This is a genomic window from Subtercola vilae (assembly GCF_004923255.1).
GTDB lineage: Bacteria > Actinomycetota > Actinomycetes > Actinomycetales > Microbacteriaceae > Subtercola > Subtercola vilae.
Genome location: NZ_QYRT01000007.1, coordinates 55,544 through 110,578, shown reverse-complemented (window position 1 = coordinate 110,578; position 55,035 = coordinate 55,544). Strand labels below are relative to the sequence as shown.

Annotated in this window: 60 protein-coding genes and 1 pseudogene (2 of these 61 only partly in view); 32 read left to right on the top strand and 29 right to left on the bottom strand. The window is 66.5% G+C overall.

Going from position 1 to position 55,035, the window contains the following annotated elements; translation table 11 throughout:
- From D4765_RS05650 to D4765_RS05640, 3 genes are all read left to right on the top strand, one after another.
- Window positions 1-419: the 3' portion of a lysophospholipid acyltransferase family protein gene (locus D4765_RS05650; RefSeq protein WP_237280278.1), read on the top strand. It extends 286 nt beyond the left edge of the window; only the last 419 of its 705 coding nucleotides appear in the window; the start codon falls outside the window, past its left edge; the stop codon is at window positions 417-419.
- Entirely contained in the window at window positions 416-2,086 is a 1,671-nt protein-coding gene (locus tag D4765_RS05645; protein WP_136641271.1) for an FAD-binding oxidoreductase, read from the top strand. The genes D4765_RS05650 and D4765_RS05645 overlap by 4 nt, the downstream gene beginning before the upstream one ends.
- Window positions 2,087-2,152: 66 nt before the next feature.
- Window positions 2,153-2,695: a TetR/AcrR family transcriptional regulator gene (locus tag D4765_RS05640; protein ID WP_161580364.1), complete on the top strand. Its 543-nt coding sequence runs from the start codon at window positions 2,153-2,155 to the stop codon at window positions 2,693-2,695.
- Window positions 2,696-2,780: 85 nt separating this feature from the next.
- Here D4765_RS05640 and D4765_RS05635 read toward each other — a convergent pair whose 3' ends face one another.
- Window positions 2,781-3,521 (bottom strand): endonuclease/exonuclease/phosphatase family protein, encoded by a 741-nt coding sequence (locus tag D4765_RS05635; protein WP_323511815.1) that lies wholly within the window; start codon window positions 3,519-3,521, stop codon window positions 2,781-2,783.
- Window positions 3,522-3,692: 171 nt separating this feature from the next.
- Here D4765_RS05635 and D4765_RS05630 point away from each other — a divergent pair, with 171 nt between their 5' ends.
- The 3 genes from D4765_RS05630 (at window position 3,693) to D4765_RS05620 (ending at window position 6,186) form a co-directional block, all read left to right on the top strand.
- Window positions 3,693-4,220: an MOSC domain-containing protein gene (locus D4765_RS05630; protein WP_136641268.1), complete on the top strand. Its 528-nt coding sequence runs from the start codon at window positions 3,693-3,695 to the stop codon at window positions 4,218-4,220.
- A gap of 138 nt (window positions 4,221-4,358) precedes the next feature.
- Entirely contained in the window at window positions 4,359-5,333 is a 975-nt protein-coding gene (locus tag D4765_RS05625; RefSeq protein ID WP_136641267.1) for a TIGR03557 family F420-dependent LLM class oxidoreductase, read from the top strand.
- A gap of 85 nt (window positions 5,334-5,418) precedes the next feature.
- Window positions 5,419-6,186, top strand: a complete 768-nt coding sequence (locus D4765_RS05620) for a dienelactone hydrolase family protein (protein WP_136641266.1) — start codon at window positions 5,419-5,421, stop codon at window positions 6,184-6,186.
- A 9-nt stretch (window positions 6,187-6,195) separates the two neighbouring features.
- Here D4765_RS05620 and D4765_RS05615 read toward each other — a convergent pair whose 3' ends face one another.
- Window positions 6,196-7,029 carry a ferredoxin reductase domain-containing protein gene (locus D4765_RS05615; protein ID WP_201799233.1) on the bottom strand — a complete coding sequence of 278 codons (834 nt, stop codon included), beginning with the start codon at window positions 7,027-7,029 and terminating at the stop codon, window positions 6,196-6,198.
- Window positions 7,030-7,040: 11 nt separating this feature from the next.
- Window positions 7,041-7,634, bottom strand: coding sequence for a molybdopterin-dependent oxidoreductase (locus D4765_RS05610; RefSeq protein WP_136641265.1), 594 nt, complete (start codon window positions 7,632-7,634; stop codon window positions 7,041-7,043).
- Window positions 7,635-7,664: 30 nt separating this feature from the next.
- Here D4765_RS05610 and D4765_RS05605 point away from each other — a divergent pair, with 30 nt between their 5' ends.
- Window positions 7,665-8,759: a hypothetical protein gene (locus tag D4765_RS05605; protein ID WP_136641264.1), complete on the top strand. Its 1,095-nt coding sequence runs from the start codon at window positions 7,665-7,667 to the stop codon at window positions 8,757-8,759.
- A gap of 54 nt (window positions 8,760-8,813) precedes the next feature.
- Here D4765_RS05605 and D4765_RS05600 read toward each other — a convergent pair whose 3' ends face one another.
- From D4765_RS05600 to D4765_RS05585, 4 genes are all read right to left on the bottom strand, one after another.
- On the bottom strand, window positions 8,814-10,178 hold the full coding sequence (locus D4765_RS05600) for a cryptochrome/photolyase family protein (protein ID WP_136641263.1): 1,365 nt from the start codon (window positions 10,176-10,178) through the stop codon (window positions 8,814-8,816).
- Window positions 10,178-10,678, bottom strand: coding sequence for a MarR family winged helix-turn-helix transcriptional regulator (locus D4765_RS05595; RefSeq protein ID WP_136641262.1), 501 nt, complete (start codon window positions 10,676-10,678; stop codon window positions 10,178-10,180). The genes D4765_RS05600 and D4765_RS05595 overlap by 1 nt, the downstream gene beginning before the upstream one ends.
- Before the next feature lie 389 nt (window positions 10,679-11,067).
- Window positions 11,068-11,718, bottom strand: a complete 651-nt coding sequence (locus D4765_RS05590) for an NAD(P)-dependent oxidoreductase (RefSeq protein ID WP_136641261.1) — start codon at window positions 11,716-11,718, stop codon at window positions 11,068-11,070.
- Window positions 11,715-12,533 carry an inositol monophosphatase family protein gene (locus tag D4765_RS05585; RefSeq protein WP_136641260.1) on the bottom strand — a complete coding sequence of 273 codons (819 nt, stop codon included), beginning with the start codon at window positions 12,531-12,533 and terminating at the stop codon, window positions 11,715-11,717. The genes D4765_RS05590 and D4765_RS05585 overlap by 4 nt, the downstream gene beginning before the upstream one ends.
- A 95-nt stretch (window positions 12,534-12,628) precedes the next feature.
- Here D4765_RS05585 and D4765_RS05580 point away from each other — a divergent pair, with 95 nt between their 5' ends.
- Entirely contained in the window at window positions 12,629-13,516 is an 888-nt protein-coding gene (locus D4765_RS05580; RefSeq protein WP_136641259.1) for a LysR family transcriptional regulator, read from the top strand.
- Between the two features lie 38 nt (window positions 13,517-13,554).
- Here D4765_RS05580 and arr read toward each other — a convergent pair.
- Window positions 13,555-13,890, bottom strand: a pseudogene (gene arr / locus D4765_RS20105) (NAD(+)--rifampin ADP-ribosyltransferase); the annotation flags it as partial.
- A 100-nt stretch (window positions 13,891-13,990) separates the two neighbouring features.
- Here arr and D4765_RS05570 point away from each other — a divergent pair.
- Complete coding sequence (locus D4765_RS05570) at window positions 13,991-14,605, top strand: cation efflux transmembrane domain-containing protein (RefSeq protein ID WP_201799240.1); 615 nt, start codon at window positions 13,991-13,993, stop codon at window positions 14,603-14,605.
- 11 nt (window positions 14,606-14,616) lie between these two features.
- On the opposite strand, the gene D4765_RS05565 is transcribed toward D4765_RS05570, so the two are convergent.
- Window positions 14,617-15,378 (bottom strand): TetR/AcrR family transcriptional regulator, encoded by a 762-nt coding sequence (locus D4765_RS05565; RefSeq protein WP_161580363.1) that lies wholly within the window; start codon window positions 15,376-15,378, stop codon window positions 14,617-14,619.
- Window positions 15,379-15,530: 152 nt separating this feature from the next.
- Between D4765_RS05565 and D4765_RS05560 the strand changes: the two genes are divergently transcribed.
- The gene (locus D4765_RS05560; RefSeq protein ID WP_136641256.1) at window positions 15,531-16,580 is read left to right on the top strand and encodes a medium chain dehydrogenase/reductase family protein; all 1,050 of its coding nucleotides are present in this window, start codon (window positions 15,531-15,533) and stop codon (window positions 16,578-16,580) included.
- A gap of 14 nt (window positions 16,581-16,594) precedes the next feature.
- Here D4765_RS05560 and D4765_RS05555 read toward each other — a convergent pair whose 3' ends face one another.
- The 3 genes from D4765_RS05555 to upp form a co-directional block, all read right to left on the bottom strand.
- Entirely contained in the window at window positions 16,595-17,068 is a 474-nt protein-coding gene (locus D4765_RS05555; RefSeq protein WP_136641255.1) for a VOC family protein, read from the bottom strand.
- A 103-nt stretch (window positions 17,069-17,171) separates the two neighbouring features.
- Window positions 17,172-17,909: a winged helix-turn-helix domain-containing protein gene (locus D4765_RS05550; protein WP_136641254.1), complete on the bottom strand. Its 738-nt coding sequence runs from the start codon at window positions 17,907-17,909 to the stop codon at window positions 17,172-17,174.
- Between the two features lie 386 nt (window positions 17,910-18,295).
- Complete coding sequence (gene upp, locus D4765_RS05545; RefSeq protein WP_136641253.1) at window positions 18,296-18,928, bottom strand: uracil phosphoribosyltransferase; 633 nt, start codon at window positions 18,926-18,928, stop codon at window positions 18,296-18,298.
- A gap of 34 nt (window positions 18,929-18,962) precedes the next feature.
- On the opposite strand from upp, the gene tadA reads away from it, so the two are divergent.
- Complete coding sequence (gene tadA, locus D4765_RS05540; RefSeq protein ID WP_272898608.1) at window positions 18,963-19,475, top strand: tRNA adenosine(34) deaminase TadA; 513 nt, start codon at window positions 18,963-18,965, stop codon at window positions 19,473-19,475.
- 17 nt (window positions 19,476-19,492) lie between these two features.
- Here the strand turns inward: tadA and D4765_RS05535 are convergent, their stop codons facing one another.
- Window positions 19,493-20,455 carry a cation diffusion facilitator family transporter gene (locus D4765_RS05535; protein ID WP_136641252.1) on the bottom strand — a complete coding sequence of 321 codons (963 nt, stop codon included), beginning with the start codon at window positions 20,453-20,455 and terminating at the stop codon, window positions 19,493-19,495.
- Window positions 20,456-20,517: 62 nt separating this feature from the next.
- On the opposite strand from D4765_RS05535, the gene proC reads away from it, so the two are divergent.
- A complete protein-coding gene (gene proC, locus D4765_RS05530; RefSeq protein ID WP_136641251.1) occupies window positions 20,518-21,366 on the top strand; it encodes a pyrroline-5-carboxylate reductase in 849 nt (282 codons plus the stop codon).
- Between the two features lie 73 nt (window positions 21,367-21,439).
- Here proC and D4765_RS05525 read toward each other — a convergent pair whose 3' ends face one another.
- Window positions 21,440-22,111, bottom strand: a complete 672-nt coding sequence (locus D4765_RS05525) for a potassium channel family protein (protein WP_136641250.1) — start codon at window positions 22,109-22,111, stop codon at window positions 21,440-21,442.
- On the bottom strand, window positions 22,104-23,552 hold the full coding sequence (locus tag D4765_RS05520) for a TrkH family potassium uptake protein (RefSeq protein WP_136641249.1): 1,449 nt from the start codon (window positions 23,550-23,552) through the stop codon (window positions 22,104-22,106). The genes D4765_RS05525 and D4765_RS05520 overlap by 8 nt, the downstream gene beginning before the upstream one ends.
- A gap of 81 nt (window positions 23,553-23,633) precedes the next feature.
- Between D4765_RS05520 and D4765_RS05515 the strand changes: the two genes are divergently transcribed.
- The 4 genes from D4765_RS05515 (at window position 23,634) to D4765_RS05500 (ending at window position 28,527) form a co-directional block, all read left to right on the top strand.
- Window positions 23,634-24,164 carry an ArsR/SmtB family transcription factor gene (locus D4765_RS05515; protein WP_136641248.1) on the top strand — a complete coding sequence of 177 codons (531 nt, stop codon included), beginning with the start codon at window positions 23,634-23,636 and terminating at the stop codon, window positions 24,162-24,164.
- A gap of 223 nt (window positions 24,165-24,387) precedes the next feature.
- Window positions 24,388-27,897, top strand: a complete 3,510-nt coding sequence (locus tag D4765_RS05510; protein ID WP_237280277.1) for a S8 family serine peptidase — start codon at window positions 24,388-24,390, stop codon at window positions 27,895-27,897.
- 188 nt (window positions 27,898-28,085) lie between these two features.
- Entirely contained in the window at window positions 28,086-28,301 is a 216-nt protein-coding gene (locus D4765_RS05505) for a helix-turn-helix domain-containing protein (protein ID WP_136641247.1), read from the top strand.
- A gap of 127 nt (window positions 28,302-28,428) precedes the next feature.
- Window positions 28,429-28,527, top strand: coding sequence for a 30S ribosomal protein bS22 (locus D4765_RS05500; protein ID WP_003792170.1), 99 nt, complete (start codon window positions 28,429-28,431; stop codon window positions 28,525-28,527).
- A gap of 85 nt (window positions 28,528-28,612) precedes the next feature.
- On the opposite strand, the gene D4765_RS05495 is transcribed toward D4765_RS05500, so the two are convergent.
- On the bottom strand, window positions 28,613-29,365 hold the full coding sequence (locus D4765_RS05495) for an HAD family hydrolase (protein ID WP_136641246.1): 753 nt from the start codon (window positions 29,363-29,365) through the stop codon (window positions 28,613-28,615).
- A 51-nt stretch (window positions 29,366-29,416) separates the two neighbouring features.
- Between D4765_RS05495 and D4765_RS05490 the strand changes: the two genes are divergently transcribed.
- The 3 genes from D4765_RS05490 to D4765_RS05480 all read left to right on the top strand — a co-directional run bounded on the left by D4765_RS05490 (window position 29,417) and on the right by D4765_RS05480 (window position 30,811).
- Entirely contained in the window at window positions 29,417-29,686 is a 270-nt protein-coding gene (locus tag D4765_RS05490; protein ID WP_136641245.1) for a glutaredoxin family protein, read from the top strand.
- Window positions 29,683-29,982 (top strand): Dabb family protein, encoded by a 300-nt coding sequence (locus D4765_RS05485; protein WP_136641244.1) that lies wholly within the window; start codon window positions 29,683-29,685, stop codon window positions 29,980-29,982. The genes D4765_RS05490 and D4765_RS05485 overlap by 4 nt, the downstream gene beginning before the upstream one ends.
- Before the next feature lie 148 nt (window positions 29,983-30,130).
- Window positions 30,131-30,811, top strand: a complete 681-nt coding sequence (locus D4765_RS05480) for a UPF0758 domain-containing protein (RefSeq protein ID WP_136641243.1) — start codon at window positions 30,131-30,133, stop codon at window positions 30,809-30,811.
- Between the two features lie 31 nt (window positions 30,812-30,842).
- Here the strand turns inward: D4765_RS05480 and aspS are convergent, their stop codons facing one another.
- Window positions 30,843-32,171, bottom strand: coding sequence for an aspartate--tRNA(Asn) ligase (aspS, locus tag D4765_RS05475; protein ID WP_136641242.1), 1,329 nt, complete (start codon window positions 32,169-32,171; stop codon window positions 30,843-30,845).
- A 33-nt stretch (window positions 32,172-32,204) separates the two neighbouring features.
- Window positions 32,205-32,333 (bottom strand): hypothetical protein, encoded by a 129-nt coding sequence (locus D4765_RS19935; protein ID WP_272898607.1) that lies wholly within the window; start codon window positions 32,331-32,333, stop codon window positions 32,205-32,207.
- A gap of 152 nt (window positions 32,334-32,485) precedes the next feature.
- Here D4765_RS19935 and D4765_RS19620 point away from each other — a divergent pair, with 152 nt between their 5' ends.
- From D4765_RS19620 to ccsB, 5 genes are read left to right on the top strand one after another with little or no spacing between them, the layout of a single operon-like run.
- Window positions 32,486-33,130 carry a histidine phosphatase family protein gene (locus tag D4765_RS19620; protein ID WP_161580362.1) on the top strand — a complete coding sequence of 215 codons (645 nt, stop codon included), beginning with the start codon at window positions 32,486-32,488 and terminating at the stop codon, window positions 33,128-33,130.
- A 4-nt stretch (window positions 33,131-33,134) separates the two neighbouring features.
- Window positions 33,135-33,731 (top strand): TlpA family protein disulfide reductase, encoded by a 597-nt coding sequence (locus tag D4765_RS05465; protein WP_237280276.1) that lies wholly within the window; start codon window positions 33,135-33,137, stop codon window positions 33,729-33,731.
- A gap of 14 nt (window positions 33,732-33,745) precedes the next feature.
- A complete protein-coding gene (locus D4765_RS05460; RefSeq protein ID WP_476718328.1) occupies window positions 33,746-34,489 on the top strand; it encodes a cytochrome c biogenesis CcdA family protein in 744 nt (247 codons plus the stop codon).
- Entirely contained in the window at window positions 34,473-36,188 is a 1,716-nt protein-coding gene (gene resB / locus D4765_RS05455; RefSeq protein ID WP_420824524.1) for a cytochrome c biogenesis protein ResB, read from the top strand. Before D4765_RS05460 ends, resB begins: the two co-directional genes overlap by 17 nt.
- Window positions 36,189-36,239: 51 nt before the next feature.
- Entirely contained in the window at window positions 36,240-37,292 is a 1,053-nt protein-coding gene (gene ccsB, locus D4765_RS05450; RefSeq protein ID WP_136641347.1) for a c-type cytochrome biogenesis protein CcsB, read from the top strand.
- Window positions 37,293-37,316: 24 nt separating this feature from the next.
- Here ccsB and D4765_RS05445 read toward each other — a convergent pair whose 3' ends face one another.
- Window positions 37,317-38,090: a helix-turn-helix transcriptional regulator gene (locus D4765_RS05445; RefSeq protein WP_136641239.1), complete on the bottom strand. Its 774-nt coding sequence runs from the start codon at window positions 38,088-38,090 to the stop codon at window positions 37,317-37,319.
- 173 nt (window positions 38,091-38,263) lie between these two features.
- On the opposite strand from D4765_RS05445, the gene D4765_RS05440 reads away from it, so the two are divergent.
- The 5 genes from D4765_RS05440 to D4765_RS05420 are packed head-to-tail and all read left to right on the top strand — an operon-like array spanning window position 38,264 to window position 42,492.
- Window positions 38,264-39,223, top strand: a complete 960-nt coding sequence (locus D4765_RS05440) for an ABC transporter substrate-binding protein (protein WP_136641238.1) — start codon at window positions 38,264-38,266, stop codon at window positions 39,221-39,223.
- Entirely contained in the window at window positions 39,223-40,152 is a 930-nt protein-coding gene (locus D4765_RS05435; RefSeq protein WP_136641237.1) for an amino acid ABC transporter permease, read from the top strand. Before D4765_RS05440 ends, D4765_RS05435 begins: the two co-directional genes overlap by 1 nt.
- Entirely contained in the window at window positions 40,149-40,931 is a 783-nt protein-coding gene (locus D4765_RS05430) for an amino acid ABC transporter ATP-binding protein (protein WP_136641236.1), read from the top strand. The genes D4765_RS05435 and D4765_RS05430 overlap by 4 nt, the downstream gene beginning before the upstream one ends.
- Window positions 40,928-42,046 carry an aminotransferase class V-fold PLP-dependent enzyme gene (locus D4765_RS05425; RefSeq protein ID WP_201799232.1) on the top strand — a complete coding sequence of 373 codons (1,119 nt, stop codon included), beginning with the start codon at window positions 40,928-40,930 and terminating at the stop codon, window positions 42,044-42,046. The genes D4765_RS05430 and D4765_RS05425 overlap by 4 nt, the downstream gene beginning before the upstream one ends.
- Window positions 42,043-42,492, top strand: coding sequence for a Rid family detoxifying hydrolase (locus tag D4765_RS05420; protein ID WP_136641235.1), 450 nt, complete (start codon window positions 42,043-42,045; stop codon window positions 42,490-42,492). Before D4765_RS05425 ends, D4765_RS05420 begins: the two co-directional genes overlap by 4 nt.
- Here the strand turns inward: D4765_RS05420 and D4765_RS05415 are convergent.
- Entirely contained in the window at window positions 42,396-43,469 is a 1,074-nt protein-coding gene (locus tag D4765_RS05415; RefSeq protein WP_136641234.1) for an o-succinylbenzoate synthase, read from the bottom strand. The two genes, D4765_RS05420 and D4765_RS05415, sit on opposite strands and share 97 nt — an antisense overlap.
- Window positions 43,470-43,520: 51 nt before the next feature.
- Between D4765_RS05415 and D4765_RS05410 the strand changes: the two genes are divergently transcribed.
- The 3 genes from D4765_RS05410 (at window position 43,521) to D4765_RS05400 (ending at window position 46,680) form a co-directional block, all read left to right on the top strand.
- The gene (locus tag D4765_RS05410; protein ID WP_136641233.1) at window positions 43,521-44,438 is read left to right on the top strand and encodes a 1,4-dihydroxy-2-naphthoyl-CoA synthase; all 918 of its coding nucleotides are present in this window, start codon (window positions 43,521-43,523) and stop codon (window positions 44,436-44,438) included.
- 70 nt (window positions 44,439-44,508) lie between these two features.
- Window positions 44,509-45,714 carry an AMP-binding protein gene (locus D4765_RS05405; protein ID WP_136641232.1) on the top strand — a complete coding sequence of 402 codons (1,206 nt, stop codon included), beginning with the start codon at window positions 44,509-44,511 and terminating at the stop codon, window positions 45,712-45,714.
- A 9-nt stretch (window positions 45,715-45,723) separates the two neighbouring features.
- On the top strand, window positions 45,724-46,680 hold the full coding sequence (locus D4765_RS05400; RefSeq protein WP_338054622.1) for a 1,4-dihydroxy-2-naphthoate polyprenyltransferase: 957 nt from the start codon (window positions 45,724-45,726) through the stop codon (window positions 46,678-46,680).
- Here the strand turns inward: D4765_RS05400 and D4765_RS05395 are convergent.
- The 9 genes in view from D4765_RS05395 to D4765_RS05355 are tightly spaced (at most 10 nt apart) and all read right to left on the bottom strand, a layout consistent with a single transcriptional unit that may run on beyond the window.
- Entirely contained in the window at window positions 46,631-47,497 is an 867-nt protein-coding gene (locus D4765_RS05395; protein WP_136641231.1) for an HAD family hydrolase, read from the bottom strand. The two genes, D4765_RS05400 and D4765_RS05395, sit on opposite strands and share 50 nt — an antisense overlap.
- The gene (locus tag D4765_RS05390; RefSeq protein WP_136641230.1) at window positions 47,494-48,672 is read right to left on the bottom strand and encodes a cysteine protease StiP family protein; all 1,179 of its coding nucleotides are present in this window, start codon (window positions 48,670-48,672) and stop codon (window positions 47,494-47,496) included. The genes D4765_RS05395 and D4765_RS05390 overlap by 4 nt, the downstream gene beginning before the upstream one ends.
- Window positions 48,669-50,168 carry a phosphoribosyltransferase domain-containing protein gene (locus tag D4765_RS05385; protein ID WP_136641229.1) on the bottom strand — a complete coding sequence of 500 codons (1,500 nt, stop codon included), beginning with the start codon at window positions 50,166-50,168 and terminating at the stop codon, window positions 48,669-48,671. Before D4765_RS05385 ends, D4765_RS05390 begins: the two co-directional genes overlap by 4 nt.
- The gene (locus tag D4765_RS05380; protein WP_136641228.1) at window positions 50,165-51,385 is read right to left on the bottom strand and encodes an HpcH/HpaI aldolase/citrate lyase family protein; all 1,221 of its coding nucleotides are present in this window, start codon (window positions 51,383-51,385) and stop codon (window positions 50,165-50,167) included. Before D4765_RS05380 ends, D4765_RS05385 begins: the two co-directional genes overlap by 4 nt.
- A 3-nt stretch (window positions 51,386-51,388) precedes the next feature.
- Window positions 51,389-52,168 carry a hypothetical protein gene (locus tag D4765_RS05375; protein ID WP_136641227.1) on the bottom strand — a complete coding sequence of 260 codons (780 nt, stop codon included), beginning with the start codon at window positions 52,166-52,168 and terminating at the stop codon, window positions 51,389-51,391.
- Window positions 52,169-52,171: 3 nt separating this feature from the next.
- Window positions 52,172-52,723, bottom strand: a complete 552-nt coding sequence (locus D4765_RS05370; RefSeq protein WP_136641226.1) for a TerD family protein — start codon at window positions 52,721-52,723, stop codon at window positions 52,172-52,174.
- The gene (locus tag D4765_RS05365) at window positions 52,723-53,277 is read right to left on the bottom strand and encodes a hypothetical protein (RefSeq protein ID WP_136641225.1); all 555 of its coding nucleotides are present in this window, start codon (window positions 53,275-53,277) and stop codon (window positions 52,723-52,725) included. The genes D4765_RS05370 and D4765_RS05365 overlap by 1 nt, the downstream gene beginning before the upstream one ends.
- Window positions 53,278-53,286: 9 nt before the next feature.
- Window positions 53,287-54,498 (bottom strand): toxic anion resistance protein, encoded by a 1,212-nt coding sequence (locus D4765_RS05360; protein ID WP_201799231.1) that lies wholly within the window; start codon window positions 54,496-54,498, stop codon window positions 53,287-53,289.
- Between the two features lie 10 nt (window positions 54,499-54,508).
- Window positions 54,509-55,035 carry the 3' portion of a TerD family protein gene (locus D4765_RS05355; RefSeq protein ID WP_136641223.1) on the bottom strand. The gene runs 52 nt beyond the window's last position, so only the last 527 of its 579 coding nucleotides appear in the window; its start codon lies off the right edge, out of view; its stop codon occupies window positions 54,509-54,511.

The following is a 55,035-nucleotide window of genomic DNA, read 5'->3' as shown; positions in this document are numbered from 1 at the left end:
ACGGCTTCACCGGCAAGCTGCTGAAGCGCGGTGTTCCGCTGCTGGTGTTCCCCGAGGGAACCCGGTCGAAAGACGGCACCATCGCGCCCTTCAAGGCGGGTGCGGCGGCGCTCTGCATCAAGGCGGGCATTCCGTGCATCCCGATCGCCCTGGTGGGTGCCACCGAGGCGATGCCGCGCGGGCGCAACTGGCCGGTACCCGGCCGCCCCGATGTCTACGTCGAATTCGGCCGCCCCTTGCGGGCCGCCGAGGGCGAGAGCGTCGACAGCTTCAACGATCGCATCGAAACGGTCATCCGTTCGATGCACGCCGAGCAGAAGGCCATCGCCGACGCTGCTCGAGCCGAACGAACCGGTACGAACGTGCACGATCACCCCACACTCGGCGAGGCCGACGAACACCGCGAAGGAGCCGCATGACCGACGTCAAGCACATGAAATGGTGGGGCTGGGGCGTTGAAGGTGTGGGTTTCCACCACGAAGACAAGCCCGGTTTCGCGCCCTTCGTCGTCAACGCCGTGGGTATCGACGTGTGGAAGGAGCCGGTGCCGCCCATCGACTTCGCCGAAGTGAATGTGCCCGAAAGCGTCGCGTCTGACGAGTTCTTCGCGGCACTGACCACCATCGTGGGGCCCGAGTACGCCACCACGGACGGCCTCGAGCGCGTCGTGCACACGTACGGCAAGAGCATCCGCGACCTCATCCGGCTGCGCGACAACGTTCTGCCCCGCGTTCCCGACGTGGTGGTCTACCCGGCCGACGAGAGCGCAGTGCAGCGCATCATGGCGCTCGCCGTGGCCGAAGACGCGGTCATCATTCCGTTCGGCGGCGGCAGTAACATCGTGGGCAGCCTCGAGCCCGTTCCCACCGAGACCCGCACGATCATCTCGCTCGACATGGGCCGCATGTCACGCGTGCTCGACATCGACGAGTACTCGAACCTCGCCACCATTCAGGCCGGCGTGCTCGGGCCCGACATGGAAGAGCAGCTGAACGCGCGCGGCTGGACACTCGGTCACTTCCCCGACAGCTTCACGCACTCCACCCTCGGCGGCTGGATCGCCACCCGCTCGTCGGGTATGCAGAGCGACAAGTACGGCGACATCGCCGACATGACCAAGGGCCTCCGCGTAGTTCAGCCGGGCAAGCTGCTGGTCGTTCGCCCCATCCCCGCTTCGGCCACCGGCCCCAGCGTGCGTGAGGCGATTCTCGGCAGCGAAGGTCGCCTGGGCATCATCACCGAAGCGACCGTTCAGGTGCACCGGCTGCCCGCCAAGCGCGAAGTGCTCGGCTATCTCTTCAAGAACTGGGATTCGGCGCTCGCTGCCATGCACGACATCGCCACGAGCGATGCTGCTCCCTCGATCACCCGGGTATCGGATGCCCGCGAGACCGCTTTCTCGTTCTCGACCTCGAAGGCGAGCCACGGCATCAGCGGCCAAGTGCAGAAGGCGCTCTTCGCCTTTCTGCAGAAGCGCGGCTGGAACCTCGACGAGGTGTGCCTGTCGTTCATCGGGTACGAGGGCACCGCGTCGAACGTGTCGCACCAGAAGTCGGTCGTGGGCGACGTGCTGAAGAAGCACGGCGCCATCACGCTCGGCAAGGGCCCCGGCGCGCTCTACGACCAGAAGAAGTTCGACACCCCGTACCTCCGCGACTTCCTGCTCGATCGCGGTGCCGCGGCCGACGTGTCAGAGACCGCAGCGCCGTGGGCGAAGCTCAAGCCGCTCTACGACAACGTGTTCGCCGCCGCCAACAAGGCGTATGCCGAAATCGGCATGAAGGGGTGGATCATGTGCCACCTCTCGCACTCGATGCACTCGGGAGCCTGCCTCTACTTCACCTTCGCGTTCACGCACGACGGCGTCGACCCGATCGCGCAGTACGACGTAGTGAAGTCGGCCATCCAGCAGGCCTTCATCGACAACGGCGGAACCCTCTCGCACCACCACAGCGTGGGTGTTGAGCACGCTCGCTGGATCGAAGACGACATCTCGACCGCAGGCGCCGACCTCGTGCAGGGAATGTTCACCACGGTCGACCCCGGCAAGAACCTGAACCCGGGCAAGATTCTGACGCGGGAGTGATTTGGGCACGAGCGTGATGCCGGGGCCGTGCGCGGCCCCGGGTTCGAAGCGGCCGGCGGTTTCGGAGTGAATGACACCGAAACCAGCATCCTGTCGGCGACTCTCGACATTCTGCGCACCAAAGGGCCGGCCGCGGTCAACGTCGAAGCTGTGGCGTTGGCGTCGGGGCTGGCGAAGACAACCATCTATCGCCGGTTCGAGAACCGCAAGGCACTGCTCGAGGCGGCGATTCTCTCGGTGGTGCTGAACCCTGTGCCGCCGCCTGACACCTCGGTCGAAGACCAGTTGCGTTGGGTCATCGGGCAGACACACGACGGGGTCGAGAACATTCTCGGCTCCGGCGGGGTCTCGGCCATCGTGGCGAACCAGGATGCCCAGTTCATGATGCTCATCCGTGAGATGCTCGTGCCTTGGGTGGAACTGGTGCGCGCGGTACTCGAGCGCGGTGTGGCGACGGGATCGCTGCGCGCAGACATCGACGTCGAAGTGGCCCTGCACTTCATTCTGGGCTCGTCGCTCGGCGAATTCATTCGCACGGGCACCATGTCAGCCGATTGGACAGAGCGGGTCTTCGGCATGCTCTGGAGTTCGGTGCGCCCGGAAGCGTAGTCGCAGTGAGGTGCCGGTGACATACCGGCGAGGTACGTCAGCAGGGTGCCGCTGCCGCGGCCCCCGCCGAGCGGTGGGCGCCGGTCTACTCGACTTCGTCGAACACTGACGCAGTCGGGCCCGCGGCTTCGGCACTGCCGATCTCGGGCAGATTCAGCCCGGCCCGCTTCAGAATCTCGGTGGTCATCAGAATCGGCCGGTGGTCTGAGAGGCCACGGCCCAGGGTTTCGACCAGTTGAACGTCGAAGCCGCGGGAGAGCAGAAAGTCGAAGTGGTAGGCGATCGACTTCGTGTAGAAGTATGTGGGGCCGTCACTGAGGTTCAGCGAGAAGCCGGCGCGCTCGGCCTGGCGGATGAGTGGCCCGCGTAGCAGCGGGTAGTTGAAGTCACCGGTCATCAGCGTGGGGCTGCCGTTGCTGAGCGCCGCGAGGTGGTCGAGCGCCTGGCCGATCTGGCGGCGGCGCAACAGGTTCGTCGCCGAGAGCGGCGAGGCGTGAAACGATGCCAGCTGAATGTCTTGGCCCGACACGAGGTCGACGAAGCGGGTGGTGAGCAGGCGTTCGATGGCCGGCTGCAGCACGCGGTCGTGAATCGACTTGCGAAGAGTGAACGCGTGCGACTCGAGCGCGGTGAAGCGGTCGGGCCGGTAGTAGATCGCAAGGCCGAGGGAGTTCTTGTACGTGGCGCTGGCGAGCTTCAGCTCACCGATCTGCTGCGGCATACGTACGCCGTCGCCCTCTTGGAGGCAGAGCACATCAACGGGGTTACGCTCAACGAGGGCAAGCAGTTCAGTGGTTGCTGCGTGCTTGCGCAGGTTGTAGCTCATGATCTTCAGTTCAAGCCGCCCAACGGTTGTTCCCCTGCCAATTGTCGACTCTCAGTCTAACCAGCCTCGCTGGAGGGGAGATGCGAGTACCGAACGTCGCACAACAGTTCATTCGGAGTTTGGGCCCGGGCGGTTTGGTCGGGCTCAGGAGCGCGCCGGTAGTCTCGGTTCATGCGGCAGATCGAGGTGCAGGTGGCTCACCTGTTCGTGTCGCCGCTTCACCGGTATGAGGGGCGCCCGTCTGATGGGCCCGTGCCGCTTCCCGCAGGAGGCGCGGAAGGTGGCGTGGCCGAGATCGCGCTGCGCGCGCACCTCGGGGTGGTGGGAGACCGGTACTTCGGGCGGGAGGCGCACCGCAGTGCATCCGTGACCGTTATGGCGATGGAGTCGCTCGAAGCCGTCGAACGCGAACTGCAGGTGGGGCATGCTCTCGACCCGTTCGCTACCCGGCGCACAGTATTTCTGCGCGGAGCTGACGTCGACGCGTTGGCCCGCACTCGGTTCAGCCTCGACACGGGCGCGGGCGAGGTCGTGTTTCAGGGCAACCGGCCGGCGAACCCGTGCGCCTGGATGAACGTCGCTCTTGCCGAGGGCGCGCACCGGGCACTGCGGGGCCGCGGGGGTGTGCGGTGCGAGCCGCTCGCCGACGGGAACCTCACGCTGGGCCCGGCCGTTCTGCGCGTCTACGACGAGCCCTAGCCTGCCCTGCCCGACCCGCGCAAGCCTCGCTTGGCAGGGTTGACTCGGCCTCCTGCCCGGCGAAAAGTGGAGCTGCACTCAATCGAGTGAAACAGCGCGACGCGGCGCGAGCCAGCGCACCCAGCGGGAGGAACAGCAGTGACACGGTTCGGATACACCCTCATGACCGAGCAGAGCGGCCCCAAAGACCTCGTGAACTATGCCGTCGACGCTGAGAATGCGGGCTTCGACTTCGAGGTGTCGAGCGACCACTACAGCCCGTGGCTCACCAGCCAGGGCCACGCCCCCTATGCCTGGAGCGTGCTCGGTGCGGTGGCGCAGGCCACCAACCGGGTGGAGCTTGTGACGTACGTGACGTGCCCGAGCATCCGGTACCACCCCGCGATCATTGCGCAGAAGGCGGCAACGCTGCAACTGCTGGCCGACGGGCGGTTCATCCTGGGCCTCGGTGCGGGCGAGAACCTGAACGAGCACGTGGTGGGCGAGGGCTGGCCCATGGTGGATGCCCGGCAAGACATGCTCGAAGAAGCGGTGCAGATCATTCGTGAGCTGCACCGCGGCGAACTCGTCACCTGGGAGGGCGAGTACTTCAGGGTCGACTCCGCGCGCATCTGGGATCTGCCCGACGGCGGGGTGCCCATCGGGCTGGCCGTCTCGGGCGAGAAATCGATCGCCCGGTTCGCGCCGCTCGGCGATCACCTCATCTCGACCGAGCCCGAAGCAGAACTGCTGGCGGGCTGGGCGGATGCCCGGGGTGCGGGTGCTTCGCCCTCGCGCTCGATCGGCCAGATTCCCATCTGCTGGGGGCCCGACAAGGCTGAGGCGATCACGCTCGCGCACGACCAGTTCCGCTGGTTCGGCGGCGGTTGGAGCGTCAATGCCGACCTGCCCACCACCGCGGGGTTCGCAGGTGCCAGCCAGTTCGTGCGCGAAGAAGATGTGGCCGCGAGTATCGCGTGCGGGCCCGACCTCGACGAGCTCGCCGAGAGCGTGAAGCCGTTCATCGAAGCCGGCTTCAGCGATATCGCGCTGGTGCAGGTGGGCGACTATCGTCAGCAGGAGTTTCTCGACACGGTCGCGGAGCCCCTGCTAGAGAGGTTGCGCGCGCTGTAGCGCTTGCGCTTGCGCTACTGCACAACAGGCCTGCCCGTACCGCCCGAACTGCCCGAACTGCCCGACCGACTGAGAGAGGCCACCCATGGCCAGCACGCCCGCATCCGCTCCGACCGTCAGCACCGTCGACCTCAGCGGGCAGGCGCTGCCCGGCATGAGCCCGGGGCTGAACGGGGTGCTCGCCGTGCCGGCCGGTGACGGGCCGTGGCCCGCGGTGGTGATGGTGCACGAGGCGTTCGGTCTGACCGACGTGATGAAGCGCCAGGTCGACCGCATGGCGGCAGCCGGATTTCTCGTTCTGATGCCCGACCTCTTCGTCGATGGCGGCCCGAGGCGCTGCCTGCGCGCCACGTTCACCGCGATCTCCGCCGGGCACGGGCGCGTGTTCGTCGATGTCGAGGCGGCGCGGGCGTACCTGGTCGGTCGTGGCGACTGCACGGGCAAGGTGGGGGTACTGGGGTTCTGCATGGGTGGCGGGTTCGCGTTGGTGGCGGCATCCGGTCACGGATTCGACGCGGCGTCGTCGAACTACGGCCGCCTGCCGTCAGAGCTCGACGAAGCGTTCAGTGGCGCCTGCCCCATCGTCGGCAGCTACGGCGGGCGAGACAACTCGCTGCGCGGGGCGGCGGCCAAGCTCGACGCTGCGCTGACGACGCGCGATGTTCCGCATGATGTGAAGGAGTACCCCACCGCCGGGCACTCGTTTCTGAACGATGCTCCCACCGGGCCGAAGATCTTTCGGCCGCTGTTCTCGGCCATTCTGGGCGCCGGCCCCGATCCGGAGGCGGCCGCCGACGCGTGGAAGCGCATCGACGCGTTCTTCAGAGAGCATCTAGCGTCGGGCGCCGCGTGACGCCACGCCTCAGACGCCGCCGAAGCGTTCGGTGCGCACGCGCTCGGCGGGATGCCCGAGCTCAACCAGCCACCCCGCGATCTGCTCGACGAACCCGTTCGGCCCGCAGACATAGGTGAGAGGGTTCCCGGCGACCGGCAACGACAGCGTCTCCAGCTCGGCGCGAGTGAGTCGCCCGACCGAGCGGTCAGCGCCCGATGGCGCCTCGCGCGTGTAAACGAAGTCGATCGTCATGCTGGTGTCTGCCAGTGCGGCCGGCCGTCTCAACTCGTCGCCGTAGAACACGTACTCCGGAGCTCGCACCGAGTACAGCAGCCGCATGGGCGACGGATGCCCGGCCGGGCCCGCCCCGGCGACGGCCGCCCCATGGGTTCGCAGCATCGACATCAGCGGAACAACTCCCGACCCACCCGCGATGAGCTGAACCGGCTCGCTCTGCGACGGCTCCCACACGAAATACCCGCCCACCGGGCCGCGCACCTCGAGATGGTCTCCCAGCTCGAGGCCGCGAACCAGGTACGGCGACACCTCGCCGTCGTCGAGTTCTTCAACTGACAGCTCCACGAGTGTCGACCCGCCTGGTGCACCCGACGTGCTCGTGGCGCCAGCCCCGCCCATCGCATCCGCAGCCCCAGCCGCCGGCGCAGCCCCAGCCGCCGGCGCAGCCCCCGACGCGATCGAGTACTCCCGCGAGGCCTGGTACCCGTCGGGCGCCGTCACCCGCACATCGACGTGCTGACCGGCCAGATGCCCAGGCCACCCTGCGATCTCGAAGGTGAGCGTGCGCGCTGTGGCGGTCTCGTCATGCGCTTCGACCAGCTTCGCGACCTGCCAGTCAACCACCCTGGCTCACCTCACGAATAGCGTTCTTCTTTCCACGGGTCGCCCACGTCGTGGTACCCGTAGTTCTCCCAGAACCCGAGCTGGTGGTGGTTCATCAGCGTGATGTTCTTCACCCACTTGGCGCTCTTCCACAGGTACAGGTGTGGAATCAGCAAGCGCGCCGGGCCGCCGTGTGCAGGAGCCAGGTCTTCGCCGTCGAACTGGAACGCGATCCACGCCTGCCCGTTCACGAGGTCAGCGGTGCGAATGTTCGTGGTGTACCCGCCGTAACACGACGCCATGGCGTATTCGGTCGACGTGTCGACACCGTCGAACAGCCGGTCGAGCGACACGCCGCGCCACCCCATTCCGAACTGCGACCAGCGCGTGACGCAGTGCAGATCGACGGTGATGTCGTCGATGGGCTGTGCCATGAGGGTCTGCCAGTTCCACGCCTTCAGGTCGCCGTTCGCGGCCCTGATCGAAAACGCCCAGTCAGAGAGCTCGATCGTCGGCGTCGGCCCGGCAGACAGCACCGGAAAATCTGTGACCTCGTACTGCCCCGGTGGCAGCATCGGATTCTTGTCGCGCCGACGCCCGACGAACCCGGGAGAGAAGATGCCCATAAACTCAATCTATCGAATAGAGGGGTTGGTGTGACGCTTTTTCTGCCCGGCCCCGGTGAGCCGAACGATGTCGATGGTGTCAATGACCTCTTCGACGGTGATGACCAGCGAGTTGCCCGGCGACGCGGTTCCCGCGTGCTGCGGGCCTCACTCGTTCTGGCGATCGTCATCGCCATCGTCGTGCCCGGCGGCGCGGTGGCCTACGGAATCTTCCACCAGCGCATCACCGACCAGCTCGCCGTCTGGCAGTACACGCCCACCGCCGAGGTCGCGCAGATGGCCGCCGACTCCGGCATGAACGATGAGGGTCGCTTCTACTTCTACGCCAGCGCGCCCACCGTCGAGAGCGCGGCCGACTTCTCCTCGGTGTGCGGTTCGAGTACCGACGATTTCGTTTTGCTCGGCTGCTACACCGGCTCGAGCATCCATGTCTTCAATGTGACGGATGCCCGCCTTGCCGGCGTTCGAAACGTCACAGCTGCCCATGAAATGTTGCACGCGGTCTATGCGCGTCTGTCAGATGACGACAGAACCAGCCTCGACGCGTTGCTCGAGGCCCAGTACCAGCAGGTCAAAGACGACCCCGATCTGGCGGCGCGTATGAAGAGTTACGCCACCAGCGAGCCGGGTGAGCGTGACAACGAACTGCACTCCATCTTCGGCACCGAGCTGGCGAGCCTGTCGCCAAACCTCGAGGCGCACTACACGAAGTACTTCTCCGACCGCGCCAAGGTGGTGGCCGACAATGCGGCGTTCCAGGCCGTGTTCACCCAGGTTCAGAACCAGGAGAAGGCGCTCGCGGCCCAGCTGACGGCCGCCGGTGACGCGGTCGACTCTGAGAGCACGGCGTACTCGGCGGCGATGAGCGCGCTGAACGCCGACATTGCGTCGTTCAATACCAAGGCCGATGACGGCGCGTTCAGCTCGCAATCGACGTTCACAGCCGCGCGCAATGCTCTCACCGCCCGGGGTGACGCGCTCACGGCGCGATACCAGGCCATCCAGGCCGACATCGCGCACTACGACGACCTGCGCAAGCAGCTGGAGGCGGTCGACTCTCAGGCCTCCGAGCTGAACCGCAGTATCGACAGCAGTCTGCAGACGCCGGCGCCCACCGCGGGGTAGCTGCGGCGGCCCCGCTGGTTGCTGACCGTGCCTGGCAGCCGACCCCGCCAGTCGCTACGAGCCGCGAACCTGCTCGTACGCGGCCAGGGCGCGCTTGCGCGACTCGCCGAGGTCGACCATCGGTTCGGGGTAGGCCGGGGTTCCGGCCTCTGGTACAAAATGGTTGATGTACTCGCCTGCAGGGTCGAACTTCTTGGCCTGCAGCTCGGGGTTGAAGACGCGGAAGTAGGGTGCGGCATCCACTCCCGAACCCGCCACCCACTGCCAGTTCATGGTGTTGCTGGCGAGGTCGGCATCGACCAGCGTGTCCCAGAACCAGGCCTCACCCACCCGCCAGTCGATGAGCAGGTTCTTCACCAGGAACGACGCCGCGACCATGCGGATACGGTTGTGCATCACGCCGGTCTGCCAGAGTTCACGCATGCCGGCGTCGACGAGTGGGATGCCCGTGAGTCCCTGCTGCCACGCGTGCAGCACCTCTGGTTCGGGTTTCGCCCACGGGAAGGCGTTGAACGCCGGGCGCATGTTCTCGGTGGTGATCGACGGAAAATGGTAGAGCAGGTGGTACGCGAACTCGCGCCAGCCCACCTCGCGGAGGTACGCGGCCGCGCCGCCCGCACCGGACACACCGCCGCGCATCGTGTGCCACAGCTGAAACGGGCTGATCTCGCCGAATCGCAACCGTGGCGACATGCGCGAGGTGGCGTCGACGGCCGGCTTGTCACGGTCGTCGACGTAGTCGCCGAGGCCGCTGTGCTCGAACGCATCGATCTGGTCGTGCGCCGCCTTCTCGCCCGGAACCCACGCCTCGCGGAGCCCCCCGGCCCAATCGGGCTTCGTCGGCAACAGCTGCCACGATGCGATGTCTTCGCTTGCGAGCGGCCCGCCGAACGGCGTGACGTCGCCGCGCTCGGGCGCCGACAGCGGCTCACGCGGCGGCTTCGCACCGAGACACGCGCGCCAGAACGGCGTGAAGACGCGGTAGGGCGCGCCCTGCCCGGTCTGCAGTGTCCACGGTTCGAAGAGAACGTTCGCCTGAAAACTGCGGGCTTCGACGCCCTGCTCCTTCAGGCTCGACTTGATTCCCGAGTCGATCTCGCGCTCGGCCAGGGCATAACGCCGGTTCCAGAACACGGCGCCCGCGCCGGTCTCTGCGAGCAGCTCTGCGATTACCTCGGTGGCCGGGCCCCGGCGGAACGTGAGGGTGAGGCCCCGGGCATCCAGTTCGCCCGCCAGCGCCAGAAGGCTGTGGTGCAACCACCACTTCGACGCGGCACCCAGCGGCCGAACGCCCGCACTCACCTCGTCGAAGACGTAGACAGCGACGATGGGTTCGCCCCGCCGAACGGCTGCGTCGAGGGCCGGATGATCGGCCACCCGCAGATCGTCGCGAAACCAGACGACGCTTGCCGACCCCATCAGGCGCCCGGAGTCTCTACGACACAGTCGTCGTTGCCGCCGGTGATGCCGATGCGCAGTTTGTCGCAGAGGGCCGTGAGCTCTGCCAATTCGTCGGCGCTCAGCGCTGACGTCATCTGCCCCGTGATGGAGCGGCCGTGGATGCGCGCGGCATCCCGGTACAGAGTGAACCCGTGATCGGTGAGGGTGACGATGGTGCCGCGGCCGTCGGCGGGGTCGACCGCCTTGGACACGATCGACCGGTTCGCCAACCGGTCGACGAGGCGCGAGACGCTCGGTTGCGTGAGCAGCGTGCGGCTGTTGAGGTCACGAATGCGCATGCGCCGCTGCGGCTGAATCGAGAGCGTGTAGAGCACGTCGTACTCGGTCAGCGAGATACCGTGGGCGGGGAAGTCATCAGACAGGGTTCGCATCACCGTCACTTGAGCCCGAAACAGGGCCTCCCACGCCGAGACGGGCGAGACAGAAGGGGCGGTTCGGGGCGCCGATGCGTCAGCCATGCGTATCCTTTCGTACGCCTACAGGTTAGGCCGAGAGGCGTGCGTGCCGCGCGGGTTAACGGACAAGACCCGGTCGTAGAGGCTAACGACCGGGTCTTTCCCTTGCACCAAGAGTGTCCTGCAATCACATTCCGCGCTTCGCTGCCACAGCAAACAACTAACGCTCTAGAACTATATAACGGTTTCGTAACGGGCCGCTAGTTATCAAACTGTTATCTTTCAAAGTTTTTCGTATCAGTCTGCTGTGGAGCCTTCGCGGCAGCTCCCGCAGGCTCGAGTTTCCCCAGAACGTCGCCCATCGTCTGGCTCGGCGACGTTCTGGGGAAAGTCGCCCCCGACTAACGCGCCGTGATGGTTCTGGGGGTGCTCGGGTTCGCCGCCTTCGTCGATCAGTGGGTTCGGTCGGTTTTCTGAGGCACGAGAAGTGATGCCGAATGCGGGCCTTTCTCGGCCTCGTCAAGCATCACCTGAGCGACCGCTTGGCGAGGGGTGAATGCAGGGAAGAAGCGCCGGCGTACCGAGCTGAGGGGGAGGGCCTCGTAGTGCGGGGCGGGTCTGTCGTTCAGGGGCCCCGAATGGATCACGGTGTGCTGTGCATCGAGAATCAGGCAGTCGGCGGTGGTCTTGTCATCGTATTCGGCGCCGAATCCCGCTTTGAGAAGCCGGTGGGTGAGGCGACCGACGGCTGTCGCCGAACGACCTGTTCCGATGGCTCCGAGCCAGACCACGTGGTGAGGGCGGGCGGCGAGAACGGCGCGTGCGCCCGCGGTGAGAGTGCCTGCTTGCTTCTTCGATCGCAGCCCGAGGCCGGAGAGCACGATGCTGGCCGGGGTGATTGCCGCGGCGATGGAAGCAGCGTCGTGCACGTCTCCCGTGTGTACGGTCAGTCGTGCCGACGTCGAGTGGCTGTAGCGCGCGGCATCCCGAACGATAGCGTGAACCTCGTGCCCACGTGCGAGTGCACCATCGACGAGATGCTGGCCGGTTGCGCCGCTGGCCCCGAGCACGACGATTCGCAGCAGCGGTGTCGTGGCGCTCATGAGACGCTGCCGAGCACGTCGAGTGCGGCTGCGTGAACGCCAGGGGCGGCGATCAGAATGGTGTCGGCGCCGGGGGCCCAGGGGCCACCGTCGATGGTGCTGACGGTTCCGCCGGCCTCCGTCGTGAGAAGTACGCCTGCTGCGACGCCGGGGAGGTTCGGTTCGTACTGCCAGAAGGCGTCGCTGTGACCGGCGGCGACGAGCAGAATCGGGAAGGTCGACGGCACCTGTGCCCGCACGGCGAGCGCAGAGCCGAGCATCGCTGTGATGGATTCCCCGATGCGCCGGTACGTGTCGGCTTGCCCGGCTTCTGCTTGCCCGGTGCTGACGACGGCGATGTCGAGACCGTTCTTGGCGGAGACCCGCAGGGGTACGTCATTCACGAACGCACCGCCGTCGAGCACGGCGGTGAAGGTGAGGTCGCCGACGGGCTGCCGGATGACCGTGAGAACCGGCACGTTGTCACGAACGAGAGCGATCGAGACGCACCATTCCGAGAGGCCGTGCACATGGTTAACGTTTCCTTCGACAGTGTCGACGACCCACCATTCTCCGTCGGGGAGCGAGGAGGTCTCGTTCTGCTCATCGCTGAAGCGGGCATCCGGCCGCGCCTGCTCCAGCGCCGCCCGGAGGCCTGCCGCCGCCGCCTCTTCGTTGGCCCGTGCGGCAGTGAGCATGCTCTGCCGGTCAGTCGGCCTGATGCTCGGCGAGTACAGGGCGAGAAGGCGCTCGCCCGCCTTGTGTGCGATCTCTTCTACCTGGCTGACGAGATCGACATCGGCCGGGGAGGCGTAAGCGGTGAATCGTGACGACATGTGCTTCTCCTTGTATGTGGTGTGATTCGACCGTACAAAGTCACAACACTTCAATCCAGTTCATGTTTGGTAGCTGACAAGTTAGTCTTCTGCATGTGGATTTGAATCTGTTGGTGGCGCTCGATGCCCTGATCGAACATGAGAGTGTGCAGGGGGCCGCGGCTGCGGTGCACCTGACGCCTCCCGCAATGAGTCATGCCCTGCGCCGTCTTCGGCAGGCCACCGGCGACGATGTGTTGGTGCGCAACGGCCGCGCGATGGTGCCGACTCCCCGTGCTCTGCACCTGCGAGACGAGGTGCGAGAACTCGTCACGCGTGCGGAGTCAGTGCTGTCTCCGCCTCGCTCGCTCGACCTCGCGCGGCTCGAGCGCAACTTCACCGTTCGCGGCAACGAAGCCCTGATTGCGGCGCTGGCTCCCCCGTTGCTCGCTGAGGTTGCCGGCGCGGCCCCCGGTGTGACGCTTGTCTTCCTGGGTGAACAGACCGTTGACGGGCACGACATGGCCCGCGGGGTCTCCGACCTTGAGATCAGTGGAGCCGCCCACCCATCCCCAGCCATTCGGTCGACAACGGTGGGAACCGATCAGCTCGCGGTGGTGATGCGTGCCGGGCATCCGCTGACCGCGCTCGACGCGCTGAGTATCGAGCACTTCGCAGCGGCAGTTCACGTCGTCATCTCCAGACGGGGGCGGTTGCGCGGGCCCATCGACGAGGCTCTGGCCGTGCACGATCTGCAGAGAAAGGTGATCGCTGCGCTCCCGTCAACCGCCGTCGCGCTCGAGGTGGTGCGAAACAGCGACGCGATCACGGTGGTCGCGAGTCGGCTCGTGCGGGGGAGCGATTCGTTTGCACGCCGACTGCTGCCCCTTGCGCTCGAACCGTTGCCAGCTGTGGTCAGTTGGCATCGACGGCACGACTCAGACCTCGCTCATCAGTGGCTTCGCGCCCAGGCGAGCAGCATCCTCGCGGGGCTTCTCGACTGAGTCTCGGTCGTTAACGCGGCTCTGTGGCCTCTCGCTTTTCAGTCGTAGATGACATCAAGCCCTCGGCGATTGAGCTCGGCGAGCCCGTCCCGCATCGCCTGCAACTGTTCGGGGGAGTGACCCACCCACTCCTCGAGTTCGCCGACGATCTGCACGGGCTGCCGGGTGCGGTACGACCGGGTCGGGTTGTCGGGAAACTTCTTGTCGGTCACGTTGGGATCGTCTTCGAGGTCACCGGTGGGTTCGACCACGTAGATGCGCTCTGCCCCCTCGCCCTGGGCGAGTTCAGCGCCCCACGCTGCTGCATCCAGGGTCGCCGTCGAGTTGCCCCAGAACGTCGCTCGCCGTCTGGTTCGGCGACGTTCTGGGGAAAGTCGCCCTCTCGGCGCAGGACCTACCGCCGCCGGGGCTTTCGCGGTTCGACCCGGGGTTCGCGTGCGCTCGGTGAGAGCGGCGTCCTGCGAGAATCGGTTCGTGACCGTGCCTGATGAAGTTGTGCCGCATTCGACGGCTGCGGCGGTGCTTCTTCGCCGGGGCAGGCGTCTGGAATGGTTCACCCTGGGCTGGAACATCGTCGGAGTGATTGTTCTGGCGGTGCTCGTCTTTTCTTCCTCGTCGATTGCGCTCGCGGGGTTCGGGCTCGACAGCTTCATCGAGATCGGCGCGTCGACGGTCGTGCTCTGGGAGCTGGCCGGCGTTGGTGAGCGTCGACGGCAGCGGGCGCTGCGACTGATCGGCGGCGCCTTCGTCTTGCTGGCGGTGTATCTGCTGATCCAGTCGGTCGTGGCGCTGGCGACGGCTCATCATGCCTCAGCCAGCGTTGGCGGAATCGTGTGGACCGGGGTGACCGCCGCCGTCATGTTCACTCTTGCGGCTGCGAAAGGTCGTACTGGGCGAGAGCTTCGCAATCCGGTGTTGCAGAGCGAAGGGCGGGTGACGTTCGTCGACGGACTACTGGCCGTCGCGGTTCTCGTGGGAATTCTGCTGAATCTGATGCTCGGGTGGTGGTGGGCAGACCCGGTGGCGGGGCTGGTGATCGTTTACTACGCCGCCCGCGAAGCCATCCAGATCTTCAGTCCGACCCCCTGACTACTTCACCATCACTTCGGCTCGATCGGCTCGATCGGCTCAATCGACTCGGGCCGAGCCGTCTGCAGGGCGGATGCCTGGCGGCAGAGTGTCGCTGCTTCGGTTTCGAACAGCAGGGCCGCGTCGATTCCCGTCGCGGCGAGGTGCCCACCGAGCTCCAGGCTGATGATGCCGTGCAACCGTGTCCACGAGAGAACGGCCAACATCAGCACACTCTCTGAGTACTGTGCGAGGCCCGACCGTTCGGCCCACTCGGTGATTGCTTCGGACATCGGCAGCCTTCGGGCGGGCGATTCGAGCGGCACGACACGATTGTCGCGGGTGGTCACGGCATCCAGCGCCTCGACGATCACGGCCATGCTTCGCGAAGCTGCCGGCACGGTGCGCTCAACGGCGAAGTCTTTGCCTGATCCGACGCTGGTCTGAAAGATCAGTCGGTAGGCGTTCGGATGCTCCACCGCCCACGTTCGGCTGCCATGAAGAACGGCGATCAAATGATCGTGCGCTGACCCCGTGGCCTGCTCGATCGCAACAAGCGCATCTGCCAATTCGTTGTACGCGTCGACAACCAGGTCTGCCAACAGCGCGTCTCGGTTTGCGAAGTACCGGTACACCGCCGCTGGCGACATCGACATTTCGCGCACGATACCGCTGAGCGACACCGCATCGGGGCCGCCGGCGCTGATCTGCTTCATGGCGAGCTCTTTGATCTCACGCACCGTTTGTGCACGGCGCTCGTCTCGTCGTGTCGGTTTGGCGGCTGGGGTGCTCATGGAGGCTCGCTTTCTCGGGTGCATTGACAGAGTAACACCCCATCACTAAAGTGAAGACCACTAACAATGTGACACAATAACGCAATGTACCGCAACGGTGATCATGCCCTCCGCACCGGCGCTCTTCATCCAATCGACCCGAAAGAAGCCTCATGACCTCCTCCGCTGCGCCGCTTCCCACAATGAGCTCCCGCGTCATCCTTCCCGGCATCGTCGAACCGAACGATCTGCAGGTCGTGACCGCTCCACTCCCCGCACCGACGGGCAGTCAGCTTCTCGTTCAGGTCGAGGCGACGGGAATCTCGTTCGCAGAACAGGCCATGCGAAAGGGGCGGTATTTCGGCCAGCCCGCGTTTCCGTTCGTTCCTGGTTACGACCTTGTCGGCCGAGTACGAGCCGTCGGCCCCGACGGCGACCGTCAGATGATCGGTCGGCGAGTTGCGTCGATGACCAAGACCGGTGCGTGGGCCGAGTACGTCGTCGTCTCCGCTCGTGACACGGTGGTGGTGCCCGACGGCATCAGCCCCGAAGATGCCGAGACAGTTGTTGTGAACGGTGTCACCGCGTGGCAGATGTTGCACAGAGCCGCGAAGGTGAAGCCGGGGCAGACGATTCTGGTCTTCGGCGCGAACGGCGGTGTCGGTGGCATTCTCATTCAGCTCGCCCAGCACCATGGCGTCAGAGTCATCGGCGCGGCGTCTCCTCGCCACCACGAGGCTCTGCGAGCGGCCGGGGTTGTTCCCGTCGACTATGCAGACCCCCGTCTCCCGGCGCTCGTGCGAATGCACGCCCCTGCCGGGGTCGACGCGGTCTTCGACAACATCGGCGGGCGTGCAACCCGAACGTCTTTCACCCTTCTGGCTCGTGGAGGCACCCTTGTGTCATACGCCATCATCGATGCCGTCAGTGGCACAGGTGGTCTCATGGCACCGTTTCTGAAAGCGATCGGCCAGGCGGTGCTGTGGAGTGTGTTACCCAACGGGAAGAGGGCGACTTTCTACGACCTCTGGTCGGGTCACACAGTGCGGCCCGTTCGATTTCGGAGGCGACTGGAAGAAGACCTCGGCCGTGTCTTCGAGCTTCTTCGCGCAGGCACCATCAACGCCAACATCGCCGCCAGATTCCCTCTTGTCGACGCCGCAGCCGCACTCGAGCTGGCGGAGTCGCGCACGCTGAACGGAAAGGTGATCCTGCTGCCGTAGTTCCGTCGCGGGCGTCAACGACCGTCGGCTGCAGCCTCGAGCGCAGCGATGTCGAGCTTGATCATGCCTTGCATCGCAATCATGGTTCGGCTGGCTCGGCCCGGGTCGGGGTCGGCAAGCAGTTCTGACAGGCGCACGGGTGTCACCTGCCACACGATTCCCCACCGGTCGGCGCACCACCCGCAGGCGATCTCCCGGCCGCCGTCGCCCGTGAACGCGCTCCAGAGGCGGTCGACCTCTTCTTGCGTGTCGCAGTCGACTTGGAACGATGCTGCGTCGGTGTACGGATGCCCGGGGCCGCCGTTCATCGCACGCCAGGGTTGGCCGAACAGGGTGAACTCGACGACCAACGCACGACCTGCGTCAGGCGTTCCGTCGGGCCAGCGCTGTACGTGGTCGATGTGCGCGTCGGGGAACAGGCTCACGTAGAGTTCAGCGGCCTCTTCAGCCTGATCGTCGAACCATAGAAACGGCACGATTCGCTGCACGAGATGCTCCTCTCACCGACCACCACTTCGTTGAACTTCACCGTAGACCTCTGCCGACCCCCGCGCCACTGAATCGTGGGTGCACGGCGGCGATCAAAACAACTCAGAACAGGTCGGGCGACGGCGTGCTGGTCTGGCGCACCGAGACATCGGCGTGGCGGTCGAAGCGGTAACCGACGCCGCGCACGGTGCGCACGATGTCTTCGTAGTCGCCGAGCTTCGAACGCAGCCGGCGAACGTGAACGTCGATGGTGCGCTCGTTGGGGATCTCTTCGTCGCTCGAGTTCCAGAGCGAGGAGATCAGTTCGGTGCGCTCGATGGTGCGCCCTTCGCGAAGAACGAGGTACTGCAGCAGCTCGAACTCTTTGTAGGTGAGGTTCGCCGGCTCGTTGTCGAGCAGCAGGCGCTTGCGTGAGAGGTCGATGACCACTCCGTCGCGGGCGCGGTCGGCGGGGGCATCCGGAGTCTGGCGGTGCTTGGCAAGAGCGGCGGGGTCTTGCAGGGCGAGGCGCACAACGTCGACGTCGCGGCCACCGGCGCCGCGCGGGGCGAGTGCCACGGCTGCGTAGGTTTCGGAGCTCGGCGCGATCTGTGCCACGAGGGCTTTGATCTGGGCGACGATGGAGCCCAGGTTGGTGTGGTCGCCCTCGGCTTTGCCCTCGTCGATTCCGACGTAGAGGACGAAACCACGGGCTTCAGTGCCCTCGGGCACGGCGCGGATGTGGGCCTGGGGCAGCGCCGGCGCGGTGTCGGCGGCAGGAGCCTGTGCCGAGGGCGTGGAAGGGTCGGATGCAGCGGTGTATGAGGTGGCGAGCGGGGTTGAGAGGTGTGCGATTGACACGGTCGTGGTCCTTTGGAGGTGATGATGCGGCACAGCCCACAGCCGAAGAGCGGCATTTGTGGTGAAACTGTGCGATTTGTCGATGCGGCGTAGAGCCGGGATTCGGCTGACCGGGGTGCGGGCCAGCCGGGAGTTCGACGGTGCTCGCCTCACAAGGGGCGGCGGCAGTCGAAGCTCGGCGAGAGAGTGTTTCTCGTTAGCGACACATTCGACACTGCATGTCGGCGCGACCGGGCATCATCGTGCCGGTTGCTCCCAGAGCCTCGAAGGAGGTAGGGGCGAACGCGTTGACAGACATGTTCACAGTAAAGCCGATAATCGCTGCCATTGTCAATCTTTTTGCGCCCTCAGGCGCGAAACGCAGGAATACAGACGGCTCGAGCGGTCTAGACCGTTCCGTAGAGGCGGTCGCCGGCGTCGCCGAGCCCGGGAATGATGTAGCCCAGCTCATTGAGCTTCTCGTCGAGCGCGCCGAGTACCAGGGTCACATCGCGGCCGGCCGTGCGCTTCTCGAGGGCGGCGACGCCCTCGGGAGCCGCGAGCAGGCAGATGGCCGTCACGTCGATGGCGCCGCGTTTGAAAAGAAAATCGATGGCGGCGCCGAGCGAACCGCCCGTGGCCAGCATCGGGTCGAGAACGAAGCACTGCCGGTCTGACAGGTCGTCGGGCAGTCGCTCAGCGTACGTGCTCGGCTCGAGGGTCTCTTCGTTGCGAACCATACCCAGAAAACCCACCTCCGCGGTGGGAACCAGCTTCACCATGCCTTCGAGCATGCCGAGCCCGGCGCGCAGAATCGGCACGACGAGCGGGCGGGGCTCGCTGAGGGCGACCCCGGTGGTGGTGGCCACGGGCGTCTCGATGGTCACCTCGTTCACACGAACGTTGCGGGTGGCCTCGTAGGCGAGCAGTGTCACAAGCTCTTCGGTGAGGGCACGAAACGTGGCCGACGCCGTGTTTTTGTCGCGCAGCACGGTGAGCTTGTGCGTGATGAGCGGGTGGTCGGCAACGTGAACTCGCATAGGCTAAATCTACTCTGTGACGGGGTGACGATGAATGATCGGGTGGTGGGGTGTGGGTGACGAGCGCAGGTCGGCCGTCTTTCCTGCCTCAGCCGACCACGACCGATGGATGCTCGACGCCCTCGCCGAGGCGCGCGCCGCCCTGACCTCGGGCGATGTGCCGGTCGGGGCCATTCTCGTGTCGGCCTCCGGCGAAGTTCTGGCGGTGGGCCACAACGAGCGGGAGCTCCACAGTGACCCCACGGCGCACGCCGAAGTGGTGGCCCTTCGCGCGGCTGGCGCGGCCACCGGCGACTGGCAGTTGCCGGGCTCGACGCTCATCGTGACGCTCGAGCCGTGCGTCATGTGTGCCGGCGCGATTCTCGCGGCCCGCGTCGAGACGGTGGTGTTCGGTGCGTGGGACGACAAGGCCGGAGCGGCCGGCTCCGTCTACGACGTTCTGCGCGACAGGCGGTTGAACCACCGGGTCGAAGTCTTCGCGGGAGTACGGGCAGACGAGTGCTCCCGCCTGCTCACCGAATTCTTTCGAACGCCAAACGAACACTGAGTCAGCCGAGTGCCGCGTCAGTCGGAGGCCTTGATGACAATCGCTTCGGTGGGAGTCGCGAGATCGATCGGCGCGACGTAGACGTCGGGCTCGATGTAGATGACCCGGGCGATCGGCACGGCAGCGCGAATACGCGCCTCGACAGCGTTGATCGTGTGCGCCACATCGTCGAGGCGTGCCGAGGCGGGCAGCGCGATCTTCGCCGCCACCAGAAGTTCGTCGGGCCCGAGGTAGAGCGTCTTCATGTGGATCACGCGCTCGACGTCGTGCCCCGCCTCGATGGCACCGAGAATGGCCTGGGCGTCGACGTCGGTCGCCCCTTCGCCCACGAGCAGGCTCTTGGTCTCGATGCCGAGAATGAGGGCCACGACGATGAGCAGGGCTCCGATGGCGATGGTTCCGACGCCGTCCCACACGCCATTGCCGGTGACCACCGCGAGCACCACGCCGATGAATGCCAGGGCGAGGCCAGTCAGTGCGGCGACGTCTTCGAGCAGAACCACCGGCAGCTCGGGGGCTTTCGCGCGGCGCACGAACTGCACCCACGACTGGGTTCCGCGGGTGTGGTTGCTCTCCTTCATGGCGGTGCGCAGCGAGAAGCCTTCGAGCGCCATCGCCGCCACGAGCACCACGATCGGCAGCCATGGGGTCTCGATCGGGTGAGGGTGGCCCACCTTCTCGATTCCTTCGTAGAGCGAGAACACCCCGCCGACGGAGAACAGGATGATCGACACCACGAACGCGTACACATAGCGCTCGCGGCCGTACCCGAACGGATGCTCGGTGTCGGCCTTGCGTCGGGATTGTCGCCCCCCGAGCAGCAACAGCAGCTGATTGCCCGAGTCGGCGAGCGAGTGCACGCTCTCGGCGAGCATCGACGACGAACCAGAGAACACGAAGGCCACGAACTTGATGATGGCGATTCCGAGGTTTGCCCCGAGCGCCGCGATGATGGCCTTGCTACCGCCCGATGCGCTCACGTCTGAACCCTCTGCTTGTGCGTTTCGACTGCCGACTGTGTTTTCCATCTTAAGCTGGTGCCGTGACCGACCAACGAACCGTCAGACTCCCCTCGATCAGCATTCTCGGCACTGGCTCGATGGGCCGGGCCATTCTGAGCGGCCTGCTGGCGCCCTCGGTCGAGGTCGACGGCGGCATTCGGGTCACCAATCGAACGGCGACCAGCGCTGCCCTGCTGCCGGTCTCGCCCGCGCTGGTGAGTTTCGTCACCACTGACACCGCAGACGCGAATGTGCTCGCGGTTCGGGGCGCCGCCATCGTGCTGGTGGCCGTGAAGCCGCACATGGTGCCCGACCTGCTCGACGAGATCGCTCCCGTACTCGAACCCGGCACGATCGTCGTCAGCGTGGCCGCCGGCGTGACCATCGCCACCTTCGAAGCGCACCTGCCACCCTCGGTCGCCGTCATTCGCTCGATGCCGAACACCCCCGCGGCGGTGGGCCGCGGCGTGACCGGTGTGAGCGCGGGAACGCGTTCGACGCCGGCGCAGCTCGAGACGGTGTCGCGGTTGTTCTCGACGGTGGGCGAAGTGGTTGAAGTGGCTGAGTCACAGATCGATGCTCTCAGCACCATCTCGGGTTCGGGCCCCGCCTACGTCTATCTGTTGATAGAAAAGCTGACCGCCGCGGCTGTGGAGAAAGGCTTCACGCCCGCGCAGGCCGCCCAGCTCGTGAACGGCACCTTCGCCGGGGCCACCGAGCTGCTGCGCCAGTCGGGCGCCAGTGCTGAACAGCTGCGCGTGCAGGTGACGAGTCCGAAGGGCACCACCGAACGTGCGCTCGCCGTGCTGCAGGATGCCCGGCTCGACGACCTCTTCATCGAGGCCACCTCTGCTGCGCTCGCTCGCGCCCGGGAGCTCGCCGCCGGCTGACGCCCGCCCGGGCATCCGGGAGCCGCGGCCATCTGCCGACTACCGCCAGCCGAGCCGCACGAACCAGACAGAACTACTGACCCAGCCGCGCAAACGCATCGATGTCGGTCGCTGTACCCGACACCACGATGACGTCGTCGGTGCCCACCACCGTGTCGGCCCCCGCGTAGACGAACGGCTCGCCCGGCGACGTGACCCCCACCACCGTGATGCCGAACCGGCGCCGCAGCCCCAGGCCCGACAGCGCGCCGCCCCGCGCCACCTTCGGCGGCCGCAGCTTGGCCAGCGAGAGCTCGTCGTCGAACTCGACGAAGTCGAGCACCTGCCCCGAGACGAGGTGTGCGATGCGCGAACCCGACTCGGCTTCGGGATAGACCACGTGGTGCGCCCCGATGCGTTCGAGGATCTTGCCGTGCGAGGTCGACATGGCTTTCGCCCAGATCTGCGGCACGCCGAGGTCGACGAGGTTCGCTGTGATGAGCACGCTGCCTTCGACAGATGACCCGACGGCGACGATGGCGATGGCGAAGTCTTGCCCGCCGATCTGGGTCAGAGCATCGAGGTCACGGGCATCCGCCTGCACCACATGGGTGACGCGCCCGGCCCATTTCTGCACGAGCACGGGGTCGGTGTCGACCACGAGAACTTCGCGCCCCAGCTGTTCGAGCTTGTCGGCGGCCGAGGCTCCGAACCGTCCGAGGCCGATGACCAACACGGGTGCGTCTGCAGACTTGTCTCTAGCCAACGATGGGCCTCTCTTCTGGGTGTTTGTAGAGCTGGCGGCGTTGCCGGAGGGCGAGGGCGGCGGCGAAGGTGACGGTACCGATGCGGCCCATGAACATGGTGGCCGCCATGACGTACACCCCGGCGTCGGGGAGGCTGGCCGTGAGCCCGGTCGACAGGCCAGAGGTGCCGAAGGCCGAGATCACGTCGAACAGCACGGCGTCGAGCGCTGCGTGCGAGATCTGCAGGATGACGATGGTCGACACGGCCACGGTGGTCGCCCCCCACAGCACCACGCTCACGGCCAGGCGCAGAATGTCGGCCGGGATGCGGCGACCGAACGCCTCCATCGAGTCGTTGCCGCGTGCCTCGGCGAACGCCGCGAGAAACAGAATCGCGATGGTGGTCACCTTGATGCCGCCGGCAGTGGATGCCGAGCCGCCGCCGATGAACATCAGCATGTCGGTCACCAGCATGCTCGACCCGTTGAGCTGGTCGATGGGAATCGTGGCGAAGCCGCCCGAGCGCGTCATGGTTGAGAGAAAGAGCGACTGGAATGCTTTCTCGCCCACGCCCATCGGCCCGAAGGTGGCGGGGTTCGAGAACTCGAGCGCGAAGTAGAGCACCGCGCCCACCCCCAGCAGAGTCGCCGACGTCAGCAGCGTGAGTTTGACGTGCAGCGACCAGCGCTGGCGGCCGGGGGTGCGCAACGCCCTCGAGAGTGCATAGATCACCGGAAAACCGATGCTGCCCAGAAATACTCCCAGCATCAGGATGCCCAGAAAGTAGTAGTCCGACGCGTAGGGTGTGAGCCCCTCGGCGTTGGGCGAGAACCCCGTGTTGGTGAACGCCATCGCCGAGTAGTAGAGGCTCTGGAGTGCCGCGCTGCCGGGCGCAAGGCCATCGATGAGCATCCGGGGAAAAAGCAGCACTGCGAGGCCCAGTTCGATGACCAGCGCGCTCACCGCGACGGTGGCCAGCAGGCCGCCCACCTCGCCGAGCCGCACGGCCTGGCTCGAGCCCGCGACGCCCGCGTGGGTGCGTGACGGGTCTGCCTCGCCCGCGGCCAGAAGGCGCGACCGGAGCCCCAGCCGCCTCGAGACGATCAGCCCGAGAAGCGACGCCAGCGTCAGCACGCCGATGGCGCCGATCTGCACGCCGATATAGATGACCACCTCGCCGAACACCGACCAGTGCGTCGCCATGTCGACCGTTGACAGCCCGGTCACGCAGATGACAGACACGGCGGTGAACAGGGAGTCGGCAAGCCCCGTGCCGCGACCGGATGCACTGGCTGCCGGCAGCGACAGAACCATGGTGAACAGCACCACCAGAATCGCGAAGATGATGATCGCGAAGCGCGAGGGCGAGCGGCCCGAGAAATCGTCGACCGCGTCACGAACACGCAGGGCGAACGAGCGGGTACCGTAGCGCGGTCGTCGCACGATCGAGCTTGCCGGCATGCCCACCCCTCGTGACGAAGCACCAGCTTGTCACTGGTTTCGCAACTGCACAACGCGACGCCCAGCAACTACCCTGTAGCCATGGCCGACATTTTCTCTGTAATCGCTGACCCCACCAGGCGACACGTGCTGTCTCTGCTGCTCGAGCGGTACGTGGGTGCCGACACCTCGGTCGCCGCCGACATTCCAGCCGTCGCCGGCACCGAGGGTGACGAGCGGCCACTGGGGGAGATCAGCGTCTCTGAACTGGTTACCCTCACGGAGCTCAGTCAGCCGACAGTGTCGAAGCATCTGAAAGTGCTGAGGGATGCCGGGCTCGTCTCGGTGCGTGAGGTCGGCCAGCACCGTTACTACGCGCTCGACGCCTCGCCGCTCGAAGAGCTCGAAGACTGGGTCATTCCGTTTCTGAGCGCAGACTTCGACGAGGCCCTCGACGACGACGGAATCGGCTTCTCAGACGATCTGGCCGTGCTCACCGAACAGGCGACGTCGTCTGCGGCCCGGGTCGGCAAGAGCGTCGGGCAGACCGTTGCGACGGCCACCGAGCGCGCACGAACGATCTTCGGCGAAGCCACCAGACGGTTCCCCACCATTTCCCGTAGCAGCGATTAGGCTCCAAAAAAAGTTTTCTGAAAAGACGCAAATAATTCGCGTCGCATTAGCACTCATGGTGGGTTTGTCTCGCCCGACACAACTAATTTGCAGCAAACTCTTACGTTTTACACAACCGAAATAAAGTCCCCCCAAAGAGGGCCACAACGTTGTCTATGGTTGTCGAACAGAGCGGCCCCGACCGCCAAGACACCGTTCGTTTTGACTGAGTGAGGTTTCTTACGTGAGTAGTTCCCGGCGCCCGCCCACCCGCACACTGTTCGCTTCAACCCGCGTGAAGGTCGCCGCAGCGACTGCTGCCGTGGTTCTCGCTGTGACGGGTGCGGCCGGGAGTGCGGCAGCATTCCAGCCGGCAAGCTCGGTGTTGGCCTCAAGCTCGGTGTTGGCCGCAAGCTCGGTGGCAACCTCTGCCTCTCAGGGTACGAGCCCGCTCACGCCGCTGCCGGGCGGCCCCACCCGCCCGCCGACCGATTTCACGGCGGGCAGATACATTGTGACCTTGACCGATCCGGCTGCCGCCACCTACCAGGGCGGCGTGAACGGATTCAGTGCCACGAAGCCTGCGGCGGGCTCACAGATGAATGCGCGCTCGCTTCCGGTGCAGAGCTACAGCGACTTTCTGAACAGCACGCAGAACGACATCGCCTCGTCGGTGGGGGCGAGCATCGACTATTCGTACACGCTGGCTCTGAACGGCTTCGCGGCCGACCTCACGCCCGCCCAGGCGTCAGCACTGACGGCGAACAAGAGCGTCGCCCGGGTGACGCCCGACGAGACAAAGCACATCACCGAAGCGGTGCCGTCGACGACGTACCTCGGCCTCGACGGCTCGAAGGGCGTATGGAACACCGTCGGCGGGGTTGCCGACGCTGGCAAGGGCATTGTCATCGGTGACATCGACACCGGTATCGCGCCCGAGAACCCCTCGTTCGCCGGCGGCGCACTCGGCACGACGCCTGGCGCAGAGCCGTACACCGACCCGAACCCCCCAGCGGCATTCGCTGACTCTCCTATCACCTTCGCCAAGGCTGACAACTCGACCTTCCACGGTGCCTGTGTGACGGGCGACGAGTTCACCGCCGCCGACTGCTCGACGAAGATCATCGGCGCACGGTACTACCTCGCGGGCTTCGGCGCCGGCAACATCGCGAGCGTCGCCGATGGTGAGTACGTCTCGCCGCGTGACGGCGACAGCCACGGCTCGCACACGGCGAGCACGGCGGCCGGCAACAACGCGGTCAAGGCCACCGTCGCCGGTGACAGCTTCGGCAACATCAGCGGTGTCGCCCCTGCTGCGAAGATCGCGGTCTACAAGGTCTGCTGGACGGGTGACAAGAGCAAGGGTGTAGCCGACGGGTGCAACAACTCCGACATGCTGGCCGCCATCGACCAGGCCGTTGCCGACGGTGTCGACGTGCTGAACTTCTCCATCGGCGGTTCGAGCGCCGCAACGACCGTGTCTGACACCGACCTCGCCTTCTACGGGGCTGCCTCGGCCGGCATCTTCGTTGCGGCCTCGGCCGGCAACTCCGGGCCCGGTGCCTCGACCCTCGACAATGGGTCGCCGTGGTACACCACGGTCGCCGCCACGACGATTCCGAGCTACGAAGCCACCGCCACCCTGGGTGACGGCAGCACGTTCGCCGGCGGGTCGATCACCGTCGAAGCACACGGCACTGGCCCGCTCACGGGTGGCCTCGTTCGGGCCGACCTCGTGAAGCTCGCCGATGCAAAGGCCGCCGACGCGTTGATCTGCACTCCCGGCACGCTCGACCCGGCAAAAGTCGCCGGAAAGATCGTGTTCTGCCAGCGCGGCGTCGTCGACCGTACGGCGAAGTCTGCAGAAGTGTTGCGCGCCGGCGGAGTCGGCATGCTGCTGGTGAATGCCACGCCCTCGTCGATCGACCTCGACGAGCATGCGGTTCCCACTGTGCACCTCGACTCGACCGCCTACGCAGCGACGTTCGCCTACGCGGCGACGGTCGGCGCGACGGTCACGTTCAGCAAGGGCAACACGGCCGGCGCATCACCCGCGGCTCCGGTTCTCGCCGGATTCTCGTCGCACGGCCCGGTTCTGGCCGACGGCAGCGACATTCTGAAGCCCGACGTCTCCGCACCCGGCGTAGCGATTCTCGCGGCGGGCGCCAACGCTTTCGGCAAGGCACCGACGTGGGAGTTCCTCTCGGGAACGTCAATGGCGGCACCGCACATCGCCGGGCTCGCGGCACTGTACCTGGGCGAGCATCCACTGGCCACACCGGCGGAGATCAAATCGGCCATGATGACCACGGCCACCGACACGGTCGATTTCGGCGGAACTCCCGTTGAAGACGTGTTCGGCCAGGGCGCCGGCAACGTGACCCCCACGAAGTACCTCAGCCCCGGCCTGCTGTACCTCAACGGCCCCGCCGACTGGGATTCGTACATCGCGGGCATCGGCTACTCGTTCCACGACGCCACGCCCGTCGACCCGAGTGAGCTGAACCTGGCGTCGATCGCCATCGGCTCGTTGAACGGAACACAGACCGTCACCCGAACCGTCACGTCGACAGAGGCGGGCACCTTCACGGCGGCTGCCTCCATCGCCGGCGTCGATACCGTGATCTCGCCCTCGACGCTGTCGTTCGGCGCCGCCGGCGAGTCGAAGAGCTACACGGTGACGTTCACTCGCACCACGGCCGCGCTCAACACCTTCGCCACCGGGTACCTCACGTGGACAAGCGGCGCCACCACGGTGCGGAGCCCCCTCGCGGTGCAGCCTGTTCCGCTCGAGGCGCCGGGCGCTGTCGAAGGCCTCGGTACCACAGGCTCGGTGCCGGTCGAGGTGACTCCGGGGTCAGACGGATCGATTCCACTCGCCGTGCAGGGTCTCGCCAAAGGCTCACTGCTCACCGACCTGGTGCCGGTCGACGCCAAGAACCCGCCGCGGGCCGACAATGTCGTGCCGGGTCACTCGGGTGAGGGAGTGGTGAGCGACAAGCTCTACTACAACACCACCGTCGCTGCGGGTACGAGTCTGGCGCGGTTCGACCTCACCTCGGTGATCACGGCCGCGCAGGGGGCTGACCTCGACCTGTTCGTCGATCAGCTCGGCGGCGACGGCACTCCGATCAAGGAGTGGTCGTCGGCCACCGGTGCGGCGAACGAGCGTGTCGATCTCATCGCTCCGGATGCCGGCACCTACCAGGTGCGTGTCGAAGTGTTCGCCCTGCCCGCGGCTGCAGCCGGCTCTCCGCCCACCAACGGGGCCTTCGACGTGAACGTCTTCGACGTCAGCCCCGGTGCGGGGGCCGGCGGGTTCACCGCCACGCCGTCGACACTGGTCGGGGTGCAGAGCCAGCCGACCAGCTATACCGCTTCGTGGACGGGTCTTGACTACTCGTCGAAGTACCTCGGGCTCGTGGCGTACGGCGACACCGGTCTGAGCACCCTTGTGGGTGTGACGACGGAAGCGCCTCCGGTGGTGACGCCCCCGACAACCGACCCGCCCGTGACGGGAGCGATCCCGATCGTGTCACCCGGTGACCCCGGTGCGACGCCGGTACCGGGCGCCGGTTCGGGGCCGGGTTCTGGTTCTGGTTCGGGCTCGTCGAGTGTCGGCGGGCTGGCCGCCACCGGGCTGAACCCGATGCTGCCGGTCGGTCTGGCCGCCGTTCTGCTGCTCGTCGGCATCGGCGCCCTGGTGGTGCAGAAGCGCCGCAAATTGGGCTCGAATGACCCCTCGGGCGAGTAGCCCAGACGAGTAGCCCGAACCGAACTCACGCCCCGCGGGCGGTGCAGGTCACCCTGTGCGACCCGTACCGCCCGCTTCGGCGTCGACGGGCTTTACACCGCCCACACCAGCCCCTAGAGTTACCAGTTACCACACAGGCAACACAAAGCTGGCCCGATTCCGCTCGGAGCCCGAAAGGAACACGCACGATGCCGAACGATCTGTCGGACGTACGTTTTCTCACCGTCGCCGAGGTCGCCGACATGATGCGGGTGTCGAAGATGACCGTGTACCGTCTTGTTCACTCCGGCGAACTGCCGGCCATCCGGTTCGGGCGCTCGTTCAGGGTTCCCGAGACCGCTGTTGCCGCCGTGATCGGAACCCCCGCAGCAGAGGCCGCTGAGGCTGCCGAAGCAGGGGCGTGAGCCGCCTCACTTCGCCTGAGCGGTGCAGAAACGGCGTAGGGCCGCTTGTGCGCTAGACTACTCCGAGGCAATTTTTTCCTTCCCGGCCGCGTGATACGCGGTCAAACCCAAATCTTGTGAGGTATCAGTGGGTTCCGTAATTAAGAAGCGTCGTAAGCGCATGGCCAAGAAGAAGCACCGCAAGCTGCTTCGTAAGACTCGCCACCAGCGTCGCAACAAGAAGTAGACACTCCTTCTCTGCACCGATTCAGCTGCACCGATTCAGCTGCAGTGAGTGAGTTGCACCGAGTGAGTTGCACCGAGCGTCAGGCCTAGGCCTGGCGCTTTTTGCTTGCCCAGAGCACGGGCCAGCCACGTTCGGCAGCGAGCTTCTCCAGCCCGGCGTCAGGGTTGACGGCCACCGGATGCCCCACTGCACTCAGCAGTGGCACGTCGTTGCTCGAGTCTGAGTACGCCCAGCAGTCGGCGAGGTCGACAGCTGCAGGGCGCGGTGCATCCGTCGACTCGGCGCGACCGGTGCTCGTTCCGCTACGGGTGTCGCCGGCGGCGAGACGGCTGACCGCCGCGGCCTTCTCGGCCCCGTGCAGCATCGGCCCGTCGAGCCGGCCGGTGAACACCCCGTTCTCGCTCTCGAAGCGTGTGCCGAGTGCGCCAGAGAACCCGAGGCGGGAGGCGATGACCTGCGCCATGATCTCCGCGGTCGCCGACACCAGCCAGACCTGATCGCCCTGCGCGAGGTGCGCGTTCGCCCGCTCGAGCACGTGCGGCCACAGCCGCGACACGATCTGCCGGTCGTAGACCTCTTCGCCGAGGGTTCGAAGTTCATCCTCGGTGTGCCCACGGAGCAGTTCGAGAGTGCGATCTTTCGCGCTGTTCATGTGGCGCATGTTCTCGCCCACCGCGATGAACCGGGCTTGCTGCCAGGCGAAGGTGGCAACATCCCGAAGCCGTAGCAGCTTGAGTCGCCAGGCACCGAGGCCCACCAGATAGATTGTTGCGCCGCGCACGAGGGTGTTGTCGATGTCGAAGAACGCGATGACCGGGGTGGGCGCGGGTTCGCTCATGCCGACATGCTACCCGGGCCGTGTTTCGGGCGTGCGCACTAGGGTTGAACAGTGGCGCGCGTCGAACTCACCCTCATCTCGAAGCCGGGCTGTCACCTCTGCGACGATGCCCGTGAGGTACTCGCCGGTGTGGTCGGCGAGTTCGCGGTCTCGGCCCCTGAGACCGAGATCACGGTGTCTGAGCTGTCGATCTTCGACGACCCGGCGCTCTACGACGAGTACGTCGAAGACATTCCCGTGGTGCTGGTGAACGGCCGCGTGCACACCTTCTGGCGGGTCGACCCGGCCCGCCTTCGCAGCGCACTCCTGGGAGCCTCATGATTCGCCACATCGTCACCTTCACCCTTCTGGCTGACACGGATGCCCTGCGGCACACGCAGGCCGCCTGGATCGCCGCGCAGCTCGAGTCGCTCGTGCCGCTCATCCCCGAGATCGTCGCGCTCTCGGTATATCCCGATGTGCAGCAGACCCCGGCCAACGCCGACGTCGTACTCGTCTCGGATTTCGCCGACCACGCGGCGCTCGACCGCTACCAGTCGCACCCCGACCACGTGCGGGTGTCGGCGGGCATCCGCGAGCTCGTGGCGTCGCGCGCCGCCATCGACTTCACGCTCTAACCGCGCGCGACCCCGCCGCGCCGTCGGCTTGCCGCAGCACGCGCCGCCCGGGAGGGTGAGAGTTTGCACAGGGGCGATGAGGTGCAGAGTTGTCCACAGATGAGGGTGCGCGGGCGCGTGGAGTCGGTGGGGTTCATAGTGTTGGGCCATGAAAACGACCCGCACGTCGCTCTGGAGCGTAGCGCCCGGCGACCGTCCCCGCGAGAAGCTCGAGAGGCTCGGCCCCGCGGGGCTCAGTGACTCCGAGCTCGTGGCACTTGTGCTCGGTTCGGGGCTGCCCGGCGTCAATGTGCTCGACAGTGCTACGTCGTTGCTCAGCCAGGCGGGCGGTGTAGCCGAACTCATGGGCATGACCGTGCACGAGCTGAAGGCGCTGATGGGGGTCGGGGTCGCGACGGCTGGCCGCGTTGTCGCCGTCGCTGAATTGTGGCGGCGCGCCAACGACCCCGGGGCGGGTGCTGTGCTCGAGCATTCGCACGACATCGTCGACGCTGTGCGGGCATTCCTCATGGCGCGAGCCAGTGCCGCGGGTGGGCGGGTGACGACGGTCGTGGTGGTGGCCGACAGTGAGCTGCGGGTGCGGGTGGTGGTTCCGATTGCGAGCGGGGAGGGTGAGGGTATCCGGCCGCTGGTGGCGCGGGTGCTGCATGAGGTGCTCTATCGCGGAGGGGCAGCGTTCGCGCTTGCGGAGGTGCGACCCGAGCTTCCCACCGATGACGCACCGCTGTATGCGGTGCGCGACGTGCTCAAGCTCGCGTCGGCAACGGTGGGGCTTCGTTTTCTCTCGACCGTCGTCGTGACGCCCGACGATTGGTGCGCCGTCGAGTAGCCGCTGTCGAGTAGCCGCCGTCGAGTGGCCGCTATGGAGCGAGGCGGGTGGGGCCGCGAAAGAGGTAGGTGACCTCGCGCAGGTTGCCCTGGTGCAGCAGCAGCATGAGCACGCGTGCGAGGCCCATGCCGAAGCCGCCGTGCGGGGGCACGCCGTAACGGAAGAAGTCGAGGTACACCGAGAGCTCGTTCGGGTCGAGGCCCTTGGCCACGGCCTGCGCCTCGAGAACGTCGACGCGGTGCTCGCGCTGGGCACCGGTGGTGATCTCGGTGCCGCGAAAGATGAGGTCGTAGCTCTTGGTCAGTGCATCGTTCTCGTCACTGTGCATGTGATAGAACGGCCGGATGCTCGTGGGGTAGTCGGTGAGGAACACGAACTGGTGCCCGAAGGTCTCCTCGACGTACGCAGCGATCTGGCGTTCGCCTTCCGGATCCATGTCGTCGTCGTTGCGGTCGACGACGTGCCCGCGCGAGGCGACGATCTCTTTCGCCTCGAGCAGCGGAATGCGCGGGAACGGGATGCTCGGCACCACCACATCGACATCGAAGAGCTCTTTGATCTCGGCGCCGTGCTTCGCGGCGACCGCGGTGAACCCGGCGACCAGCAGCTCTTCTTGCATGGTCATGACGTCTTCGTGGCTGTCGATCCAGCTGATCTCTGCGTCGACACCGGTGTATTCGGTGGCGTGGCGCGAGGTGAACGACGGGTCGGCGCGAAACACCGGGCCGATGTCGAAGATCTTGCCGAAGCCGGCCGACTGGGCCATCTGCTTGAAGTGCTGCGGGCTCTGCGCAAGGTACGCGGTGGTGTCGAAGTAGTCGAGTTTGAACAGCTCGGCGTTCGACTCCGACGGGCTCGACATGAGCTTGGGGGTGTGGAGCTCGACGTAGTCGCGCTCGACCCAATAGGTGCGGAACGCGTGCTCGAGGGTGGTCTGAATGCGGAAGATGAGGGCGTTGCGAGGTACCCGCAGGTCGAGGAAGCGCCAGTCCATGCGCTTGTCGATGCCGCTGTCGGCCGCAATGGGTGTCTCGGCGAGGGCGAACGTCGACACGGTGAGCGAGTCGAGCTTGATCTCGATGCCACCGAGCTTGACGCGCTCGTCGTGCTTCAGCTGGCCGGTGACGGTGACGAACGAACCCTGGGTGAGAGCCGAGATGGTGGTGGCGGGCTCGTCGGCGATCACGACGCCGTCAGCGTCGGAGTTGCGCGGGTTCACGAGCTGAACCGCACCGCTCTCGTCGCGCAGAACGACGAACTGCACCTTCTTCTGGTCACGAACCGTTTCGACCCACCCCGAAACACTGACGGGGCCGTCGGCCAGGGCGGAGAGGTCTTTGATGAGTACGCGTTCAGTCACGGTCACCAATTCTACTGCCCGCGGGCGCGGGGGTCAGATGCGTGAAGCGTACGAACGCGTGGGTACCGGGCGGTAACCGTCGCGAACGATCAGTGCCGTGGTGGCGACGATGGCTGCGAGAGCCAGAAGACCGAGAACGCTGAGAACAATGATGAGTGCCATGAAAAACCTTTCCTGACACCAATTGAACAACCGACAACTGTTCAGCACAATCTACTTCTTCTTGCGAGATGGTGAAGTCGAGCTTCACTGTTGCGCTGAGCGCTCAGGTGCTGAGCAGCTTGGGTTGTTCTACGCTACGTAAACTAAGTGCCGTGGTAGCCAGCCGAATTCATATCGTCCGTCACGGCGAGGTCTATAACCCTGATCACGTGTTGTACGGGCGCCTGCCCAATTTCGGGTTGTCAGACCTCGGAAAGCGCATGGCCCAGGCGGCCGCCGACGAGCTCGCGTCTCGGGGCCGGCCCGTGACCGCACTCTTCGCATCGCCCCTGCAGCGCGCCCAGGAGTCAGCGGCACCCCAGGCGGCAGCGTTCAACCTGCCCATCCAGACCGAACCCCGCATCATCGAACCGACGAACAAGTTCGAGGGCATGAGCCCCCGGGTTCGAAACGCGGCGCTCCGCCAGCCCAAGAACTGGTCGTGGGTCATGAACCCCTTCAAGCCCAGCTGGGGCGAGGCCTACAAGAGCGTCACCACGCGGATGCTCGCCGCGATCGACGACGCATACAACTCCGTCGACGACGGCGATGTGGTCATGGTCAGCCACCAGCTGCCCATCTGGGCCACGCACCTCGAGATCACCGGCCAACACCTCTGGCACGACCCACGTAAACGACGCTGCAATCTTTCGAGCATCACCACCGTCGAGCGACAGGGCGATCGTTTCGTCGAGATCGGCTACGCCGACCCCGCCGGTTCGCTGCTGGTCGGTGCCGTCGACGACGGGGCGGTGTGATTCGGTGACGATTCGACGACCACTGCTGGCTTTCGCCGCGGCCGCGCTCGCGGTGGGCATTCTCGCGGGCTGCAGCAGTGACCCGCTCGCCGCCCAGTACCGCAGCGGTGACAGCAAGCAGTACATCGCCGGCGACGGCACGGTCACCGAGATCGCTGCCGAGAACCGAGGTGCCGTGGTGAGCTTCACTGGCACCGATGACACCGGTGCGGCCGTCGATTCGTCGACGTACCTCGGCCAGGTTCTGGTGCTCAACTTCTGGTATGCCGGGTGCGCGCCGTGCCGCGCCGAAGCTCCCGCCCTGCAGACGCTCAGCGTGAAGTACGACGGCAAAGGCGCGAGCTTCCTCGGCGTGAACGTGCGTGACCAAGCAGCCACCGCGGTGGCGTTCGGCCAGTCGTTCGGTATCACGTACCCCTCTGTCATCGACACGAATGGTGCTGTTCAGCTCGCGCTGAGCGGGCAAGTGGCTCCGAACGCCGTTCCCACCACGTTGGTGATCGACAAGAAGGGCCGGGTCGCCGCACGTATTCTCGGCCAAGCCACCGAACCGAGCATCCTCGATACCCTCATCGGTGACGCCGTCGCCGAAACGAGCTGATCGGTGGCCGTTTCGTGGTGAACCCGTTCGCCGAGGCCGTGCTGAACGGCCAGTTGATCGTCGCTATTCCCATCGCCATGCTGGCGGGCCTGGTGTCGTTCGCGTCACCCTGCGTGCTGCCGCTCGTGCCGGGCTACCTTGCCTACGTGGGCGGCCTGAGCGAGCCGGGGGAGAAGCGCAACCGCCGCCGGGTTCTGCTCGGCATCAGCCTGTTCGTGCTCGGCTTCTCGCTGGTGTTCATCGCGGCCTCGACTCTGTTCGGCGCGCTGGGTGTGTGGCTGCTGGTGTGGGGCGACGTGATCACCCGGGTGCTCGGCGTGATCGTGATTCTGCTGGGGTTGGTGTTCATCGGCCAGTTCAGCTTCATGCAGCGCACGTTCAAGCCCACCTGGCGGCCCGCCACCGGCCTCGCTGGCGCACCGATTCTCGGCATCGTCTTCGGCCTGGGCTGGACCCCGTGCATCGGCCCGACGCTCGGTGCCATCCAGGCGCTCAGCCTCACGGGCGGCTCCGCTGCCAGCGGCGCCCTGCTCGGTCTGTTCTACTGCTTCGGCCTCGGTATTCCGTTTCTGCTGGTTGCTCTCGGGCTCAACTGGGTCACGCATTCCATCGCATTCCTCAAACGGCATATTCGTTTCATCAACATTCTCGGCGGCGCGGGCCTCGTCATCATCGGTGTTCTGATGGTGAGCGGGTTCTGGACCATCTGGACCTATCAACTGCAGGCGGTGATCACCGGTTTTGTCCCGGCCATCTGACCACTTCGATTCCCCCGACCCCGCGGCAGAGCGCCGCCTGAAGGCTGGCGGCACGGGCCCCGGCGACGGTTCCGGTGGCCCAGACGGCCCGGGCGGCTCCGACGACATCGTGCAGCCCAAGCTCGGCTTCGTCGGCTGGCTGCGCTGGACCTGGCGCCAGCTCACCAGCATGCGCACCGCGCTCTTTCTGCTGCTGCTGCTCGCCCTCGCCGCCGTGCCCGGTTCGCTCGTGCCCCAGCGCGCCGCAGACCCGAACGGCGTCACGCAGTACTTCGCCGACAACCCCAGCCTCGCCCCGTTTCTCGACAAGCTGCAGGCGTTCGACGTCTACACCTCGGCATGGTTCTCGAGCATCTACCTGCTGCTGTTCATCTCGTTGATCGGTTGCGTCGTTCCGCGCGCAAAGCACCACTTCGACGCCCTGCGCGCCAAACCACCGCGCACCCCGGCACGCCTCTCGCGGCTCGCCGGCTTCGAGCGGCGCGAGGCCCCCGACGGCATCGGCGCTGTCGCGGCCATCGAATCGGCCCGCAAACTGCTGCGCAAGTCGGGATACCGCGTCGTCGTCTTCACCGCCCCCGGTAAGAACGGCGCGGGCGAAACGGCGTCGGTCTCGGCCGAGCGCGGCTACGCGCGGGAGACGGGCAACCTCGTGTTCCATGCCGCGCTGGTGGGCATCCTGCTGACCGTCGGTGTCGGCGGCGGCTACGGGTTCAGTGGCCAACGCGTGCTCGTGGCGGGCGGCGGCGTGTTCGTGAATACCCTGAGCGCGTTCGACTCGTTCAACCCGGGCCGGTTCTTCAGCGAAGACTCGCTGGCGCCGTACTCGATGAAACTCGACCAGTTCACGGCGACCTACGAGACGAAAGCCGACGGCGCCTTCGGCCAGCCGATCGACTACAACGCCATGGTGACGACGCAGGAGCGCGGCCAGGCTCCGCAGACGGCCGACATCAAGGTCAACTCACCTCTGCGCATCGGCGGCACCGACGTATACCTGCTCGGCAACGGCTATGCGCCCACCATCACGGTGAAAGACCCGAACGGCAAAGTGGTCTTCACCGACTCCGTGCCGTTCTTGCCGCAAGACGCCAACCTCACCTCGGTGGGTGTTGTGAAGGTTCCGGATGGCCTGTCAGAGCAGCTGGGCATGATCGGCTTCTTCTACCCCACACAGGCCACCTCGACGACCGGAGCCTTCTACTCCACCTACCCCGACGCCGACTACCCCGTGCTGACGCTCAACGTCTACGACGGAGACCTCGGCCTGAACGGGGGAGTGCCCACCTCGGTGTACTCGCTGAACACCGACAAGATGAAGCAGCTCACGGGCGGGTCGACCGGCGTGGCGTCGATTCAGCTGAAGCCCGGCGACAGTCAGGCGCTGCCGAACGGCCTCGGCACCATCAGCTTCGACACCGTTCACCGTTACGCCTCGCTCGACATTCACCACGACCCCACCCAGGGCTGGGTGCTGTTGTTCGCAGCCTCGGCACTGCTCGGGCTGCTGATCTCGCTGTTCATCCCGCGCCGACGCGTCTGGGTGAAGGCCACCGAGCGTGCCGACGGCACGCTGAGCCTCGAATACGCCGGTCTCGCTCGTGGCGAAGACCCTCGGCTGCTGCCCGCAGTGGCCGACATCGCCGAAAGGCACTCGAAACTTCTCACGGGCGCTACACCGCCCGAAACAAACGCTTAGGCTACTATCGTGACCCTTGACGAGTATTCGATCTTTTTCTTGTATGCAGCCATGGCTGTGTATGCGTTCGCCTTCATCGCGTTCGCCCTCGATCTTGCTCGCCGGTCTGCCCAGGTCTCGGCCGGCAACACCGTGGCGGTCGACGGCTCGGTCACAACGGCGCCCACGGTGCGCGAGAGCGTGGCGGCGGGTTCCGGTGCATCGTCGGCCGTGCTGAACGCGAGTTCGGCCACGCTGGTCGCAGAGCGCCCCGCCGGCGGTTCTGTCGATGGCAGCGCGAAGAGCGGCAAGAATGGCGCAAACGTCGCGAACGGTGCGGTCGCGGCCGACGGCAGCGTCACCCGCCGCTCGCTCAGCCTCCGCTTGGGCGTCTCGTTCACGGTCATCGGTTTTCTGCTCGAGCTGACTGCCGATGTTCTTCGCGGCATCGCGGCGAACCGCGTGCCGTGGGCCAACATGTACGAGTTCTCGATGACCGGAACCGTGCTCATCGTCGCCGTGTTCCTCGTGGTCATCACCCGCGTCGACCTGCGCTTTCTCGGCACGTTCATCACCGGGCTCGTTCTGATTCTGCTCGGCATCTCCACGGTGAACTACTACGTGGTCATTGCTCCTCTGCCGCCGGCGCTGCAGTCGGCCTGGCTCGTCATCCACGTGTTCGTGGCGAGCCTCGGCACGGCATTCTTCGCGCTCGGTTTCGCGCTGTCGGGCATCCAGTTGCTGCAGTATCGACGTGAGACACTCACGCTCGGTGCCGAGTTCTTGAAGCTCAAATTTCTGGCATCGCTGCCCGATTCGACCCGGCTCGAGAACCTCGCCTACCGCGTGAACATCGTGGGGTTCGTATTCTGGACCTTCACGCTCATCGCCGGTGCCGTGTGGGCCGAGCGTGCGTGGGGCCGCTACTGGGGTTGGGACACCAAAGAGGTGTGGACCTTCATCATCTGGGTCATCTACGCGGGCTACATTCACGCCCGTGCCACCCGCGGCTGGCGCGGATCGCGCTCGGCGTGGCTCGCCATCATCGGTTTCGGCGCGGTGCTGTTCAACTTCGGCGTCGTGAACGTGTTCTTCCACGGCCTGCACTCGTACTCGGGCCTGTAAGCCCAGACTGCTGGATGCCCCGCCTCAGCGCTGGCCGCGCGCCAGCTTGAGGTAGCGGTACACCGTCGGCTCCGAGACATGCAGGGCAAGGGCCGCGTGCGCGACAGCGCCCTTCATCAGAAAGATGCCCGCGCTGTCGAGTTCGCGAACGGCCTGGATCTTCTCCTCGGGTGTCATGCGTGAGCCATCGACGCCGAGGCGTGCGACGGTGCGCGCCACGTTGTCGCGCGTGAGTTCGTCGACGCTGAGGCTCAAGCGCTCGGCGACTTCGGCCATCTCGGTGCTGCCGTGCGGCGCCCGGCGCCCGGAGGTCTCCCACCCTGAGGTCTCCCGGCCACGGTCGTCGTCGGTGGGCCGCTGCCCCGACGACTTCAACAGGCCCGTCGTCTGCGTGATCGACTCGAGCAGCTGCCTCGCCTCGTGCAGGGGGCCGTCGTCGACGTTGAGGCAGAGCATCCCGATGACCGCGCCGGCCTCGTCGCGCACGAAGAAAGTCGACGATCGAAAGTAGCCGCCGCTCTGCGACTGGGCAAGGTAGTTGGTGAGAAAGTCGCGCTCGAGGTAGTCGTGGTTCTGCAGAATCTTCAGCACCAGGTCGGTGGCCGGGCCACCCACGCTGCGACCGCTCATGGCACCGTTCTCGACCGCGATGATCGAGCGGGAGAGGTCGCTGATGTCATGCAGCACGATCTCGGTGCGCGGCCCCATGAGCGAGCCGAGAAAGGGGAGCAGAGCGAGATAGGGCTCGAACTCGGGCCGAATGCGTCGCTCCGGTTCGGTGGGCGCGATATCGGTCATGGGCACATCCTTCCCGAGAACAGTGCAGAGAACAATGTTTCGTTTCGGTAAAAACTTATCGTCAGCATGATAAATAACTATTATCGTGCGAAAAGTCAGGCTAGTGTGTTTCGGAGAGACCCCGGAGCATGCACCAGCAGCCTCTGTGACAATGACGACCAAAGGAAATCTCCATGCGCACCACACGAAAAACAGCGCTGGCGGCGACACTCACCGCCGCAACACTCGCCATACTGCTGTCGGCCTGCGGCGGCCCCTCGGCACCGCAGCCCGGGGCATCCGGTGCCGCAACAGGCGCAGCGAGCCTGATTCCCGACACGTCGGCCCTGCTCTCGGCCGTGAGCGCTGACGCCACGCTCGAGGCGCAGGTTCCGGCCGCCATCTCGGGCACGAAAGAGTTGAAGGTCGGCTCGTACGTGCAGTCGGCTCCGAACAACTTCTTCGCCGCCGACGGGTCGACCGTGATCGGCTCAGACCACGACATCATCACGGCCATCGCTGCCAAGCTCGGCCTGAAGACCACGTACTCGAACATGGACTTCGGCGCGCTCATCACGAGCCTGCAGTCGGGCCGCGTCGACGCGACCATCGCCGCCATGAACGACACGGCAGCCCGCCAGCAGACCATCGACTTCGTCGACTACCTCACCAGCGGCATCACCCTCATGGTGCAGAAGGGCAACCCGGCGAAGATCAGCAGCCCGGCCGACCTCTGCGGCAAGAACATCGCCGTGGTCACCGGAACAAGCCAGCAGACCTTTGCCGAAGACACCAGCGCGAAGTGCGTCACCGACGGCAAGACCGCCCTGAACATCACGGTGACCGACAGCGACAGCCAGAACCAGACGCAGCTGCGCACCGGCCGCATCGACGCGATCGTGAACGACCTGCCGAGCGCGGTGTACATCTCGAAGACGACGCAAGACGGTAACGCCTTCGAGGTCGTTCCCGGCGATGTGATCGACGGCGCGCCCTACGGCATCGGCGTCAACAAAGACAACGCGGCTCTCCGCGACGCCATGGCCAAAGCGCTCGACCAGCTGATCGACGACGGCACCTACGGCAAGATTCTGGATGCCTGGGGCATCTCCTCTGGCAAGGTCACCACTGCGGTTGTCAACGGCGGCAAGTGATGACAACCCCGTCGGTGCGCGAACTTATGCCCCAGGTGCGCCTGCGCCACTGGGGGCGGTGGGTCATCGCAGTCGTCATCCTGGTGATTCTCGGGGCGCTCGCCTACGGGGCCTCACAGGGTGACATCTCGTGGCGCGACATTCCGTACTACATCATCTCGCCGATCATTCTCACGGGGCTGGTCAACACGATCATCCTCGCGGTCGCGGCGCAGGTGGTTGCGGTTGTTCTCGGTGTGATCATCGCGCTCATGCGCATCTCTGAGAACCCAGTGGCGAAGTGGTTCGCGGCGGCCTACACCTGGCTGTTCCGCGGGCTACCCGTGCTGCTGCAGATTCTGCTCTGGTACAACCTCGCACTCATCTTTCCGCGGCTGCAGCTGGGCATCCCGTTCACCGACGTCGTATTCATCGACCTCTCGACGAACGCGGTCATGACCACGTTCGTGGCGGCCTTTCTCGGGTTGATGCTGAACGAGAGCGCCTACATGGCCGAGATCGTGCGGGCGGGCCTGAACAGCGTCGACCGCGGCCAGATCGAGGCGGCCCAGTCGATCGGCGAGACGCCGCTGCAACGCATGTGGCGCATCGTTCTGCCGCAGGCCATGCGGGTGATCATCCCGCCGACCGGAAACGACTTCATCAACATGCTGAAGGGCACCGCGATGGCCTCGGTCATCGGCTACGTGGAGCTGATCAGGGCGGCCAACAACATCGCCTCGTTCAACCTGCAGGTGATGGAGACGCTGATCGCCGCGGCCTTCTGGTACATGGTGATCGTGAGCGTTGCGAGTGTGGGCCAGTCGTACCTCGAGCGTTCGTTCGACCGCAGTGACCGCGCCAGGGGCGGCAGCGGCGGTTCGCGCCGGGCCCGGCGTCGCCTCGCCAGAGACCTGATGACCCCACCGCTCGTGAGGAGCCAGTCATGACCGATTCCCGAACCACCCGGCCCGTGCTCGACGCGGTGCGGGTGAGCAAGCACTACGGTTCGAACGAGGTGCTGAAAGATGTCTCGTTGCAGGTGGCTGCGGGCGAGGTGGTCTGCATCATCGGGCCTTCCGGCGCCGGCAAGTCGACGTTCCTCCGCTGCATCAACCGGCTCGAGGTGCCCGATGCGGGCGAAGTCTGGGTCGATGGTGAGGCGATGGGCTTCGAAGAGCGCGATGGAAAGCTCTACGAGCTGAGCGAGCGCCGCCTGTCGAAGCAGCGCGCCTCCACCGGCATGGTGTTTCAGCACTTCAACCTGTTTCCGCACCTCACCGTGCTCGGCAACGTCATGGAGGGGCCTGTGCGGGTGCAGAAGCGCCCGGCCGCGACCGTGAGGGCCGAAGCGCGTGCGGTTCTCGAACGGGTGGGTCTCGGCGACAAGATCGACAGCTACCCCAGCCAGCTCTCCGGCGGCCAGCGCCAGCGCGTGGCCATTGCCCGGGCGGTGGCGATGAAGCCGCTCTTTCTGCTGTTCGACGAACCGACGAGCGCGCTCGACCCCGAGCTGGTGGGCGAAGTGCTCACCGTCATGGCCGGGCTCGCCGCCGACGGTATGACCATGCTGGTGGTGACCCATGAGATGGGCTTCGCCCGCGAGGTGGCCGACCGCGTGGTGTTCATGGCCGACGGCGGCATCGTGGAACAGGGCACGGTCGACGAGGTGCTGCTGCACCCCCGTGAGGCGCGCACGCAGCGCTTTCTCGAGCGGGTGCTGGCGTGAGCGGGTTCGACACCTACCTGCGGAGCTTCGGCGAAGACGTCGGCTACCTGAACTTCGCGAGCTACGGGCCGCCCTCGCACGAGGTGGCGGCGACCGCCGAGACCCTCATGGCCACGGCCGTGCGCGGTGCGGTGGGGGCCAGCGACCGGATGCACGCCGAAGACCTACGCGCCCGTGCCGCCTTCGCCCGCCTCAGTGGGTTCGCGTTCGACGCTGTCTCTCTCATTCCGCACACCTCGCTCGGCCTCTTTCAGGTCGCGTTCGGAATCGACCGGGGCACCGTTCTCATTGGCCGCTCCGAATTTCCCGCGAACCTGTACCCGTGGCTCCGCGCCGCAGAGATCGGCCTGTCGCGGGCCCGACTCATCGGCGCGGTGGGGCAGAACATCACGCCGTCAGCGATCGCAGAGGCGCTGGCAGAGACACCCGACGTCACGGCCGTCACGGTGAGTGCCGTCGACTTCCGCTCGGGCTTTCGGGCCGATCTCGCCGGTATCCGTGAGGCCATCGGGCCCGACCGGCTGCTGATCGTCGACGCCATCCAGGGCTTCGGTATCGTCGAGATGCCCTGGTCGCTGGCCGACGCCCTCGTGGTGGGCGGCCAGAAGTGGCTGCGCGCTGGCTGGGGTGCCGGGGCGCTCGCGTTCTCCGGCGCCGGGCTCGAGCGTATCCGCCCGGTGCTCGGTGGGTGGACAGGAGTACTCGAACCTTCGCGCTACGACGGCGCCGAGCATCCGGTGCGCCCCGACGCCCTGCGCTTCGGCATCTCGAACCTCTCGCCGTTCGCGACCGGTTCGTTCGCCACGGCACTCGAACTCGTCGAGGCGGCGACGGTCAGCGCCATCGAGGCCCGCATTGCCGACGGGGTGGATGCCCTGCTCGACGCCCTCGACGACGCCGGCCTGCCCGCGGTATCGCCACGCGAACGCTCGCGCCGGGCCGGCATCGTGGCGCTTGCGCTGCCCGGCCGCGCCCCAGCGGCACACCGTGCGCTGGCGGAGCGCGGCATCACCACCACCCTGCACGGCGACGACCGCATCAGGCTCGCCGTTCACGCTACGACAGAGGCGACCGTCTTCGAGACGGTGGCCGAAACGCTAGGAGAATACGTATGACCGCACAGCCCGCCAGCACCTTCAGTGCCCCGCTCACCGCCATCAGCACGACGAACGCGCCCGGGGCAGTGGGCCCCTATTCACAGGCGGTTCGCACCGGCGACCTGCTGTTCGTCTCGGGCCAACTGCCCATCGACCCGGCCACCGGCGTCTTCGCCCTGGGCGGCATCGGTGCCGAGACCACGCAGTCGCTCCGGAACGCCGAGGCGATTCTGCTCGAGGCCGGTACGTCGCTCGATAACGTGGTGAAGACCACGGTGCTCGTCACAGACCTGGCCGACTTCGCCGAGATCAACGCGGCCTACGGCGCTGTCTTCACCGGCCCCGTGCAGCCCGCGCGCGCGGCCTATCAGGTGGCCGCGTTGCCGATGGGCGCGAGGGTCGAGGTCGAACTGGTCGCCGCGTGCCGGCCGGTCGACTCGGTCGAGGAGACCAGCAGGGCGTAGACCCGCTCGAGGCGCTCACGCCACCACACGTCTCGCTCGTCGCTTGCGAGTTGCTGCTGTACGAGCGACTCGTCGAGCAGCGGGCGTACGACGGCGATCGACCCGTTCACGGGGATCAACGGTTCGGCGGTGACATCGGCGGCCAGCAGGGCGGCCGTGGCCAGCCCGCAGTCGTATTCCAGATTCGGAATACATGCGGCGAGGTGGGCGCCCATGGCGATTCCGATCGAGGTGTCGAGAGCTGACGAGACCACCACGGGCAACCCGGCACGGCGAACGATGTCGAGGGCCGAATGGATGCCCCCGAGCGGCTGCGCCTTGATGACCAGCAGATCGGCGGCGCCCCGGCGGGCAACGTCGAGCGGATCATCCACCTTTCGCACACTCTCGTCTGCCGCCACCGGAATACCCATGTACTTCACGCGCTGGCGGATCTCCCACAGGTCGTCGACGCTGGCACACGGCTGTTCGACGTATTCGAGGTCGAACTCGGCCAGGGCGTGGATGGCGTGTTCTGCCTCGTCGACATTCCAGCCGCCGTTCGCGTCGAGCCTGATGCGGCCCTCGCTGCCGAGGTACTCGCGCGCCGCCCGCACGCGGGCGATGTCGTCGTCGAGGCTCTGGCCACGTGCGGCGACCTTCACCTTGATGGTGCGGCAGCCCGGGTAGCGATCGAGAACGGCACTCACGTCGGACTCGCCCACAGCGGGCAGGGTGGCGTTCACGGCAATGCGGTCGCGGAGGAGGTCGGGGGTGGGCTGCCATCCGAAGTCGATGGCACCGGCCAGCCACGCCACGGCCTCGGCATCGGAGTACTCGATGAACGGCGAGAACTCGGTTGCGCCTTCGGGGCCCCGCAGAATGACCGCTTCACGAACATCCACCCCCCGGAAGCGCGTGTTCAGCGGCAGAGAGACCACGCTCGCGAGTTCGAGCAGTTCTGTCAGCGTCGGCAGGGGGCGGTGCGTTTGGGCCATGACCCATTGTTGCGCGCCGAGCGCTGTTCTGTGCGCGCGTAGGCTTGGGGGATGGTCACACCAACGCCTTCTGTCTCTGAGATCTTCGACGCGGCCGAGTGGGTGGTCGCGCCCGGTGCCGAGGCGATGACCGACATCACGTACCACCACGACCTCGCCGGCCAGGTTGCCCGCATTGCGTTCAACAGGCCAGAGGTGCGTAACGCCTTTCGCCCGCATACCGTCGACGAGCTGTACCGTGCACTCGACGACGCCCGGCAGAATCCGCGCATCGGCGTCGTGCTGCTCACCGGCAACGGCCCAAGCCCGAAAGACGGCGGCTGGGCGTTCTGCAGCGGCGGTGACCAGCGCATCCGCGGGCGCGACGGTTACCAGTACGCACAAGGTGACGGCGCGGGGCTGAACGCGGCCAGCACCGGGAGGCTGCACATTCTCGAGGTGCAGCGGCTCATCAGGTTCATGCCGAAAGTCGTCATCGCAGTCGTTCCCGGTTGGGCCGCCGGCGGTGGGCACTCGTTGCACGTGGTCTGCGACCTCACCATTGCGAGCGAAGAGCACGGCAAGTTCAAGCAGACCGACGCCGACGTCGGCTCGTTCGACGCGGGGTACGGCAGCGCGTACTTCGCCCGGCAGATCGGGCAGAAGAACGCCCGCGAGGTGTTCTTTCTCGCCCGGGAGTACAGTGCGCAGCGGGCGTACGAGATGGGCGCTGTGAACGCGGTGGTGCCGCACGCGTCACTCGAGAAAGAAGCGCTCGAGTGGGCGCGCACCATTCTCACGAAGTCGCCCACGGCCATCCGGATGCTCAAATTCGCCTTCAACGCGGTCGACGACGGCCTCGTGGGGCAGCAGGTCTTCGCCGGCGAGGCCACCCGTCTCGCATACGGCACCGACGAGGCCGTCGAGGGCCGCGACTCCTTCCTCGAGAAGCGGGCCCCCGACTGGTCGCCGTACCCGTACCACTACTGACCCGCCGCGCTTCTGGCGGGTGTGGGTGCGGGATACGCAGGCGGGCGGGCGAGGAGCTTAGGGTTGGGAGATGACGAGGCGACTTGAGGTGCTCAGCGCGGGTGACGCAGGCGCGGTGGGGGTGGCCCTGAGGGCCGCGCTCAGCGGAGCAGGGCCGGCCGTGCTGCCGCGCGAACCCGTGGCTCCGGCCGGGTCGAGGCACAGTTCTCTGGCCACATCGGTGCCAGCCGTGGTGCGCGGGGCAGAGGTGCCGGCCACCGTGCCGCAGAACGTGGCGCTCGTCATCGAGACTTCTGGTACATCGGGTGTGCCCAAACGCGTGGCGCTCAGCCCCGACGCGCTGCTGGCCAGCGCGGCCGCCGTCGAAGGCGAGCTGGGCGGAGCCGGGCAGTGGCTGCTGGCGCTGCCGACGCACTACATCGCTGGCGCGCAGGTGCTCATCCGCTCCATTGTGGCGGGCACCGATCCCGTCGTCATGCCCGGCGGCCACTTCGGCGCCCGCACCTTCGCCGCGCTCGTCGATGAACTCGATGCCCCCCTGAAGTTCTCGTCCATCGTGCCGGCTCAGCTTGCCCGGCTGGTCGACGCGGCCGAAGACGACGACACGGTTCGCGATTCGCTGCGGCGACTGGATGCCCTGCTGATCGGCGGGCAAGCCGTACCTGCAGCGCTCTTCACCCGCGCAACCGATCTGGGCCTCAGCGTGAAGCGCACGTACGGGTCGAGCGAGACCAGTGGCGGGTGTGTCTACGACGGGCACCCGATCGGCCGCACCCTGGCCCGGGTCACCGGCGGCGAACTCGAACTGGCGGGCCCGATGCTCGCAGAGGGCTACCTCGGCGATGATGAGTTGACCGAGCGCAAGTTCTACACCGACGCCGGCCACCGCTGGTATCGCACCGCCGACAGTGGTGAGGTGAGCGACGCGGGTGTCGCCGTGACCGGGCGCATCGACAACGTCATCATCTCGGGTGGCATCAAGGTCGCGATCGACCGGGTCGAACGGGTCGTGCAGTCGCACGCGGGCTTCCACACGGCGATCGTTGTTGCGCAGCCGAGCGAGCAGTGGGGGCAGACCTCGGTGGTGGTCACCAGTGAACCGTTCGATGACGGGGCACTCCGGATGCTCCAGGGCGCCGTCACCGACGCGGCCGGCCGGGCCGCGGCTCCCTCGGGCATCGTGCTGCTCGACCGCATCCCCACCCTGAGCTCAGGAAAGCCCGATCGGCTGGCGGTGGCGCGAACGCTCGCGGCCCGTTCGGCTGGCGCTCGGTAGAATCTTCTGGTGGCGCAAACCAAACGCAAGAAGTCGGGTCACCCGGCCGGTAAGAAACAGCACACCAACCCGAACCGGCTCACCAAGCCGACGCCGGCGATGTGGGTCGCGGGCGCACGCATCCGCACCCTGCCGCTGGCCATCGCGCCCGTCGCGCTCGGTACCGGTGCCGCTGCTGCGCCGCCGTTCCTCGGCAGCGACATCAACTGGGGCCTCGTTCTGCTGAGCCTCGCCGTGGCGTTGTTTCTGCAGATCGGCGTCAATTACTCGAACGACTACTCCGACGGCGTGCGCGGTACCGACGAGTTTCGCGTGGGGCCGCCGCGCCTCACCGGGTCTGGTGTCGCCAACCCCAAGCGGGTGTTGGCCGTGGCACTGGTGTTCTTCGCCCTCGGTGCAGCCGCAGGCGTCGCGATCGTGGTCATCACCGGGCAATACTGGCTGCTGATACCGGGCGGCATCGCCATTGCCGCCGCCTACTTCTACACCGGTGGCAAGCATCCATACGGCTATTACGGGCTCGGCGAAGTGTTCGTCTTCATCTTCTTCGGGCTGGTGGCCACGGTCGGCACCACGTACATTCTCACCGAGAGCTTCAACTTCGAGAGCCTGTATGCGGGTGTCGCCGCGGGGGCCATTGCGTGTGCGGTGCTGATGGCCAACAACATTCGCGACATCGAGCAAGACAAGGTGGCGAAGAAGCGCACTCTGGCCGTGCTGCTGGGGCAGCGCGGGTCGCGTATCGCGTTCGTGGTGTTCCTGGCGGTCGCCTATGCGGTGCTGTTGCTGCTGTCGTTCCTGTTTCCGCTGGCGCCGCTGGTGTTCTTCACGCTGCTGCTGGCGCTGCCGGCCTGTCTCATCGTGCTGACCGCGAAGACCCCGAAAGAGCTGATTCTGGCGCTCAAGCTGACCAGTTTCACCGGGCTCCTGTTCGGTGTGGGGCTGGCGTTGGCGTTGGCGTACTAGCCGTCATCAAGCGCAGCAGTTCCTCTCCGGCCAGAATGCCGCGGCTGACCGTGACGGTGAGGTTGTCGGCGACGTAGCCGGCATCGTGCAATTCGCCGTGCGCCGGTCTGAATGCCAGATCGGCCTGTTCGAGCATCGGTGCGTCGAGCAGCGAGTCGCCGGCCGCGAGCACCGTCGAGGCGCCGGTGCGACGCCGGACCTCGGCCATTGCCTCGCCTTTGGTCACGCAGTCGGGAACGCAGTAGAGCTTGCGGCCCTGCACGGAGACGGTCCACCCGCGGGCGGCGTTCGCTGCCGTCAGGTCGTCGAGCCAGGCTTCCGGCATGAGGTCACGATCGACGATCGCGTAGACGAAGAGGTCTTCGGCGTTGGCGGTTCTGGCTATCCACGGCGCGGTGGTCGCGTCGCCGAGCAACGCCGTCACCTCGGCGAGGGGCGCGGCTGCGGCGGCCAGGCGTCGGCGTACGGCGGAGCTCCACGCCGCATCCATCGCCCCATCGACAAGCAGAACTCCGCCATTCGTCGTTACGGCATAGCGGGGTTCGGGGCCGGCCAGCCGCACCCGCCGGTACTGGGCGACCGTGCGGGTGGTGACCGGTACGAACTCAGTGGTCGCACGCAGCTGCAGCAGCAGGGTTTCGGATGCCCGGGTCATGAACGAGATCGGCACGCCCTCGTAGAGCTCGCTGACGATCATCCGGGGCGCATCGGCGTCTGCCGTGTCGAGCCAGAACGCTCTGGGCGAGTAGATGAGGGTTCGGTCGAGGTCGCACGCGACAACGGCGCGGGGTGCGCGCGGGCCAGGCTCGTGGTTCACAGGTCGGCTCCCGTGCCGCTGGCGAGCGGGTTGATCAGCCCGACGCAGCTGTACGGCAGGTCGGCGACCTCTTCGACCGGCACTCCCCGTTGCGCGGCGAGCAGCAGCACATGTGCGATGTCGTTCTGGGCACCCGACCGCACCAGCACCTTCCATGGCACGCGGCGCAGCAGCACGCGGGTGGTTTCGCCGACGCCCGGCTTCACGAGGTTGATGTTGTCGATGCCGTAGCGGGCGCTGATCTGCTCGACCGCCGCCCAGCCGGCCCACGACGGGGTCGGGCGCTCGCCGGTGGCCGCGTACCCGCCCGCGGCCCGCACGCCAGCCGCGACCTCCTCGGCCACACCCGCGGCGCCGAACTCTGCGCAGACCGCATCAAGAAACGCGTCTGAGACGTCGTTGTCGCGCAACCCGTCGTAGAACTTGGCACCGTGAAAGTCGTTCTCGCCGATCAGCTCTCGATTGAACACCGTTCGCGAGACCAGCCCTGACACCGTCGAATTGAGGCACGCCGACGGAATCAGAAAGTCGTCACGCGTGCCGTAGATCTCCACGCAGTGCCCCGGGTCTGCGAGCACCGCCAGCTCGGTGCCGAACGTCGCACCATCGGTCACGGCGAACAGCTCGAGCGCCGCGCTGAGTTCGCGGGCGATGGCGCCTTTGCCGGTCCAGCCGTCGAGGAACATGACCTGTGCGGGGTTGTGGTGCGCTCTGAGGTAGCGAAGCGCGTTCTGGTCGAGACCCACCCCGCGCACGATACTCATCGTGTAGTGCGGCAGGTCTGCGCCGTGCATCCGTGCCGCCCACCGCTTGATCAGAATGCCGATCGGCGTTCCGGCGCGCGCAAGCGACACCAGTACGGGCTGGCCGTCACGGGCTTCGAGCACCAGTTCGGTCACCACGCCGACGGCCACGGCCAGACGCCGGGCCGACCGCAGCAGCGCCTCCTCGTACAGCTGCTGGTACTCGGGCGAGGGCACGTATTCGACGGGCAGCGTCTCGGCGTAGTTCGTCTTTCCGCTCTGGATGCTCTGCTCCCGTTCAGCGGCCGGAGCCTCCAACCGCGCATCCCCCAGGTCTTTCAGCAGCCACACAACATCGTCGGCGCTGTACGAGCCGAACGCGGGCCCGGTGAGCGGAACAGGAAGGGGCGGGGCGGGGGTGGCTGAGGTCACGGGCGGGCTGTCTCCTCGGAGTGGGCGGGTGCGGGGTCGGCTGCGCGGTGAGGTTCAGCGTCGGATACGGGGTGCAGTGCACTTTCTGGCGACGACGTGAGCAGCGCGACGATCACGTGGTCGCACACCCGGCGGAGCGCCTCGGCCACACCGTCGGCGGCGAGCATCCGGTGTCGGTCGGCCTCAGGTTCGGGCAAAAAGACGATGGTGTCGAACCGCCGGCCCGCGCGTGTGAGGTTGTAGGCGAACCTCGGGCCGAACCCATCGCTGGTCAGGTCGTGGCTCTCAAAGGTGACGGCGCTCGCGATGGCATAGTCGGGCCGGTCGAGCGGTGCGATGGGGGAGCGCGTGGTCGTCGAGAAGTGGATGCTGGACGGACTCGTGACGACGTCGGGCGGGCTCAATGCGAGATGGTCTGCGACGGCGAGGGGGAGCGCAATGAACTCTTCAGAGCCGAGCAGGAGAGTGCGTGTGCCCGCGAGCAGGGGGAGAAGTTTCGCCGCAATGGCCGCGGCTGCGTCGTCGTGCATGCCTGGCCGTGCATCCACGCCGAATCGGGCGTTCTCCAGACTCGCGACCGCCCCGTGGCTCTCACCCGCGGCGTTGAGTACCGTCACTTCTCCGCTTCCGGGCGTCACGGCGCCGGGCGAGAGGGCAGCGAGCACGGCCGCGGCCCGGGCAGAGACGTCGGGCGGCAGCTCGATCGAACCGAAGCCGAGCGCCACGACGGCGATCGAGGTGTGCAGCGACTCGGCGAGGGCATCGAAACGTCGTCGGTCGGCCTCCGAACGCAGGTCGATGAGCGACGCCACGACCCAGCGCGACTGCGGCACGGCCGCGTGCAGTGCCCGAATGGTGTTCACAATGGTGGTGCCCGTGCTCAGCTCGTCGTCGACCAACACCACGGTTCCTCCGGGCTTCAGCCAGTCGGGCCGCGCCGGGTAGAGCTGGTGACTCGTGGCGTGCGAGTGCTCCTCTTCGAACCCCGCGAACGGCACCCGGTCGCCCGCCGCGTGCCGAGTCGAATGGATGTAGTACGCCCCAATCGTCTCGGCAACACGCTGCCCGAGCCCGGTGGCGGTTTCGGCGTACCCGATCGTGGTGACCTCCGGATGCTCGACTCGCGCCTCGGCCACGTCGGCCCTCAGCGACGCCAGCTCCGCGCCATCGAGATTCCCGTCGGCAGGCGGCCGCAGCAGCGTCGACAGCCGATCGTAGAGCGGCCGCGGCGGCGGGGCGCCGTCGAGTTCGGCGGCGACGAGCAGCCCGAGCAGCTCAGCGGCGACGATGGCGAGCCCTGGCACCGTGGGAACGTGTTTCGCGAGCACGTTCGATACGAGCAGCTGGGCTCGCCGGGGGTTCTGGCGAAGCGCGACTCCGACGAGCAGTTCGACGGGCACGAGGCTACGCCGGGCATCCGAGACGACCCGGATGCCCACCTCTCGCTCGGCGAACGCGCTCGTCGAGGCGGCGGGTGTCTGGGGCTCGCCGGTCATCGCATACTCGTTTCGAGCAGGTCGACGAAGGTGGTGCTCTCGGCGGCGACACCGAAGGCATCGGCGCGCAGCAGTGTCTTCTCTGCCCAGGCCTGATGGGGCTTCATCTCGTTCATCTTGTTGCGGTAGGGCGACGCGCTCGCTCCACCACCGACGTTACCGGCGATCGACAGGGCGTCGAGGTACTCTTCGTGGCTGACGACGGAGAGGGCGTGCACGACCGGCACGTGCGTCGGGTGGATGACCGTTTTGCCGAGCAGACCGTTGGCTTGGTCGAGCGAGATCTCGCGAATGAGCCCGTCGAGGCCGCCGAGCATGAGGCGTTTGCGGAGCTCGGGCTCGTTCGCGTCGACGAAGGGCGTGAGGCGCAACTGCGGCCGCAGCATGCGCTCAGAGGTGTCGAAGTGCTCCCAGACGGGCCCGGTGATGACGAATCGATCGGAGGGTCGGCCGAGAACGTTCACGATGTCGGCGATCACAGCCGAGACCACTTTGACGTCGTAGACCGTCAGCTCGCGCGAGCGGCGGAGCCCGAACACGCTCGACAGGTCGGTGGCGCCGATGCGCACGGCGAGAATGTCGTCGCGGTGCTTCTGCAGAACGTCGACGATGCCAGAGAGCGCGCACGTGCGGGTCTCGGTGTGCACCATCGACGGCGATTCGAGAATCGGCATGATGCGAAGCCGCCGGCCGCCGCCGGCGCCCGACTGCTCGTACTGCTCGTGGATCTGATGCAGCGCAGCGAAGAACCGGTCGGCGTAGCCCGTATCGTTCTCGAACTTCGGAATCACGAAACCGCTGAGCAGGCCGAGGGCCGGCCCGCAGAGCTCGGCCATGCGAAGCATCTGCTCTGGAGTGCGCACGCGGATGAACAGCAGCGGCAGGTCGGCCGTGGCTGTTTCGTCGGCAGGCCCGTCGCCCGGCCGACGGCCAGTCTGCTCGAGCAGGCTCTGCAGCGCAGTGGCGACGTTCGTCTCGGCAAAGGTCACCGCCGAATCGGCGATCGAGTCTTCGAGGCACAGCACCATGCTGATGCAGCCGCGTGCGGCCTGTTTTCTCACATCGGCGGCGATCGCTGGTCGGTCGCCCGGGCAGTAGAGCGTTGCGCCGAGCGCCGCGGCGAGCAGGTCGGGCGGCGAAGCGATGTGCAGTTGCTGCGGGAGCCGGTGAAAGAGCGTGCCCGCTTCGGCCTCGCTGACCGAGCTGAAATGGCGCACGGCCTACCTCATCCGGGGTTGGCGTGGGTCGACATGGGCGGTCAGCTGGTAGCCGAATTCACGGTGCAGTTCTGCCGGGGTGAGCCCGCGGGCAACCGGCTCGGCGCGGAGTTCGATGAAGGCGTTCACCCGCAGCAGGGTGAGCGCGAGCATCCGGGAGCCGGCTGCAGTGCCGGTCGCTGCGCCTGTCGCCGCGCCTGCGGGCGGTGCGTCGGCTGGCACGGTGAAGCTCGAGCCGTCGAAGAGTTGAATGCCGAGCGGTTCTGATCCGTTGCCCACGAAGAGTGCGCGGCGAAGTTCGTGCAGGTGTCGCAGCGCCACGATCGCGTCGCCGTCGTCGAAGCCGACGAGGGCCCGGTTTCCGCCGGTCATGACGCTGGTGCCCACCGATTCGAGAGCGCTCGACGTCAGGGTGAGCGCGCCGGTCACGCGGGTGCTGCTCTCCCACGCGATGGCGTAGGCGCCGGAGACGATGAGGCTGCCGATGGCCGAGCGCCGGGCATCCAGTCTCAGTACCGGATGCTCGCCACCGAGCTCGCGAACCTCGTCGATCGTCGGGGCGGTGAAGGGTTCTGGCTGGCGCGGTCGGCTGGGGCGCCGGTTGGATGCCAGCGCCGTGGCTGAGCTGACGGGAGCGCCGAGAGACAACCCGCGACTCGGTGAGGCGGTGTCGGTCGACCGCGTCGAAACCGGTTCGGCGGCGGCGTTCTCCGGCCCCGCGGGCGTGACCCGCCGCCGCAGGTAGGGCAGGTCGCGGCGCACGGCCGCGGTGTTCAGCGCCACGGCCTAGAGCTCGATCTGGTAGTCGCGCGCCACCCCGGTGAGGCCGTTGGCGTAGCCCTGGCCGATGGCGCGAAACTTCCAGTCGGCGCGGTGCCGGTACAGCTCACCGAACAGCATCGCGTGTACGGTGCGGTTGTCGGTGAGCGGCACATCGAAGCGCACGAGTTCACGGCCGTCACTGGTCGCCACGCGAACGTAGGCCGAGCGCACGGCCGAGAAGTCGGCGGCGCCCCGAACATCGGGATCGACGTAGACAAGAAATGCGATCTTCTCGACGGCCTCAGGAACGAGCCCGAGGTCGACGTCGATCTCTTCGATGTCTGAGGTGTCGACGAACTGCACAGACCCGTCACGGCTCTCGAGCTGGTTGAAGAAGACAAGATGGTCGTTCGAGAGGGCCTTGTCGCTCGCATCGCACATGATGGCGAGCGGCACGAGCTCGGCGCGTGGCCCACGGCTCGGGATGACCTCCCATCCGAAAGCGACGACCACCTGTTGCAGGCCGGGGTTCTCTGCCGTGAGAGCCGCATTTGCCCCCGGAATGAGCGTCGCCATCAGCGACCGCCCAAGGTGAGGCCCGCATCGGGGGCCTGAAACTTGTCGGCCAGAAACCGGCCGTGGGTCGACAGCTCTTCGATCGCCCCGATGCGCACCTGGTTGAGCATGTCGCGCACGGTTTCTTCGAGGAGGCCGAGCTGTTCGGCAAACAGCCTGGTGGCATCGGAACCGTCAGCCCGATCGCCTTCGGGCAGGGCGAGAAAGGCATGCAGTGGCGTGGGAATGTAGTCGCGAACCATCGCCTCGAGCAGTACCCGTTGCTCGGTCGACGCGCCCTGCGACGCAATCGTGAGGGTGAGGTTCTGCAGCAGGTCGCCGATCTGGCCGAGGCGCGACGACAGCACAGTGGGCAGCTCCCGACCGGCCCGCCGCACCGAGTTTCGCAACTCGGCAAGAGCCCGGGCCGTCTGGCCGTCTTCGCTCTGCTCATACTCGGCGAGGGCGCCAGCAGCGAGCCCGCTCTCTTCTGCGGGCAGGCCGTCGCCGGGCGCGACAATCGCCGTCGGCGAGGGGGCGCCGAACAGCGAATTCACGAAGCGGCCGAACGTCATCGTGTCACCTCAGCGAACTTCCCCCTGCTCGCCCTGCCGGCTGCGTTCGAGGTAGGGCTTCGCGCGCTGGATGCCCATCTCGAGTGCCGCCACGGTGCCTTCCATGTTCTTGGCTGCCGAGGCGCGGAAGGTGTCGATCGCATCCATCGTCTGAAAGACGTTGTCGAACGCCTTCTGCAGCGTTTCGACGCTCACCCCTGAGGTGCTCGCCTGCTGCTGGATGCGCACGGTCTGGTCTTTCAACATCTCGGAGGTCTTCAGGATCATGTTGTTCGTGGTGGTGTTGATCGCGTCGATCTGGTCGAGCACCATCTTCTGGTTCGCCAGCGCCTGAGCCACGATGACGGCCGTGCGGAGCGCGGCAATGGTGGTGGTGCGGGCGCGATCGACGCCCTTGATCAGCTCGAGGTTGTTCTTGCGGATGAGATCCATGGCGAGGTAGCCCTGCACCGAAACTGCCAGCTGGGTCAAGATGTCCTGGTGGCGCTGCCGAATGGGGAACAGCACGTCGGCTTCGAGCTTCTGCGCCTCGTCGACCTGGCCAGAGGCTCGGCTGGCTGCGATCTTGTCGACGGTTGCGGCATCCAGAGCCTTGGCGAACACAGCGTACTCGCTGAGTGCCTGCATGGTCTCCCAGAGCTGTACTTTCTCCCCGGCGAGCGACGCGTTGTCTTTCAGCAGCTCGTCTTGCCCGGCCATCAGCGACTTGATGATCTTGTCGAGCTGCGTCTGCGCCGACTCGTACTTCTGAAAGTAGCGCGCCAGCTTGTTGCCACCAGGGATGAAGCCGAGAATCTTGCGCCCGACACCCAGGTCGGCCGCGTTCGGCGTGAGCTCTTCGACCGTGGTGCGGAGGTCGCCGAGGGTGTTGGCCACGGTGATCTGCGCGCTGTTGCCGCTGCGCTTCGCGCCCGCCACCGAGGTGGAGGAGCGCTCGAGCATGCGCGACGAGTACCCGCCCGACTTCACCATGTCGGCGCCGCCGATCTGGGAGATGCCCTCGACCTTGGTCTGGAACTCAGGGCTGCGAGGGTCGAGGGCGCTGACCTCGGCCACGAACTCCCGCGCCTGGCGGGCGATGTCGCTCTGGCGCTCGGCCGCGACGGGAACCATGCCCGGCGCCTCGTCTGCCTCGACGAGGGCGGGTGCATCCGGTGCCCGCAGCACAAGAGTCGCCTGAGCGACCTCGTTGTCATCGGGCGGGGTGAGAGGTGTACTCATGAGAGCCTTCCTAATCCAGCTGTACGCCGAAGTCGTTCGCGATGCCGGCGAGCCCGGTGGTGTAGCCCTGGCCGACGGCCTTGAACTTCCATTCGGCGCCGTTGCGGTAGACCTCGGCGAAGACCATGGCGGTTTCGGGGGCGGCGTCTTCGCTCAGGTCGAAGCGCACGATCTCCTGGCCGTCTTGGTCGACGACGCGGCAGTATGCGGCGCGAACCTGGCCGAAGTTCTGGCGGCGCTCGTCTGCCTGGTCGATCGACACGGCGATGATGATGCGCTGCACATCGGCCGCGACGCTTCGCAGATCGATGTTGATCTGCTCGTCGTCGCCGTCGCCCTCGCCCGTGCGATTGTCGCCCATGTGCTTGACCGACTCGTCGGGGGTGGCCGGCTGGTTGTAGAAGATGAAGTCGGCGGATGAGCGTACTTTGCCGCTTGCGCCCAGAAGGAGCGCTGACGCGTCGAGGTCGAACTGCTCGCCGCTGGTGGTGCGCGGATCCCAGCCGAGGCCGACCGTGGCGATGGTGAGCCCGGGGC

Excerpts from the sequence above, each read along its gene's own strand:
- D4765_RS05610 (WP_136641265.1), bottom strand. The coding sequence starts at position 7,634 with ATGGGCATCTTCTCTCCCGGGTTCGTCGGGCGTCGGCGCGACAAGAAT.
- D4765_RS05420 (WP_136641235.1), top strand. The coding sequence starts at position 42,043 with ATGACCGCACAGCCCGCCAGCACCTTCAGTGCCCCGCTCACCGCCATC.
- D4765_RS05520 (WP_136641249.1), bottom strand. The coding sequence starts at position 23,552 with ATGCCGGCAAGCTCGATCGTGCGACGACCGCGCTACGGTACCCGCTCG.
- D4765_RS05560 (WP_136641256.1), top strand. The coding sequence starts at position 15,531 with ATGACCTCCTCCGCTGCGCCGCTTCCCACAATGAGCTCCCGCGTCATC.
- D4765_RS05385 (WP_136641229.1), bottom strand. The coding sequence starts at position 50,168 with ATGACCGGCGAGCCCCAGACACCCGCCGCCTCGACGAGCGCGTTCGCC.
- D4765_RS19935 (WP_272898607.1), bottom strand. The coding sequence starts at position 32,333 with ATGGCACTCATCATTGTTCTCAGCGTTCTCGGTCTTCTGGCTCTCGCA.
- D4765_RS05360 (WP_201799231.1), bottom strand. The coding sequence starts at position 54,498 with ATGAGTACACCTCTCACCCCGCCCGATGACAACGAGGTCGCTCAGGCG.
- D4765_RS05585 (WP_136641260.1), bottom strand. The coding sequence starts at position 12,533 with ATGTCGTCACGATTCACCGCTTACGCCTCCCCGGCCGATGTCGATCTC.
- D4765_RS05430 (WP_136641236.1), top strand. The coding sequence starts at position 40,149 with ATGACCGATTCCCGAACCACCCGGCCCGTGCTCGACGCGGTGCGGGTG.
- tadA (WP_272898608.1), top strand. The coding sequence starts at position 18,963 with ATGATCGGGTGGTGGGGTGTGGGTGACGAGCGCAGGTCGGCCGTCTTT.
- D4765_RS05495 (WP_136641246.1), bottom strand. The coding sequence starts at position 29,365 with ATGAGCGAACCCGCGCCCACCCCGGTCATCGCGTTCTTCGACATCGAC.
- D4765_RS05620 (WP_136641266.1), top strand. The coding sequence starts at position 5,419 with ATGGCCAGCACGCCCGCATCCGCTCCGACCGTCAGCACCGTCGACCTC.
- D4765_RS05410 (WP_136641233.1), top strand. The coding sequence starts at position 43,521 with ATGGTCACACCAACGCCTTCTGTCTCTGAGATCTTCGACGCGGCCGAG.
- D4765_RS05505 (WP_136641247.1), top strand. The coding sequence starts at position 28,086 with ATGCCGAACGATCTGTCGGACGTACGTTTTCTCACCGTCGCCGAGGTC.
- D4765_RS05445 (WP_136641239.1), bottom strand. The coding sequence starts at position 38,090 with ATGACCGATATCGCGCCCACCGAACCGGAGCGACGCATTCGGCCCGAG.
- D4765_RS05480 (WP_136641243.1), top strand. The coding sequence starts at position 30,131 with ATGAAAACGACCCGCACGTCGCTCTGGAGCGTAGCGCCCGGCGACCGT.
- D4765_RS05415 (WP_136641234.1), bottom strand. The coding sequence starts at position 43,469 with ATGGCCCAAACGCACCGCCCCCTGCCGACGCTGACAGAACTGCTCGAA.
- D4765_RS05645 (WP_136641271.1), top strand. The coding sequence starts at position 416 with ATGACCGACGTCAAGCACATGAAATGGTGGGGCTGGGGCGTTGAAGGT.
- upp (WP_136641253.1), bottom strand. The coding sequence starts at position 18,928 with ATGCGAGTTCACGTTGCCGACCACCCGCTCATCACGCACAAGCTCACC.
- D4765_RS05635 (WP_323511815.1), bottom strand. The coding sequence starts at position 3,521 with ATGAGCTACAACCTGCGCAAGCACGCAGCAACCACTGAACTGCTTGCC.
- D4765_RS05485 (WP_136641244.1), top strand. The coding sequence starts at position 29,683 with ATGATTCGCCACATCGTCACCTTCACCCTTCTGGCTGACACGGATGCC.
- D4765_RS05440 (WP_136641238.1), top strand. The coding sequence starts at position 38,264 with ATGCGCACCACACGAAAAACAGCGCTGGCGGCGACACTCACCGCCGCA.
- D4765_RS05365 (WP_136641225.1), bottom strand. The coding sequence starts at position 53,277 with ATGACGTTCGGCCGCTTCGTGAATTCGCTGTTCGGCGCCCCCTCGCCG.
- D4765_RS05565 (WP_161580363.1), bottom strand. The coding sequence starts at position 15,378 with ATGAGCACCCCAGCCGCCAAACCGACACGACGAGACGAGCGCCGTGCA.
- D4765_RS05405 (WP_136641232.1), top strand. The coding sequence starts at position 44,509 with ATGACGAGGCGACTTGAGGTGCTCAGCGCGGGTGACGCAGGCGCGGTG.
- D4765_RS05600 (WP_136641263.1), bottom strand. The coding sequence starts at position 10,178 with ATGGGGTCGGCAAGCGTCGTCTGGTTTCGCGACGATCTGCGGGTGGCC.
- D4765_RS05595 (WP_136641262.1), bottom strand. The coding sequence starts at position 10,678 with ATGGCTGACGCATCGGCGCCCCGAACCGCCCCTTCTGTCTCGCCCGTC.
- D4765_RS05370 (WP_136641226.1), bottom strand. The coding sequence starts at position 52,723 with ATGGCGACGCTCATTCCGGGGGCAAATGCGGCTCTCACGGCAGAGAAC.
- ccsB (WP_136641347.1), top strand. The coding sequence starts at position 36,240 with ATGGCTGTGTATGCGTTCGCCTTCATCGCGTTCGCCCTCGATCTTGCT.
- D4765_RS05435 (WP_136641237.1), top strand. The coding sequence starts at position 39,223 with ATGACAACCCCGTCGGTGCGCGAACTTATGCCCCAGGTGCGCCTGCGC.
- D4765_RS05590 (WP_136641261.1), bottom strand. The coding sequence starts at position 11,718 with ATGAGCGCCACGACACCGCTGCTGCGAATCGTCGTGCTCGGGGCCAGC.
- D4765_RS05515 (WP_136641248.1), top strand. The coding sequence starts at position 23,634 with ATGGCCGACATTTTCTCTGTAATCGCTGACCCCACCAGGCGACACGTG.
- D4765_RS05630 (WP_136641268.1), top strand. The coding sequence starts at position 3,693 with ATGCGGCAGATCGAGGTGCAGGTGGCTCACCTGTTCGTGTCGCCGCTT.